Source organism: Methanothermobacter tenebrarum, assembly GCF_003264935.1.
Classification (GTDB): domain Archaea; phylum Methanobacteriota; class Methanobacteria; order Methanobacteriales; family DSM-23052; genus Methanothermobacter_A; species Methanothermobacter_A tenebrarum_A.
The window spans coordinates 115,075-164,977 of record NZ_QLOE01000004.1 but is presented as its reverse complement, the minus strand read 5'-3'; the positions used below and the strand labels follow the sequence as shown (position 1 = coordinate 164,977).

Below are 49,903 nucleotides of genomic sequence, written 5' to 3'. Positions count from 1 at the left end.
ACCCGATGATTAGCCGCGCCCGAGCGAAGCGAGGGCGCGGGTATTATTATTTTTTTAACACAATCTTGGGAGGTGAATGTTATTGTCAGGTTTTGAAAATTTTCAAAGGGTAACCAAGATTACGGAAATTAAAAATGAGTTAAAGGAATATGACTTTGAAATGAAATTGTTGAAGGATGCTGAATCGTACCTTGCAGTAGCAGGTGATGGCGAAGCACTATACATATTCATGATACTATTACCGTACAAGGAAGAGTTCAAAATACTCAAAAGGCACATTTGGAGGTTCAAGACACTTGCCTACAAATTCAAAGCAAAACCATACCTTGTAACATACAATATAATGACAACGATATACCCATTGCACGCATTAGAAGACGCAGGAAAACACTTCATTTTAGACACGGAAAAATCCAAGGGCCTAATGTTCTCATTCGACACAATAGTATCAAAGCAGTTGCAAGAAAGACTCACAATCTAATTTATTTTTTCCTGGACCTTAAAGAAAGAGAATGCCCCCCTTCTTTAGGGGGGATGCCATTATCTCTTATGTAACAATCTATAGATGTAAATTTGTTACATAAGATTCGTAGAAAACATTAAAAAAAGCTTGTTTTTACATGAACGAGACTTCTGCGCTGTATTGGCTAAGTAATTCGGTGGCTTTTTCTATGGAGTCTTCTGTAAATCTTCCTTTTTTGCTCATGATAAATTCTGGTATTTCTTCAGGTTGTAAAACCGAATAGTGTTCTGTTAGTACCTTGTGGGGCTTTTGGCTTGTTAGTGCAACGATGGCATGTACCCATGGCCTCATATCAATATTATCTGATAGGAAGTCTCTTAGGATTAATGCATTAGCTTTTGCTTGTTTGCCCGGTTTTTTAGTTATTCTTTTTTCTTTTTTAGGATTTAGTGTAGGGCCCTTTTTCAAGTACCATTCGTCTCCTTTTATTATGTATTCGCCTTCATAATTTTTGGTCTCGATTACGAGTATCCCGGTAGGCCCGATAACTACATGATCAATGTTTCCTCTGCTCCCAGGCAATTTCACATCATTAAAAACGACATAGCTTTGCGGTAATGTTTCTAGGTAATGGCTTACTATCTTTTCTCCTTCTAATCCTTTCTTCCAACTGTATCCCTTGCTCTTAGCATATGTGAATGTTAGAATTCCTATCAAAAAGAGCATGCCTATTGCAGATCCCATTATTAGTCCAATGATGCCTATTATGCTCATAACAGCCCCTAAAATTTCTATTAATGTATATTCACGGCTTCTTATTTCAGTGTAACTTCTTCGCAACCTTATAGTCTCTCTTATCGGCTCTTCAGATTCTATTTCTTCATAGTACTCCTCTAGGCTCTCATAATACTTGAGTCTGTTTCCACATTCACAAAATTCGAATATCTCCTCCTCATCTTCAATTTCATAGTAAACGTTACATTTGTCACATATTAAACAAGGCATAACAACCCCCCACCACACTAAAAAATCAACTACAAAAAAATATTCTCGCTTTCCAAATTAATTTATTTTTTCTACAATAGACTATTGTAACATGCCAATAGACTACAATAGACTACCAATAATCTACAATAGACTACAATATTATATTGTAGAATCTACAATAGACTACAATATGAAATTCTTAGAGTCCATGATCAAATGTTATGAGCGCAAATACAAGCGCAATGATCGCCAATACACCACAAAACAATACACCATAAACCTAAGAAAAGATGACGTGGAATGCAGGCTTTTGAATGTGAGGAGAAAGTTTGCATAATCCCAAAAACCCAATTCCAAAAACTTGTAGAGAACCAGGAAAAATACAGGAAAATAGTAGAAGAAAACAGGAAATTAACAAATCAATTAAGCCAATTACAGGCAGACTATGAAAAATTAAAAAATGAACATAAACACCTACAAGAAGTATTCAAAAAAAGAGAAAAGGAAGTCAGCCACCTGCAAAACGAAGTAGAAAGACTACAAAACAGAAGCATAATAGAGATCATCCTAGAAAAACTAACCAAAAGAAAAGCAATAGAAGGGTCCACCAAAGAAAAATAATGTCATCACCTGAACAATTCCGGAGTCAAATTAAGATTTTCAATTGTTTTCATAGCCAATTCAAGATTCTCATGAACTTTCACAACATCTTCAAGAGGGGGGCATTTAGTGGAATTGCTAAAGGTCAAAGAAGAAATGACAGAATTGATAGAAAAGTATGAGGGGATTGATGATAAAAGGAGCTATAGTGAAGCTAATGTAAGGAAAGATTTCATAGACCCCTTCTTTAAAATCCTTGGATGGAATGTCAGAGACTCAAATGAATATAATGCCGAAGAATACGTCCGTGGAAGAGGATATGTGGATATAGCGCTCAAAATAGATAATAGACCTGTTATTTTTGTTGAAGCTAAAAAATTTGGTGCAATCCCCCGAAGAGAACCGCAGACAACACTATATGGTAATGTTACTATCGATTGGACCGATGAAGAAAGGCAAGCTTTGAATTATGCAGGAAGAGACCTTGAGGTGAAATGGGCTGCCTTGACAAATTTTGAAAAGTTCAGGCTATTTAACGCTTATACAGGAGAAGTTGTCCTCGACATTGAAAAACCTGAAGAATACCTTGAAAGAATAGACGACATAATCCTCTTATCCAAGGAGAACGTTAAAGGTGGCGAGATAGACAAGATCCAGGAGAGGATAGAGAGGCCAGATATCGATGAAGAATTCTTGAACTTGATGAGGCAGTGGAGAATGCTCCTTGCAAGGGAAATAAATGAGAAGTTCCCGGAGATGGATTTTGAGGAGATAAACTTTTATGTTCAGAGAATATTGGACAGACTTGTCGTGATAAGGTATGCTGAGGACAAATGGGTCCTTGACAAACCAGACCAACTCAAAAGACTCCTAGATTCTTACAAAGGTACAGATTATGTTGATTTATCATCATTATTGATAGGTTTCTTTGATGGTTTTGACAAGATACACAACACAAAGATCTTCGAAAAAAACGAGAAGATAGACGAGATACTCAAGAGAATCGATGACGGTATACTTGCAAGTATAATAGAAGAGCTTTACATGCAGAATTTCAGAAAATTCAAATCAGACATCCTCGGGAACACCTATGAGGCCTACCTCGCAACCAAACTCAAAGAAGAAGATGGTAAGATAAAGTTGGAGTCAGATGAAGAGGCAAGGAAAGGCATGGGAATATACTACACACCAACACACGTTGTAGAATACATCGTTGAAAACACACTAGGAATTAAACTAGAGAAAATCTGGAAAGAAGTAAGCAGACTACTAGACAATGGAGAATATGATGAGGCCATTAAAAGGTTCAATGGGATCGAGGATATTAAGGTTCTTGACCTTGCATGCGGTTCAGGATCATTCCTAATCAAAGCCTACGACTTCTTCGAAAAATACTACAAGAAATACAAGAAAAAAATAGAAAAAATCAAAGAGAAGATCCGAAAAGAAAACCAGGGCAAACATGTTAAAATAACAGATGCCAACATCCTCAATGAACTAGACAGGCCACTGAAAAATTATAGATGGAAGATATTGAAAAAGAACCTTTATGGTGTCGATTTAGACAAGGCAGCAGCCGAGATAGCCTCAATAAACCTAATGTTAAAAGCCTTGAAAAGAGGGGAAAAACTGCCACTAATCCTCGAAGAAAATATAAAAGTTGGAAACTCCATCATAACAGGAGTCGAAAACAAAAAAGAATTACTAGAGCATGCTAAAGAAATAAAAAGAATGATAAGGTTGAGAGAAAAAATAAAAAGGGAAGAAGACCCGGAAAAGAAGAATAAACTCGAAAAAGAATACAAAAAAATAAGAGAAGACCTAGAAGAGAAAATAAACGAGAATCTTTATGAATATTTCGAAAACCCAAACGAACACAAACCATTCAACTATGAACTCGAATTCCCCGAAGTATTCTATGACAAAGAAGGAAACCTAAAAGAAAACGGAGGCTTCGATGTCATCATTGGAAACCCACCCTACAGGAGACAAGAAAAAATAAAAAACATAAAACCATACCTCAAAGACCAATACGAGACTTATACAGGCACAGCCGACCTCTACACCTACTTCATGGAAAGAAGCCTAAAATTCCTAAACAAAAAAGGACTATTCTCATTCATAACATCCAACAAATACACCAGAGCAAAATATGGCCAGCCAATAAGAAAATGGATCCAAAACAACTTCACAATCAAAAAATACTATGACTACACAGGCACAAAAGTATTCAAAGACGCCACAGTAGACCCCGCCGTGATAGTAATAGAAAACAAACCCCCCACGCGCAAAGACAAAATAAAAGTCAACGAAAGCTTCTACATGCCACAAGAACACCTAGACGAGAAAACATGGACCTTCGAACCAGAAAAAACCTTCAAGATAAAAGAAAAGATAGAAAAGATTGGCAAACCACTAAAAGAATGGAATATAAATATTTACTATGGCATCAAAACAGGTTTTAATGAGGCTTTCATCATCAACGGCCAGAAAAGAAGAGAAATATTAGATGCTTGCAGGACAGAAGACGAGAGAAAAAGAACAGAAAAGATAATCAAACCAGTCTTAAGAGGAAGGGATATAAAGCGTTATTATTATAATTGGAAGGATATTTGGATAATCTTAGCAAAATTTGGTTTTTATAAAGAAGCACATCTTTATCCTTCAATTGTAAAACATTTATCAAAGTACGAAAAAGAGCTGAAAAATAGAGGACAATGCAGATACACCCGCGCTGGTGAAAGTCAAAAGAGTAGAGATTATCCAGGCCAACACCATTGGTTGGAATTGGATAATAACCCAACAGAAGAATATTTACAAGAATTTGAAAAGGAAAAAATCGTATGGCAAAGAATAACACAGCGATTTTCGTTTTCTTTAGTTCCAAAGGGCTTATATGCCTTAGATTCAATGGCTTTTATGACAAATGCTAATATCAAGTTTTTAGTTGGGGTTTTAAATTCAAAATTAGTAGATTTTTATGTTAGAACTTATGTTCATCAATACGGAGACAAGGGATTTTTACTTTCAAACCAATATGTTGAACGTATTCCCGTTCCCCCCATTACAAAAGAAAATAAAAACCTTGTGGAGAAGATAGAAGGTTTTGTTGATCAGATTTTGGTTTTGAATAAGCAAAGGCAATTTCTTATTAAATCTTTTAGGGCTCTTGTTGAAAATATAGGCCAGGGTAGGATGAATAGTCCTCTAGGCCAATATCTCAAACCCAAGAATGCTCCTGATTATTCTATCAACTTGGTTGAAACGAAGAGGTTAATAGATGATGAAAAGGTGGGCCTTCCAAGATTTTATAAGGTTAAGGGTTATGGAGATTCTCTGATAATTTCTGTAGGTTATGATGACGGTCTAGTAGAAGATGTGATACAAATAGTCTTTGAAGATCCCGTGATAAAGGAGTTTTTCCATTTTGCAATAGCATCTGCTGTGGAGGGTAAAAAGAAGGCCTACAGGAGCCAGAAAAAGATCCTTGAAACCCTACTAGAAGACATAAAAGTTCCAAGGTCCACAAGAAACAAAAAAAGAGACGTTGAGAACATAAAAGCCTTGATGGAAATCCTCAAAAAAGAATACGAGAAAAAAGATTTCAAAGATTCACCTGCTAAAACCATGAGTCTGCAAGTACTAGATGATAAAATCAGAGAAGTTGACGAGAAAATAGACGAGCTTGTCTATAAGCTTTATGGTTTCAGTGAAAGTGAAAAGGAGGAAATAGAAAAGAAGTTACTTTAATTCAGCCATGGATAATGAGTTCCACGGATAGCTAATTTTAGATCATCTTCTTGGGTACTTTCAATGATTTCCACGATTTCTTCCACGCCTAGGGTTTTTAGTAGGCAAGCTCTTAATATCAATTTAAGTAATTCATTTTCGAAGAGGTAATTATTAGAGCATATTGTGGGGTATACCTTGTCTTCGTCTTTAAATTTATGGGGACATCTAAGTTCCTTATTCAGTTTCCCGCCATGTGCTATCAAATGTCTTGTATAAGTTGCAGCCTTGAAAAAAATACATATAAAGTTAGCAAAGTCCTTATCCTTGACATTGTTAAGTAAATTTTCCTTATTATCTCCAAATCCTCCCAATGCTTTTTCTATTTTATCTTCTGGAATCTTGTCATAATATTCTCTGGGTCTATTTAATCCGAGTGTTTTTTTCTTCTCCAATAAGGATTTCAGCGATTCTTTCTTCTTTTAATCTTGTGATTTCCAACAGACATGCCCTAAATATTAAACGTAATAGCTCATTTGCCTTGATAAACTCTTCAGGTTTTTCAAATACATGCTTCTTCCTTGAAGGATGTGCTATTGAAGCATGTGCTATTGCATTCCTTGTATCCTTTGCGCGTTCGAAAAATTTGTCTAAGAATTGTTCATAATCGCCGTTCCAAAGTTCTTCCAAGCCTTCTTTAAGCTCCTCTCCAAATCGATCAAAAACTCTTTCATAAACAATACCAATTTTATCCTTCGTCCTCTTTAACTTTTCAAGTATGTATACATTCTCTTTGGGGAATTGTTCGTCATGCCAACGTTCAAGCCCGGCCACGTACATAAAAAGCTGTAGCTTGGCATGATTTACAAAAAATGAAGCATCAATGTAAAAAGATAAAAGATCGTCCCATTTTTCCCATTTTTTGGAAAAAGAGTCAAAAATGGATTTAATTTCATCATCCTTAATAATTTGACATACATCAAAAATTTTCCATCTATCCGTTGGTTCTATTGGTTTAGGAAATCTACCATAAACTTCAACCTCTTTACTGTCTATTTCTCCCACAAAATTCAGGTGTAGATAGGTGTGTCGAATAAAATAGAAAGCACTTCTTGGATATTACGTATAATCTTTGTAGATTCTTGTAGGTTCATTGGTTTTGAAGTAATCAGTTTAATTGAAATCTTTTTCTCTGAAAATGAGATCGAGATTGTATGACCATTAAATGGCACCTTTATAGGCTCCATTTCACACTGAATATTTGGAATTATTGTTTCTAGCCAGTCAAATTTAATTTCCTCTTCTCTAAATGCGCCTCCTACAATCATAAACTTAGGTGACAGCTCCTCTATTTTTACTTCCATTAATTGCGTTTCTCCTAGAAGGCACTGAACGTATGGAATATGAGAATCGAGAAGTGTAACTATAGTGTCTTTATGTTTTGCATACAACACATTGACGAAACGGTCATCAAAAACGCTTTTAAAAGAGATATTCTTTTTATCTATGGGCCCGGAAAAGGTTTTATTGCATATGCTCCATTTAGCTTTATAATCAGTCCATGATTGGGAATGTTTTTTCAGTTTTTTAGACAATCTTTTTTCACATTCTTCGACGACCTTTTCTGCTATATTTAGTCCTTTTTTAGAAATGTCAAGAATATTTCTTCTTCCATCTTTTGTACAGAATATCATCCACACTTTGTCTTCATCATTTTCTCTCTTTAAATGTCTTTTTTGTTTAGAAATTTCTTCCTCATTAAAATTGCCAGATACCTCATATGTTCCAAACATGGTAGAAAATGTAATTCTATAAGTGCATTTTTCTTTTAGAGCGAGCGAGTCTTCCATTTCTACTTTAATTTTAAGATCATCAGGAAATCTCCTATGAACTACCAAATTCCTTAAGTCCGCCAAGACATCTTTAACTTCTTTTTCATCCTTTTCTAAATTATTAAAAACCTTTTTTACAATTTCATCTCTGAATTTCTTAACTTCTTCCTTTCTGTAATATTTCTTGAGTTCTCCATAGATTTCATTTGCTAAAAAATAAGATTTGTCGTTGACAATTGACTTCCATGCAGAAACAAATGCGCTGAAATTAAAAAAGAAGAGATTTCCTTTATGGTCCTCTGATGCCTTTTTCATACATTTATAGAAATGTTTGGCTTCTTCAAGCTTAAGACGTGTGTGAGGCAGCAATTCCATTTTTTCACCTTGAAATTTAGTCTCCCAAGCTAATCTACTGGGAATACAATTTCTGTTACAAATTTACTCTCCCTCATTTTTTTGACTTGTAATGATTGTAATAAAATACTCTCCCAACATTTAATATTTAGTGAATTAATTTTTCATAAAAGTGATGGTTTGATTTCTGTTAGTGTGTGGATTTCGTCTGTAAACATAGGCTATATCTCCCCTGCCTATAGTGATAAGCAGTGGATTTCGATTTGTAACAGGAATGTACCCCCACCACGTGACAGACACTAAATTTCGATTTGAAAGTGGGTTTCGCAAGGCGAATATTATATATCTTATGTAACAGTAAAATATATATATAATATATATAATAATTACATAAGATATTTTCTACAAGCTTTAAATCAAAAACTATCATTCTATTTGCATTTTATTGGCATGAAATAGAATCTTCATTTTTTATTTGTTTTTTTATCTTAGTTTACAAGTTTTTCAAGTCGAAATTTGGTGTGTGTATCCCATGGTCATGTAATTTTTCAAGTCGAAATCTACTCCCTTTTATGCACCCCCCACTTTTTACATCTTTTTTTACAAGTCGAAGTTTAGTGTCTCCTTCATGGGTGGAATCCTATCTGAAATTTAGTAATACTTGTTTTCAAATCGAAACATATATAGAAAATCGCCTTGCCAATGCCAAGGAATCTACCAAGCCACCCCATTCAAATTAGAAGTTTATCAAAAATAAAAGTTTTTAGGCGGAGGGACTCCACTATCATCACCTTTTAAAAACTTGTGAGAATCTTCACAACAAACTTTTTTTTTAAGTGAAATCTAGCTTTGCATTAAGGGGGTGTGATTTATGCGGAGTTTCGCCCCGCTATTCTTATTGGCTGCGATAATGATGTCCATTGTCGGCATGGCCTATTACCAGCCAGTAACAGCACAAGCATCAGAATCAACTACACAAACTTTACAAGCCAATGTTTCTGATACAATCGCAATTACAGCTACATGGGCTGGCACTGAAAATGGTACAATAAATTTAGGTAACGTTCCTGCAGACAACTTCGAAAGAAGCTGGGAAGGTGGAGACACTGCTGAACAGGTCCACACATATTCTAACGTGGCCATAGACCTCTATGTAAGGGCTGCAGGCGACTTGACAAAGGGTGCCGATAAAATAGCATTAGATAACCTTAAATATGATGGTTATGCTAATGACACACTTCAAAAAACCGCCTTTGATACTACCTATGCGCTTGTAAAAGCAGGTTGGGGTCCACCATCACAAGGAGCACACCTTACAGTGCCTGTTGACCTCTTCTTGACTGTGCCATTTGCAACGCCACCAGGAGTTTACACGACAACGATATACCATGCAGCTGTCCAGGCAGGTGGAACAGAACCAACAACACCATAAAATTTATAATTTCCCATTTTCTTATTTTATTTTTTGAGGTGAAAAAGGGATGAGAAGGGCAATTATAACTTTAATATTATTGGTGTTTTTCTTGTCCTCTGTTTCTGCTGTGAATTTGCTAGTTTCACCCACGCGATTCGAAATAAAAAATACTACACATTTCTCTGGGAAAGTTACAGTGGAAAATTTTGGGAATGAGACAATAGATGTCACCGTTGACAAGAAAAGGATCTTGAAGGATAAAACACACCTACTACTTGTTGACGGCGGCGCCTCTGACTGGATAAAAATCAAAGAGACAAAATTCACTCTAAGACCAAAGGAACATAAGGATGTCCATTTTGAGGTGAATGTACCCTCAAATTACAATTACAGGGACTCTGTAGGAGCTTTGGTTATAAGGGCAACTCCAAAGTCGACTCCCCAAGCTAAAGGTGGCGGGACACAATTTGTTATAATGCAAGGCGCAGAGGTCATAGTTCCTATCGTCATCGGGTTGCCAGGGCCCATCAAAGAATCTCTTAAACTCGAAAAATTCAAAGTCCCACTTATAATTATAACACCATTACCTGGAGAATTCCGGTATACACTTAAAAATACTGGTAACACCTACCAGAACTTCACAGGGACAATAACTTTAAAAGGATGGTTCACCAACGCTAAAATCAACTCTAAAGGAGGAGTCTATCCCGGAGATGAATATACTGATGTTGTCACATGGCGGCCTGGCCTATGGGATCTTGGAATATACCATGCAGATGCAAAGATAGAATATGGAATATATAATCCGCAAAGGCCGCTTGAAACCACAAGCCAGGTTATAGTGATACCAGGATGGCTTATAGTATTGATAATCTTGTTGATTGTTTGGAGATTCCTCAAAGGAAAGAAAATGCCAATAAAAATCAAAATAGAAAGGGAACAATAGAGGAGTAGTATCCAGTGAAGTAGTTTGTAGGGCAACTTTTCAAAGTTTTCCTTTAAATCATCGTCCCTCCAAAAAAGGTGTGCGCTCATCATAGGTATGGTTAGACACTTTTCCAGTTTGATTTTAATCAAGATTACACACAGGGTAGGAAAATGATTAGGAGCCAGAACCCCGCCGAAAATGGATTCGATTAAGAAAAGTTTGTGTAATCTTCGTGGTCTAAAAATATAAATTAGGGAAGAGGCATACATGCCCCGACTGCCCATCTAATCTTAGAAGATGGGAAGATTTTTAGTATTGAGATCTCGCGAGAAAGATATTGTGAGCAAAGAAATTTTTGGATTTTGCTGTGAGGCCCATTAAACGGTTTAAGTTATAATGAGCGTTGGAGGGGGTTTCAGGACATTGAAAACCCGATAAGTTTCCCCATAACATAATGTGAAAGCTTTATTTTCTCCTGTTTGCAAAATCCCCTTTCTGAAATAAGATATGCAAGTTGGATAAGGACTTAAATATCATGCACTAATAAAGTGAGTGTGTGAATTTCGCTTGTAAACAGGAATGTAGCCTTCAGCATTTTAATACTTAGTTGATTGATTTTTCATAAAATGTGTAGTTTGATTTCTGTTAGTGTGTGGATTTCGTCTGTAAACTTGAATTCTATATATTTAGGGTAATTGAAAGAGTTAGGGAGGAGTAGAATCTTCTTCTTTTTTTCAAACCTGGTTTAAGGCCTCCTTACAAAAACATTGTTTTTTTTTTCACAACCTTTTGTACGGGTTTAGTATGGGACTATGCGCTACACCCTGGGAGATCAGTTCTTCACTCTCAAGGATTTTATAGTGTCTTTCGCCACATTTTTACACTCGGTGTCAAAGTCACATTGAATTTCGAGGACTCTGCCATCCTTTTCGAAAACATAAATAGTCTGGTCTACTTGATCTGACCAAAATTCAGTATATTGCACATCTCCAAGAATTCCTTCATCTGTTATACGATAACCAGCAAAACCCAGTATATCTCGTTTAAGATCTTCTAATGATTATAAAAGAATCTATAGCCTCTGAAAGGTTGAAAATTTGCCCAAACTGTGGAATTAAAAACCTTGAAGCTGCAAGATTTTGCATAGAATGCAACCAGCAAATAGACAAAACAACACACGAAAAACTACAAGGAGCCCCCAAAGAAAAAATAAATGCGAAACGAATAATTACTCCATTTACCGAATAACCGAAACCATCAGGGTTTTATTTTTTTATTACATCATCCATTCTCATATTCCAATTTTATCCAGTAAACGCCCTGATGATAATTCTACTAGCACTATTAAACGACGCGCCCATCATGACAATCGCCTACGATAATGTAAAATATTCAAATAAACCAGAAAAATGGAATCTGAAAACCATATTAAGCATAGCCACATTCCTTGGAATTTTAGGCGTTATAGAATCCTTTTTCGTGCTTTATTTAGGGATTAGAATATTACAATTATCCCTCCCAGTCCTCCAATCCTTCATATATCTCAAACTCTCTGTCGCCGGCCATTTAACAGTGTTCATGGCAAGGACAAGAGGCCATTTCTGGGAGATCAGACCAGCACCACAACTTTTCATCGCCCATTGTAGCTACTCAACTTATTGCAACCTTGATCACAGTTTATGCCACCTGCCATGGGCTGGCTTTTAGCAGGCATAATTTGGGCCGAAGCTTTAACAGCATTTTTCATAATAGATGCCATAAAAGCCCGTAATGATGTTCTTTAGACATGTTATGTGAATACGTTTTCTGTGTATTCTGCAAAGTCCCTGCCACAAGAATTACAATGGTAATAATAATACCAGTAGTCTCCTACTGGTCCTGTCCCGGTCTGATAGGTGTCAGTGGAGCCGCAGAAGGGACATATTGGGTGTGCTTCACCTACATGAATTAGATACCCTGATGGGAATGTCACAAGATCCTCTTTATCCTGGTTAGTATTGTTTAGATTACTTGTAGTTTTGTTAGGGTTATTCGTGATTGTTGTATTTTTTGTGGTTTTGGATGGGAGGATTGGTTTTTCTTGGAGGAGTGGTCCTGTGGTGAATCCTAGGGCTGTTGCTAGGACAAAACAGGCTACAAAAAGGGCTTTTGTTGTTTTGTCCATAAATTCACCTTTTATTTTTTTGTCAAGAGATGAATTTTAGGCGGCGCATCCCCAAACCTTATAAAACAATATTTTCCTGTAACAGTCCACACTTATTATTTACATTATTTGTAAGATTTCGATCAAAGTTAAATCTTGCCTTACCAGAATGTTTAGACACTAAATTTCGATTTGTAATGAATGATATACCTTTCCAGGATTTAATATTTAGTGGGTTGATTTTTCGGGGTGTGAGAGTAAATTTCGATTTGTAACAGGAATGTATCCCCAGGTTTAGCCTGGGAGACTAAAAGTTATATATTAGGTTTACATATGGTACCATCTAAGCCTCTCTAATTTGATGATGCTCTTTTGGAGGGAGTTTGTGTTAGGTGCAGGTAAAGTAATTGCAGGATTAGTTTTACTTGCCATTATCGCATATGGATTATATACTATTTCGAATCCTGGTACAACCACATTTTCAGGAGACTATATTTCCTTCGAATACCAAAAAGACTTGAATGTCACAATCCACGATGTTGATCTTGCTGAAAGTTCTTGAATCTGTTGTGCTTAAGGATAAGGAAGGAAAACACATGGTAAGTTTTTTTTTCTAAGAATGTTCCATTAGAGGATGTTGAATATAATGTTTCTTCTTGGACTCTTGGTGTAGCAGATAAGGGGAACCTTGGTGATGTGGAGTATACTCAATATTATTTAGATGAACCCCCTTTATATCTATGTCTTTGTGAAGGGTGGCAGGGTCTTTTTAGTCACGTGTAATCTCCTTTCCGATGGGGTTGCAGATGATAATTATAAAATCGTTAAAAATAAAGAAGTGAACTTTTTTAGAAATTTAGGCAGATGGGGGCAATGTTTTCGTCCCTATTCCTACCTTTTGATGAAGTTCCCCCCTAAGCGTTCCCATAACAAGCTAGACCACCTGATATTTGCATGAAGCTATGTGAAGTTGAAAAACTACAAAAAAACAGGGACATATTACAGATCATCCTGGAACTGACCAAGAGAAAAGCAATAGAAGCACCATTATTCTTCCCCCGCCTATTCCAATTTTTTTCTTGGTCATAATCTCCTTTAATGAGTTCTATCTCTGCTTCTATCCTCAGTCATTTCATCATAGTATTTCTTCTTTGGATCTCTACTTCTTCTCCTTCTTTAGTTGGTTCGAGGAGTCTGTGATATTTCAGGCCCTGTAGGGTTGATTTCATCCATCCTGATAGTATCTTTCCTTTCCTCGGATCCCGGACACGCGCGATGACAACCATCATCGGCTAGAAAAGGATAATATACCCCAATGGATTTTTTAAAATCCTCTATCCCAGTAGTTAGAAGGTTATCATCCTTCTATGACATTACTACAACCCCATTTTAAAAATTTATTGTCTCTGGTAGTTCTCCCGTGGTATTGTAATATGTTAAGATTTTCGTATAGATCCTCAAAGCCGTTTCAGGGGATAAATCAGGGACTCCAGGTGTTGTGATGCCGATAAAGTTAGGTGCACTTGCATAGTTGTCCATCCAATTATAGGTTCTCTGGGCCATGTCAAGATATTCGGCTTTTGTAAGCATTCCAGATTCGACATATCCATAGGGGTTGTTTGGGGGGGTGAATTCTCTTATAGGGATGTTGCCAGTTTCACCATTATGTATCATTACAATGGCTCTTGAGAATATATAGAGACATTGCCATTTATCGAGTGTGACGCCTTTATATGTGACTGAATCGAAGTTGTATCCTGATCTTTCTATTTCAGCAGCAAGACTTGGGACCTCTGATAGTGGGAATCCTTCCTCGATATTTACTGGAACATCTTCTCTGATCTGTGATTTTGATATGATCCCAGCGGCCACTCCTATTATGCCTACGAGTATCAGGGCGACGACTAATATGATAATGTTCTTGTCCGCGCCCTCTTGGAATCTATTACCACATTTTACGCAATACTTTGCGTCAAGGTCGTTCTCGTATCCGCATTTGTCACATTTCAACACTAAACCCCTCTCATAGGAGTCTCTTTATGCAAGATCCGAGGGATCCTCCAACAGCCCCGCTGGATAGGGTGCCTAACACGAATATTATCCCATTAACAATTAAACCTGGAAATTCAGGGTTTCCAGCCTCTGTAGCCGCTGATAGCCCCCATATTGTTTTAATCGCGTTTACAATGAATGTTAGGGATAATAGTGCCAATCCAAAGAGGAATCCGAAGATAATTAATATGCTCAGGCCAAGGAATAGACCGTTGATAAAGCCATCCATGGTATCTGAACGTCCTAATCCCGCGACTAGTCCGCCGGCAAATCCGACAATTATAAAAATGAGAATTACTAAAGGAATCCAAGTAAATTCTGTTACTGTGATGCCGGCGGCAAGTAAGAATAGAGAGGACAATATCAGGACAAGAACAGAAACTATTAAACCGGTGAATAAGCTTGCAATGTTTATCTTATCATCTAATGCCTCGAAGAATCCCCTAAATCTTCTACCACACTCTTTGCAGAATTCTGCATCTTCTTCATTTTCACATCCGCAACTTGGACACTTCATATTAAACCACCAAAGGTATTAAATGTTGAATTTCTGAGGGTTATTATATTCAAGTGCCAATGGTAATGTTTCTTTTACGAGATCATCTTCTGTCACTGGTTCTCTGAAGATGGATATTTAATAACACAGCTAATAGTATCTAGATCCTATCAATCTCCCGGTCATTCCTTCATCTACTCATCCCTCCAAATTAATTCATTATTTGTTTGTTTATTTTTTTATCATTTATTTTTCTATTGTAATATTTGGTTTCTATTCGATCATAAATTCTAATTGGTGGTAGAATATCATCTCCGGATCTTATACCGAATAAATAGGCTAGTATTTCTTGGATAATTTGACCAATAACGTTCCTGAAATTTTAGGAGAATATAAGTGACTTTCTTTGAACGGGAAGAAAGAGGATGTAAAGGTTTTCTCATCACCCCCACCAATTAGTCTTTATACTGTCTAATGGGTTAAAATCAGGCCAAAATGGGATTGAAATAAAGGGCTGGTAAAATTACCTACCAACTCGAAAAGGTGGGGTGTGGAAAACCCAACTGTGAAAAATGTCCATATGGTCTATACTGGTATGGATACAAAAGGGTGGGCGGCAAACTTGTAAGTTTCTATGTCGGCAAAGAACTCCCCAAAAGAAACAAAAAAAGGAAGATAAGAGGATCATCCAAGGGCTCTGACGATTTCGCCAGTATAAGGATCTACAGTAGCTCCTCCGATAGCACCATATTCTGGATGCTTTGAATCATATACTGTCACTTGATAATACCTTCCATCATAGTATACGTCATAGTAGCAGTTCTCAGTACCATAGGCTGAAACAATGTCAATAGCCTCTTCTGGTGAGATCATACCACTAGAACCACCAGAACTTTTGGTCGGGTTGGTTTTGTTAGCATTATTTACATTACTTGTAGTTTTGTTAGGATTACTCGTGATTGTTGTATTTTTTGTGGTTTTGGATGGGAGGATTGGTTTTTCTTGGAGTAGGAGTCCTGTGGTGAATCCTAGGGCTCCGACTAAAACAAGGCAGACTATGAAAAGGGCTTTTGTTGTTTTGTCCATAAATTCACCTTTATTTTTTTGTCAAGAGATGAATTTTAAGCGGCTTTGTGGAAACCAATTCATGGAGGAAAAATATAATTAGCATTTTGAATTATCATCTTTCTAATATATAATAGTTACATAAGATATCCTCTACAAAACTCTAAATCAAAAAAATGATGTCTTATTTACATTTTTGACATGAAATGAGACTTTTAGTTTTTATTTGATTTTTTCTTGTTATTTGTTTGTCTTAGAAGGTGTTCAACTCGAAACTTTAGAAAGTGTTTTGGCTGGAGGGTTCTTGTTGTCCGATTTGGATGTCTTTCAAGAAGTCTAGGTTCATTTTAACAGTTCTCTTTTTATTTTTTCGAACTCTTCCTTTGTTATCGCGCCGATATCCAATAATTCCTTGGCTTTTTTGATTTCATCGACTACACTTACAGTGGCCGTCCCAGTGGAAATTTTAGTTTTTAATTCTTCTATTTTTTCTTTTATTTTTAATGCGATTTTGTAGTCATTTTTTTGGGCGAAAGTCACTGTGTTTTCATCTATTCTTGCTTTGAACGCTCCACTAGTTTTTTCTATACCTCCTGGTAAGGTTAGTTGGATGTATCCAACTGTAATTCCTGGTTTTTTCACTTCAACACCGGTAATATCTTGTAAGTATATCGTTTTATCTCCTGCAGTAAAAGTTCCATAAAATAATTTTGCTCCAAAACCTAGGCGTTTAATCTCGACCCTATTTTCATATAATTTAAGTTTACCATTCAAACCATTTAAAACATAAATTGGAGGCTCTCTTATTTCGCCCAATTCAAGTATCTCTTCAACTTCATCCAAATACCTCGAACTAATGCGATATCCCTTTATTTTACCATTATACTTAAAACTCAAGTGTGAGGATGTCCTTCCAACTTCAATGTTTTCCATCTTTCCCCGCTCGTACACTTTCACTTTCCCAGTTCTTTTACCAGACCACAAACTTCTCTTATACACTATCAGAGTATTTGGAGTTACTTCAATATCATGCCCGCCACTATCCCCTTCAAAGTATGCAATAGTCTCTTTTAAATCTTTGCCACACTTCATACAAAAATTAGCATCTTCTGAATTCTCGAACTCACATTTAGGGCAGGTTTTCCCAAACATAAAAGAACCCCACACACAATTACATCTTTTTATTTTTGAATGACTTCAAAATATCTTTTTTGTCATGCCAATCTTAACATTTGTATTTTGCCATGAAAATTGTGTTACATAAGATTTTTTCAGAGAGGGCCTTGTCAAAATGTTGACCTCAGACACCAAATTTCGATTTGTAATGGGAATGTACCCCCCACATTTTAATACATACTGTTTTTCATGAAAGTGGTGGTTTGATTTCTGTTAGTGTGTGCGTCTGTAAACTGAATTCTAGGCCATGGTATGTGAACTTGTTTTGTAGTTGGGATATTTTTGAAAATCATTTATATAAATTAGTGTATTAAAATTTTTCTTTTTTGGAATAAAGTTTAATAAAAATTTTAAATTGGATATTAAGCGCGTAGTTTTTATATTATTGTGATTGCTTATCTATGATTTGGGGTCTGTATGAGATCAGGTGCCCATAAAAGAATTGCCGCATATATAGGGCATATCTGCGGTCTTGATACCCAGGAGATGAAGAGGGGTAGTATATACCCTGATAAGGTGGCCACAAGTTTGTATCGTTCTAACAATCCTTATAGGATAGATCTTGGTTATCCACACCATAAAGATACCGTAAAAAGATTGAGAAATCTAATATTGCAGTTGAGAAAGGACAGAATAAAAGGAAGAATTGATCCTTTTTATTTAGGCGTCTTAACCCATTTTATAGCGGACAAGTGGTGTTATCCCTCTGATAGAGGAGATCTCCATCAAGAATTTGAAAAACGGCTAGAAGATGTTAAAATTGACTCGAAATGGGCTCATGTAGGTATAATGGACGCCAGCATCCTTGATACCATACCATACAATTACCCTTTCCGGGATGGGAGGGAACCTTCAGAGTCCGAGGCTATGAAGGGAGCTTTTCAGGAATCTCTTACCGCCGTGAAATCAATAATAAGTGACATTTATCCACCACAAGAATATTATGATTATTATATCGAATCAAAGAAATCAATCAAGGAAAACAGTACATTATATTGGCTTTTAACTTACCTACACCCACTCTTTTTATTAACATTCATCTTACAAATTGATATTTTAGCTGAAAACGATCCCGTCAAAAGGTATATTAAGATAAAAGAGAGAAGCGCCATTACAAATCTTTTCCTAGGCATCTTCGGATGCATTATCGCCCTGGGCTCCCCAATCTTCTGGCTTTCCATACTACCACTAATAGGATACTTCATAGCACAGAAAATCAAAATCAACGACAAATTAATAAAAAACATCGACTGGTACACTTGGAACTATCCCACAACACACACTATAAAATACACTTGGAACTATCCCACAACACACACTATAAAATACACTTGGAACTATCCCACAACACACACTATAAAAGAATCCATAGCCTCCGAAAGGTTGAAAATTTGCCCAAAATGCGGATATAAAAACTTGGAAGATGCTATCTTCTGCCAAAATTGCGGGACTAAATTAAAATCACAAAGAACATGCCCAGAATGCGGAACACCCAACACACAGAATGCCAAATTCTGCCAAAATTGTGGCAAGAAACTCGAAATAAACAGAAAAGAAATCAAAGTAAGTAACGAAAATACCAATTTAAAAACCCGCCAAGCACTTAAAACACTCACTAACTCCCTAAAAGATAAAGACTGGCGTGTCCGCTTTAGAGCAGCCTGGGCCCTTGGAGAGTTAAATGATCCCCGAGCATTTGAACCACTTATCGAAGCACTGAAGGATAAAAACGAGAAGGTCCGCAAGGCAGCATTCGCAGCCCTTGAGAACCTTGAGAAGATAAATCCGGAATGGAGAGATACAGAGGAGGCAAAAAGGGCAGTTACCAAGAACATTGAAGCACTGAAGGATGAAGAAGGGCTTGTCCGCGGGTCAGCAGCCCAGGCCCTTAGAATGTTAAAGGATCCTCGAGCAGTTGAACCCCTCATCGAAACACTGAAGGATAAAAACTTGAGTGTCCGCTTTGCAGCAGCCGCAGCCCTTGGGGAGTTAGGGGATCCTCGAGCGGTTGAGCTTCTTATTGAAGCACTGAAGGATAAGGACTTGCGTGTCCGCTTTGAAGCAGCCTTAGCCCTTGGAGTGTCAGAGGATCCCCGAGCAGTTGGACCACTTATCGAAGCAGCACTGAAGGATGAAGAAGGGCTTGTCCGAGCGGCAGCAGCTTGGGCCCTTCGGAGGATGGATCCTGAAGGGAAAGTTTTTAAATTTATTTAAAAGGGATTTGAAGGTGATATGACTGAATAGGAAGAATGCGGTTATTGACAATTTTTAGTGTAGGGATAGTATCAGCCCTAGAAAACATGATGATATACAAATAATAGATCTCGAAAGCAAGGTTATGGAGCTGAAATGGAAGTCACGGATTTTGATCCGGCTATCAAATACTGCAACAAAGCGATATATCTAGACCCCGAGAATGCGATGCATGGTCAACCAGGAAGCATACTCTCTTCCATCGGAAAAAATGAAGAAGCACTTAAATGTATTGACAAAGCTTTAAAAATTGACCCAGATAACGGCGAAATATGGGCCAGCAAGGAATGGTATTCGCATTTAACGGAAACTTCGAAGAAGCCTGGGAATGTATCAATAAAGCCATGGAATTAGATCCAGAAAATAGTAATATATGGTTATCTAAAGCAACCGTTTATTACAAACTTGGAAACTACCAAGAAGCTATTAAATGCTGCGACAAGACCATAGAACTATCAGATCGCGATGAAGATGTAGCCTCTGCATTATATTATAAAGGGGTTGTATTGGCGGATACTGGAGCATCCGAAGAAGCTATCAAATGTTTCGAAAAAGTTTTAGAAATCATACCCCCAGATCCATTCGCCCAAGAGAAAATATTAAAGGGAGATTAAAAAGATCCAAGATGGGCTCAAAAAGAAGAGTCAGAAAAATTATTACCTTGAAATTTAGTGAGCTTGGTGATAGTTTGGAAAAAAGCTTACATCACCTGGTTGAGAAGTTTTTGGTTGGAGATAAGGCTTGTTTTCCCGAATATGTTAGAAGTGAGCTTTCAATTGAAAAGTTTAGGGTGAATGTTTTTTGGAGTTTCTAAAAAAAGGAAAAATGATAAGATCATTTATCTTTTGAGGGTAAAAGGAATTTTCCAATTTTGCTATGAATACTTAAAATCATCCAGGAGATTGTGTAGGATTTTATAGAGGCATATGAAAGTCTATTTTCAAACAAAGAGATTTTTTCAACGTGTCTAGTCTTGCAAGGATTACAAATTCTAAAGCTGGGTTGCTGTCTCCTATTTTAATCAAATGGTGTTTCACTCAAAATGCGAGATCTTCGTCTGATAAATTTATTGCGTTTATATGTTCGTCTTTAAAATTTCACTACATACAACAACATCTGCTTTTATACCAGCCATGTATGTTATGGGTTGTCCTAGATGGGGTGTGATCGGTAGTTCCAAACTGATTTTTAATTGCAATTTTCCTTTCAGTTCTAGGTTCTATTGCTAGGATATCTCTATGAGTTCCTATTGGAACTTCAGTTTCTGCATCTGTGAGTTCTATGCCAATCACATCTCCTAAGAGCTCAATATTTTCTTGTAAACCAGGGTGTGAAATCTTCATCTTCTTTTGGAAAAAACTTTCTCAGAGGTATTTCGCTTATTTGGCGAAAATATTTTTTTATTTCCCATATTCACCTACTATACATACAAATTGCACTTTAACCCCCTAAAAAATAGAAGGTTGTTAAAATTTTTCAATTTAATATAGGTATTGATTATATATTATTATGGTGATTGGTGTGAAGAATAATTATCCTCAACTCAGCGTATTATCAGATGAGGATGAAATAAAAGAAGCCCAGGAAAGGTTATTCAGTATTTTGACAAGTAGAGCAGATAAGACAGTTCATGGCGGGGCAGGTTTTCAGGGCGGCGTTAAGAAGGGAAAAATTTATTGGATTTCAGATCTCAAGATTTGGTATATGTATCGATTCATTGAAGGAAGTCGCCATTGGAATGGTTTTGGGACAGAAGAACCAGAAGAAGGAAAAAATCATACAATGATCTGTCAGATAAATTCACCACCTAAAGGTATAATACGCATTATTGGCGGGGCATTCGCTAAAGACCCATCAGGAAATTATTATTTGATACATAGGGGGAATATTGGTGGAAACTATAATAAAAAAATGTTTATGGAAAATTATAGAGGTAAGTGGACAACTGTAATTGATGGTGATCGTGAAACAGATGTTGTGGTAATAGGTCGCCTTGATGATTCACTCCCAGAAAAAGTAAGAGATTTTGTATATGAGGTTCAAAGAATAAAAACTGTAACCTCATTAAAGTTTAAAGACATGATCAGAGAAGTCTTAGATGAGTATTTATCCGCAAAGAAAGAAGATTTTGCGAATCATCCTATGGCTCAATTACTACGCCGCAAAATACCACAAGAAATAAATAGAATACTAGAAAGTGAAAGTTATATTATAAAAGGATCTGCTGGACAAGGAACCTGGGCTAAAATACCATGGATTGTCATAATGGACCATGAAATAACAGAAAATCCCAAAAACGGTTATTATATTGCATATCTTTTCAAGGAGAACATGGAAGGTGTCTATCTCACACTCATGCAAGGAGTTGAAAATGTTAAAAATGAATATGGTAAAGATGCTAGCAAGATTTTAAGAGATTGCGCATCGAAAATCAGAGCTCAAATTGAGTGTGAAGATTGCCTAAAGGAAATATCACTCACCGAAGATGCAGGTCATCCATATGAAGATGCGATCATCTATGCTACATATTATCCAAGGGATGATCTTCCTGAAAATGATAGACTTGTCTCCGACCTTAAAAAGTTTTCGAAAATTTATAAAGAGCTTAAATCTCTGCCTATTGGTTCCTTTTATGATTTCATCGAATCTAAGGGTTTTTATTTTGAGCCCGAGATTGTTGAGGATTTCCTTCTTTCAATTAAAGTTAAACCTTTTGTTATTTTGACTGGTAATAGCGGGACTGGTAAGACTAAACTTGCTCAGTTGTATGGTGAATACATATCCGATGGTGAGAAAAGATACCTTATGGTTCCAGTGGGTGCTAATTGGACCGAAAAGAGGCATATTTTCGGTTACTTGAATATAATGACTGGGGAGTATCAGAGCACTCCTGCACTTGATTTTATAATGAAAGCAAGAGGAGATCCTGATAATCCTTATCTTTTGATTTTGGATGAGATGAATTTGTCGCATGTGGAACGTTACTTCTCTGATTTCCTATCAGCCATTGAAAGTGGCGAACCAATACCATTACATGATAATCCAGAATGTGACTTCCCACAAGAAATAGAAATACCCGAAAATCTTATTGTTGTAGGGACAGTGAACGTTGATGAAACAACCTACATGTTCTCGCCTAAGGTCCTTGACCGTGCAAACACAATAGAATTCGAAACAACAAACCCCAAAAAGTACCTCACCAATCAACCAAAACAAGAACTCAAGGGCAACCTAAAATTTCTAGAAAATCCATTAAACCACAACATAGAAACTGCTAAGATAAAAGAGGACCTCAACCCAATCCTGGATCAGATTACAGATGAACTCGAATTCTTCTACAAAGAACTTAAAGGATCAGGTTTCGATTTCGGATTCCGCGTAGTCAACGAAATATTATCATTCATGCATGCAGCATGGATCTACCAAGGAAAACCAAAAGAATGGGACAAATGGGAACGTTATTTTGACGCTCAAATCAAACAGAAGATCCTGCCAAAAATACATGGCCCAGAAAGACTACTAAGAGACACACTACAAAAACTCAAAAAACACTGCAGGGGAAAGTTCCCAAATTCTGAGAAAAAATTAGAGGAAATGGAAGAAACCCTAAAAGTCCAAAGATACGTATCATTCATAAGATAACACCGCAGAGGACCATAAAATGGACCAAGAGCTCCGAATAAAGTTTCATGGAGGAACCCTAAGAATAAAAGCAGGCGAAAAAGATTACATAAAAGATTCGCCGAAAAAATTTCAGACACATAACCAGTCTGATAAGATAGTTAAGGTAAATGGTTATGAGGTTAGGTTGATTAATGTGCCAGAGGTTGAAAGACCCGGCCTTGAACCCATAGAATATTGTCCCTATTTTGAAAATCTCAACGAGATCATGCTACTAGAAAATATAAAATACCACGTTTTATTTGAAAGTGAAGAAGACAAATTTGAACTTCTCCCATTTATAGTGTCCTCTGGGAAGTCTACATTCGAAAAATTAAATTTTGAACTTGGAGATAATATTGTTGCAGGATTCCTAGATTTCAAAAGTTATGTGGGTAAAACGTTTCTTGATATCAAGACAAGTCTGGGTAGAGAATCTATACCAGTTGAGGTGAGGTCAAGGAAAATCAGTTACTATGATGACTATCCTAGGATGCTAGCTGACTTATCAGATGAGATATCATCACTCATACTTGAAGCAGATTCACCCACATTCCAAAGTTTTGTAGTTGACAGCTCCAAAGCAAAAACGTTCTATGAAGATTTCATCATCTTAGAGTATATTTTCAGGCCCGAGAATCTTCCTTCGGCCGCTGAGTATATTAATAGGAATTTTTATACTAGGCTTAAACGTGAGGTTGATTTTGTGCCTGTGGCGCTGGCATCAAATATAGATATTGGGGAACTTCCAAGAACAGTATCAGAGCCTACAGGTATCAGTGCAGAGGGTGAAATTAGGAATTTGCCCCAGGTTTGTTTGGAGGAGACTCCTGACACCTCTGAGAATCGCTTTTATAAATATTTTCTTGAATCACTTGAAGATCTCATTTTAAAGCTCCTTGAAGACTCGCCAGAGGGTTATATAAGAGATTCTTTGAAATTTTTTTTGGATGAGGTGGATTATCAGCTTTCATTTGATTGGTTAAAGGATGTGGGTGCTGTTGAGTATCTTCCTCTTAATTCGCAGGTTTTACAGAAACGTGATGGTTACCGAGACATCCTAAGATACTTTTTTATCCTGGAGCTTTCGTTGCGTTTCGCATGGAAGGAGTTCGAAGAAAGTTTTAGGGGTTTTGAGAAAAGGCTCAGTGAATTATACGAATACTGGTGCTATTTCAAACTTATAAGGATATTGGAAGATATCACAGGAGAGCGTGTAAATCCACTTGATGTTTTTAAAATTGGTAAATGGAGGGTTAAAATTAGACGTGGTTATGAATCCATGCTCAAATTCGCATTAAAAATGCCAACAGACACTATTATCATTAAGTTATCTTATAATCGGAAGTTTGCGGGTGAAACAAGATGCAGATCCTATTCCCTACCTTTCATACCAGATTATTCTATTCTCGTCGACATTGATGAATGCACCTATTTCATACACTTTGACGCCAAATACCGATCAAAAATAACAAGAAACTTTTATAACGACTCCGAAATTAAAGAAAGAGACTTGGAAGAAGAATATAAAAGAAAATACGAAGCCGGTGACATTTACAAAATGCACACCTACAAGGACGCCATATTACACAGCATCGGCGCCTACATACTCTACCCCGGCAACCAAAAAATAGTTTTCAAGGAAGACATAAACGAAATACCATCCATCGGAGCATTCCCACTAAATCCCAACAACAGAAAAAATGAAGAAAAACTCAAAAAATTCATCAAAACCATTATAATGGAGACTGTAGGGATCCGCAAAGAAGTGATTCCACAGTAGATGGCATTTTTCTCTTTTTATCCACTATCCCCTTGACTTTTTTGATCCCCGAAATTTACCCTAAAGTGTTACCTTTCTACTGTTTTCAAATCCAGCTGTAAAATTGTACAATAAGATATATATTACAAGCATGATTATAAAGAAATTAAAGGCAAAGAGGGATTAGGATGAGCACTAAATATTGTTCGAATTGTGGGGCTGAAATAGATGAAAAGGCCGAAATATGTCCTAAATGTGGTGTGAGACAATCAGGATACACAGCGAAAAATCCAGGGCTCGCAGCGGTATTATCAGCGCTCTGGGTTGGTCTAGGCCAAATCTATAATGGTGAAATAGCTAAAGGGATCCTCTTGATGATCGTATATGCTATATCAGTGCTTTTGATTTTCTTAATTATAGGTTTTGTCACGACACCAATACTTTGGATATATGGAATATATGATGCATATAACACAGCTAAAAAGATCAATAGTGGAGAAAAAGTAGTTTAAGGGCGCATAAACACTCCTTTCTTTTTTCCAGGTGGTTCTTTTATGAATGATACGTATGGAGACCCCTAATTTGAAGTATATGGAATTAACTCTTCTATTTTGGTTTCCTTTAAGTTGTATGGTAATGATTTTTTTTGTAGTGTCATTTTCTGGTTGTATAGACACAGGGACAAATGGGGATATGACAAATGGTATGGATAAGGATATAAATGTAACAGAATCTGAATTTAACCCAGATGCGACTAGACTAGAAGCATATTGGAATACTTCAGATGTCATAAAGACTAGCATAATAAAAATAGAGGTTGTTTCAGATCCGAATGCAACTGTTACAATAAACGGAGAAGTTGTAAATCTCAATCCAGATGGCAGTTTCAATTATGAGGTACCTGTTGAGGCTCCAATGGAAATTGAAATCAGAGCAGAAGCCCCTGGTAAAGAACCAAGCACTATAACCATTATCATAGAAAAAATTACTAGCAATTCTCTAAAGGCAACAATCAACTGTACAGGTGCCTCGAACATATTTGACTCTTCACTTCCAAAGGTTTGAAGTTAAAACAGCCTTTCATTAAGGTCATATAACATGGGAAAATTGGGGGGTGAGCTTTTTGGAATAGTCTCCTTTCTTTCTCAAATAAGCTTTGGGCTGCCATTGCCGCATGGATGAAAATATTCAATTAAATGCTGTGAACCTTTGCAACAAGGTTGCATATTCAACCCAAGCTTTTTTTTTCTCCCAATTTTTTGGCCTCATGTTCTGTGCAATTTTGCGCTTTCAAGTTTCTTTCAGTCCCACAAACCTTAAGGGTGGTAAAAAATTTTTCCAACTTCTAATCTTGCACTCCATGTAAAAATCGGCATCCGTTGAGGGGAGTTTACAAGTCCCAAAGGATATTATCTCTTTAGTTACGGATATGAAGGGATAACAGCTTCCGCGGAAGAAATTTAGGAGAGTTATTAAGGAAGGGATGATATCATTTGATAACATTTTCAGGGAAACTTTTTCACCCCAAGTAAAAGATTGGATGGGGCTAAAAAATTAAATATCACATTATTTTATATAATATTTGAGGGTGGAGTAATATGGAGTTAGAGGAACTTGTTAAAAAAGTTAAACTTGTCGATCTTAAAAAAGCGGCGAAAGAAAGGAATATAAAACTTGGAAGATGCCCCACAAAGTTAAGCATAGCCAAAAAACTCCCCAAGGAAGTTCTCGAAGAACTTGCCTCCAAATCCGACTAAATTAAACTGGTCATCCCGATGAAGATGGGGGGATTATAAGGAAAATCTCCCCCCATATCAGGATAGTCTACCGGTTTTTAAACGGATAGATTTTAGAAAATCGTACCCCTAAGTTGAAACCTTAGTTGAAGATAGTATGTCAAGCAAACAGAACAATAAAACAATGGACTCTTGGTTATTAATGACACCCTAAATGATCCTATATAGAAAACGATGATGAGCCCAATAATTGAAATAATAGAAGCAGTACACTCCATCCTATACAATGTAATCTACAAAAACATCCATAGAGTACTCATTTCGCAAAATACCAGATCCATTCCATGGTGCATAAGTAATCATTATTAAATGTGGGGGCTCCCCCCTTGTAATATTTAGAACCCTTCATAAACTCAAGTGGAAGCTTCCCCCCATTCGTGTTTTTATCTACAAGTACTACAGTAGGGGGATTAAAATTTATTTTAATGGACGATAGACTTCTTCATAGGAGCAATTAAGAGTCACTCAAGTATTTAAAATCATGAGCAATTATAGTGGTAGACTGGAATTATGTGGTTTATACTTTTAAAATTTGGCTAAGGTAATCTATGATCTTTAAATTATCTTTATCGGTCTTATAATTTTTTAAATGCATATTGAGTACCTGATATCCCTACTTTTTTATAATAGAGTTTTGATATCCTTGCTTTGATGGATGAATAGATGGTTAGATCAGTGTTAAACTATCTATAAAGGTTCTTTTAGGAAAATGATAATCCAAACCACCCCCATTATCAAAAATCGCCACGAAGAGAACCTATCCCAAAAATATTATATAATGGACTTTTCAGCGCCCTTTAAATCCTAAAAAAGGTTTTATGGTCGTTTTTTTCCCAGAAAAAAACCAAAACATTTATATACTATATCCATGCGACTATGTACTCATACAAAAAAATAACAGTCCTATATTAATAGGATATGGAGGCGGTAAAATTAAGCGAAAATGGATATTCCCAATGCTATTACTCCTTGGTATAGCATTGGTTTTAAATGTCAGCGACGTTTCCGCTGCAACCAGTAACAATTCGACCACATTAGATTCACAGGTAACGTCGCAAGTAAGTTCTCAGATAACCTACACGCCAAATGAGGTGAATGATGCGGCAACTAAAGTGAAGAACTTTTGTGACGCCAACCATAAATTACCAAATTATGTGACTATTAAAAATGAACAAGTTACAATGCCCCAATTTCTATACCTTCTAACTACAGATGTTGTGCAGACCAGTCAAGGTTCAGCAGCAGCAATCCCACTTAAAGATGTGCAAGCACCTTTAAACTCTAATGGGACAACAAGAGGTGGAACTTTAACAAAAAAGGAATACACTAACTTGGCATTAAATATAAAAAGTATCGTAGATTCAACTGGCAGAGCACCAGGTAACGTCAGCACATCAATAGGACAAATAAAATACGAAACACTAATCTACATCTTCTCCAAGATCATGGACTTCCAAAAAACCAACAAAAGACTACCAAACTACGTAACAGTACCAAGTACTATTAGCGGCAATGGAGGAAATGGAACCACAACCTTCGGGAATGGCCAATTAAACGGGTTACAGGGGATCGAAGGTCTACAAATCCTAGCAAAATATATCAATAAAAACTTGAACCACCAGTATGGAGCAGCCACCACAGCAGAAGGAGTTGAAAGAACTGGGCTTGGAGACTGTTGGGGCCTATCCGCTTGGACGGCAAAAGTATTACACGACAATGGATACACTGTCAGAATAGTGCAAGGAGCATCAGTAGAAGCAAGTAATCACCGATGGGTACAAGTATCAATAAATGGCAAATGGATAAACTTTGACCCATCTCTAGTTACCAGAAAATACGGGAGTAAACCATATTACACCACTTGTGCGAGTGTAAGTCAAATCATCGCAACATATTACGCCTAAAAAAGAGAAATAATCATGGGGTATCCATAGGAGGGCATTATAATCCCTCCATAAAATTTTATTTTAAAGATTCTTTTCTGTATTCACACAAGTTTAATATCCCCTTGGAAATGGTTCATTTTAACAATTTAAAGCTGTTTATCACTAATTTGAATTTAGGTAGTGTCTCATTATACTCACTGAGTGGCGTGACGCATCCTATTCTATAATACTCGGATCCTGGGACGGCCTCAATGTGCACAGTTAAAGCCTGATATTGTATCCCGTCAGCATACCATGTTTTAATAAGCTCCACAGCCCGCATACCATTTATTGTAATGTTTCGCTCTGAAACTTCAGTTTGCCCAATCTCCGCAATATCTCTTCTATATCGACTGAGTTGCTCATCAAGAGATCTTACATTTAACTTTTTGATGTAAAAATAGGTTTTAATATCAGCTTCAGTGCGATTGTCACTAGGATCATAAAAAGCTACGATGGGATCTGGAGGGTACCCCCACCTACTGGGACTATGAAGGTCCTTTATAGGTTTCCAATCCGCAGGATATCTAAAAGTGATCCCATTATCGGCATATGTCCTGTAAGGGATTGCCGGAGTAGTATTATTAGAAACGATATTATGCGAATTTGGATGAACATGAAATAAACTTGGAAATATAAAGGCAATTATGAAAACTATAACTGTTGAGATAAAAATCTTCTTAAATTTCCCGATTTTAGGCTTGACTTATATTAAACCCTCCACAGATTATGTTGTTTCAATTTCTTGATTTCCAATATGCAAGCATTTTAACCCAAAAAAAACTTTATATTATTTTCCCCTTTTAACATATAAAATTTTTTGATGAACCAGTTTACCACTTGTGATGTGGAGTTTCCTATTTTGTGGAACAAACCCCCCCATTGTAACCATTCAACAATGGGGCCTCTGAATCCTTTTTAACCAAATGAAAGCCCGTTCCTATGCTTGGTGGTTTCTCTTAGCAACTAAATCATGAAGAAGATAATTCATCCTAACCTGGGATTATGTGAACGGGAATTTGTGGACAAAAAAATAAAGTGTTTGGGATTTTATAGTTGCCCTTTGGGATGTTGGTAATGCTTTGAGAATAAATAAATTTTGTGTAAATTTATAATATGCCATCGAGTATTCCCATTACTATTGCAATGGCTCTTTCTTCATTTTTATCAACCCCATTTGAAGATTCAGCGACTTTTATCGCCATCTTTAATAATACTTTCTTGAAATTTTGAGCCTCAGAATGTTTCACTCTCCCTAACAAATCTGAGACTATTTTAAGGCCTTCTAAGGGGTTCTTTTTTAGTAAATTTCTGAATTCAAGGTTGTTATTCATTACAGTGGCAACATGATCCTTGAAAACTTCATAAGTAAATCCATTGGAATATTCTATCACATTCTTTGATTGATTTAACACTTCTTCTAATTCTCTTTCATCAATTCTACCATCAGCTATGGCCACGATTTCAAAAACCCAAATGGGAGCTGCTTGTAGAGTTAACCATTCTCTTTCATTGAACCGATCTTTAAATACCAACTGTAAAACACCCCCTTATAAAATAATATTATATTACAAAATATTATTTATCTCATACATATACTTTTTTGCATCTCCAAAAAAAAGGATAATAAATGATCGGGGATGGATACTCCCAGTTATAAAAATCTATAAATTAGGATTTTAGGGGGGTGTTCACCCTATTCAATTTCTTTGAATAAAGGTTTATATTGAACATTGTAAAACATGAAATTATGAGAAAAAACATAATCATAGTGTTTGTTGTCCTTTTAATCATTGCCTTGTCATATTTTAATGTCACAAATCCAAAGGATAAGGTGTCTGAGCCGGAAAAACCTATTAACATCACTTTTACTGGGGATGTGATGCTAGGGAGAAATGTTAACGCAGTTTTATATGATGATCCGCAACCATTCAAGAATGTGATCAACTTAACCAATGGGGCCGATCTAACCGTGATAAACCTAGAATCGCCCATCACTACATCAACAAACCAAAGAGATAAACTGATAACATTCAAAGCAGATCCACAGTTTACAAAATTACTCAAAGACGCTGGAGTTGACGTCGCATGCCTCGCAAACAATCATCTCATGGACTACGGGGAAGAAGGCCTCAATGACACCATAAAAAACTTGGAGGCAAGTGGTATAATGTATGTGGGCGCAGGCCCTAATATAACAGAAGCCTACAAACCCCTCATAATAGACGTGAAAGGAAAAAAGATAGCTATCATACAAGCATCAGAATTCGCAGATGAACATTATATGCCACCCACAACCAAAAACAGGCCGGGTTTCGCTCCAATATCATGGGATCATATAAAATCTGCCATAGATAATGCTAAAAAGGCCGGGGCCGATTATATTATCTGTGAGTTCCATTATGGGAATGAATACCGTCACACTCCAAATGAGCTACAAAAGAACATATCACATAAATGTATTGATGAAGGCGCATTCATGGTAATTGGACATCATCCCCACGTCTCAGGTAGTATAGAAGAATATAAAGGCCATCTAATCTTTTATAGTCTTGGAAATTGCGTGTTTGACATGCAAAACCCTGAGACGAAAAGATCTATGATAATAATTGTAACGATTAAAGGTAACAGTTCTATCGTCCATATTTATCCTATAAATATCATAGGCTATTATCCTTATCTGATGGATGTGGAGAATGCCAACACATTCCTAGAAGAGCTCGAATCATATTCAAATGTGAAAATCCAAATCAAGGATGGTATAGGGATAATAAAAACTTAAAAACTGTGATCTTATCTGTAGGGGGGTTCTAATTTTGTCATCAAATCAAAAAAAAAACTAAAATATAAAGAACTGACCCTGAATGTCCTTATATTGATTGACATAATTGCTATAACCTATATATCATTTTATCCGAGTAGTCCAGTATTAATATATTCCATTAACATTTTCGACTTTTTGCTCTGTGTAATATTGTTCATAGAATTTCTCTATAATATTAGAATGGAAAAGGATAAATGGGTTTTTATCAAAGAGAACTGGACTGATATACTAGCATTCATACCCATTTATTACTTTAGGATTTTCAGGTTTACAAGGCTTATCAGACTATTACGCCTCCTGAAAATTTTAGCACTCTTTCGAAAGTATCTCAAGGGCTTGTTCAAATTCCTCCTTGAAACACATATGGACCAGGCGATTGGGATACTCTTATTCGCCATGTTCTGCGGCACACTCCTATTCTACAGCACAGAATGGGGTGTTAATCCATCTCTCAAGAGCCTTGCAGATTCCCTCTGGCACGCCATAACAACTACAATGGCGGGAGAAGTTATAATAGCCCCCATAACATTCTATGGTAAACTTATAACAATTCTTTTAATGTTTGTAGGGATAACCTTCTTCTGGGTTTTTAACAGCATCACTAGCATCATGGTTTGTTAAAAACCCAGAAGAAGAAAAAGAACTACAAGATAGAATAAAATTCATAGAAAAAAAGATAGACAAACTTCAAAATGAAATCAGAGAATTAAAAGAAATCATGAAAAAATATTAATCCCCCCACGACTTCAACCGTTAATTTTATAGGTTGAGTAGGTCAAGCTTATAGTAAAAAAATCTTCCCCGGGATCGGAAATGACAAAAACTACTTACATTATCATAGGATTAATAGCCATATTCGGAGTCTACCTTTACATCGCAACCATCACAGGCCCATTCGAACCCGTTGGACGCCTTGGACTAGTTAAACTCGCAAACCCTGACATGGCGGCTGGGCATCCGCAATCAAAAGTCGCTGCCAACTACGCCAAAAAGAAAGGATCCAAATGCGTCGTCGTAGTACACTACGCCGGAGACGCTTCCTACTCCCACTACCAAGAAGGAGATATTACAATAATAAACTTCGCGTTCATCGACCCAAAAGGCCTCAGAACAGACATCGACTGGAATGAAGTCATACAAACATTCATATTCGGGATACCCGACGATAAGTATCGCTACAGGGTAGACGGTTATGAATTTGACACATTAGACGAGGCACTAGCATATGTCCAGAACCTAGCCAAAGAAAATGGCCAAGAAGGCCCAATACCATTATACTTCCATGGCACAGTCCGTCAAGGCAACATATTCATCAACCCAGGCTGCGGCTTCCCATTATATGTACAACTAGTATGGAAACAATATGGCAGACTCGGCGCATACTATTACATAGCACGGGGCCTTATAGAACCCTACCTCAGCAATCCATATGCAGTTTATGAAATGCTACACGCTTCAGACCTCCAAAGACTCTACAATGAAGGATATCTAAACTACTAAAACTGCTATTGAACCTTAAGCATGAAAAAAATATACGTAACTTAGGATGATTTCAATTCTCCGCAAAAAGAAAAATATAAAAATTTTTTACACTTTCAATTATCCCGGATAGTAAAATATACTGTGTTTACCTATCTTAGATCCAGTCATATTTTTACCTGGCGCTCCTATGCAAGAAACCGTCAGTTTTTTCTCTCATCAAGCGAAAGCAAAAATTCTATAAAGAGTGGCTTTGTTGGAAAAAGATAAAAATATGATTAAAATCAAATTATACCTTAAATGTGTATTGAACCTGGTTCAAGAATTCGATGTAATAAAAAAGAGGCTGTAGTAGGTGCAATTATCCCAGAAAATGGAAATTTTAATGTTATAACTGTACAGCATCTTTTAAAGGTTGGGGGTTGTAATCTAGGAGATCCTGTTTATATTGGGAAGTTTAAAGGCACGATTACTAGGATCTTATATGACTTGGATCTTGCCATGGCAACTTTCAAGGTGCCTTCTTCCCTTGTTAATCTGATAGAGATTGGTTCTCCCAGGCTTGGACCCGCATATTCCCTAAAAGAAGGGAAGAAAAATCATTGTACGGTTTTGTCTGTGGGTAGGACGTATCATTATCTTGCATTCGCCCATAGAAGTTTGCCATTACCTGGTGATAGTGGATCTCCGATTATACAAGATGGTAAAATTGTTGGTGTTCTCTGTTCTGTCTTTTTTAACAGCGCAACAGCCATCGCCTCTTCACTTGAAAGATTCCTATAATCAGAATTTTTGAAGTATACTTTTAACCTCATCCTCTGATACATCATACCAATTTTTGTAGGCGTCTGCAACCGCATAAGGGTATACATGTCTTATGTTTGGAGAATATACCATGTCTACTTTCCCTTCTAATCTTTTGATGGCATCTAAGTTGGCTGTGGGTACTGCAATAATTATCTTACCGGCACCAGCCCTTCTAAGAGCCTCCACAGCCGCGAGCATAGTGTATCCTGATGCCAAGCCATCATCAACCACTATCACCGTCCTATTTTTAAGCTTTAAGGGCGGTTTGCCTTTTCTGAAAATCTGAACTCTCCTTTCAACCTTCTTCAAGGTTTCTTTGATACCGGCTTCCACTTCCCTCCCAGTTAATCCAAGGGAATCTATCAGTTTTTGGTTTAATTTTATTGTCCTGTTGAATGCCACCGCACCATATCCTGCTTCCCTGTTCCATGGTAATGTTATCTTGCTTACAATTAGAACATCCAATGTTAGATTAAGTTTTTTTGCTATAACAGCAGCCACTGGGACGCCACCTGCTGGAATGCCAAGTATGATAGCATCAGAATCCTGATAATCCTTTAACATTCGAGCGAGGACTTCCCCTGCTTCTTTACGATTTTTGAAAACAAAAAATTTGTCTCTAAGTTCTCTATTTTCGATTATTTTTGTCAAATCTAATCCACCATCGGGATTTATGTGAATAGTTGGTGGATCATCCATTCAGGTTTAAATTCTATGAGGTCATCATAACCTTGACCTGTTCCAAGGAAGATTATGGGCTTGTTTATAACATAGCCTATTGATAGGGCTGCACCACCCTTTGCATCCGCATCTGCCTTTGTTAGTATTATGGCGTCGATTCCAACACTCTCATTAAATTTTATGGCCTGTTCAACTGCGTCATTGCCTGTGAGTGAGTCCCCTACAAAGATTATAAAGTCTGGTTTCACAACCCTTTTTATTTTTGCCATTTCATCCATGAGGTTGACGTTTGTCTGCATCCGACCAGCCGTATCAATTAGAACAACATCTTTTCCCTTTGCCTTTGCATGTTCCACTGCATCGAATGCTACTGCCGCTGGATCAGCACCCTTTTCATGTTTTATTATTTTCACTCCAAGTTTTTCCGCGTGATGAGTTAATTGTTCTATTGCCCCTGCTCTGAATGTGTCTGAAGCCGCGATCACAGGTTTTAGTCCTCTGTCTAGGAAGTATTTTGCCATTTTTGCTATGGTTGTTGTTTTTCCTGTGCCGTTTATACCAACAAACATTATTATGAACGGTTCTTTTTTATTTTGTTTTTCTTGGAGGATGCTGTCCATGTCCTTACCATTGACGGTTAGTATGTCTCTTATACTATTTTTAAAGGCTTCTTGGGTGTATTCGATAATGTCAGTACTTCTTTTAACTTTTTTACCTACTAGTTGGTTTTTGAGTTCGTCTGTTATTTTTTCGGCGACGTCTATTGCCACATCGCTTTCAAGCAGTGACATTTCAAGGTCCCAGAGTATGTCTTCGATGTCCTTTTCAGAAATAGTTTTTTCTCGTATAAAAGAGAAGATATTGGACCCTTTACCTTCTTCGGGTTCTTCTTTAACTTTTTCTACTGTTTCAGGTTCTTCTATGGTTTCCTCTTTTGCTGTTTCCTTGATGGTTTCTTCTACTTTTTCTTTATCTGAGATTTTTTCTGTGATTTTTTTGATTGTTTTGTTGATTTTTTTCTTCAGTGCTTCGAACAATTATCCTTCACTTCCTCTGATTTTTTGGTATAGTTCTTCTGCTTGTGGGGATAATTTGAGTACTATTTCTGTTATCTTTTTAAGGTTTTCGGATAATTTACCTATAGTATCTTCCAATTCTTTTTTTTGTTCGTCTATGATCTTCCTAGCGTCCTTTAGTGTTTTTTTCATGGCTACACCTGCTCCTATGCTCATTATAACTTCGTCAGTGTCTTTGAGCTGGGCTTTTATGAATGAACCAGCACCTACCGGTACTAGTGCCTCAGCACCCTCATTACCCTCCACAGCCTCTAAAGTATCCTCTAGCACCTCTAGTTCGGTTAATGAACTTCTCATGACCTCTATCTGGTTTTGGATCAGCTCTGCTTGCTCTTTGTAAAAACTTAGCTGGTTTATAATCTCCTCTAGGCGTTGCTGATCATCCGATGGTTGCTGTTCTTCCATTAAAATCATGCCTCCAATATAGCCTTTAATATGGGATCCTCCACCTCATCAGGGGAGATCTCCTCTATGCTCTTTATATATATCCTGTTGCGGCCTATACCATGTTTGCTGCCGAATTCAGAGTATATTTTTTCATAAACTTCTTCTTTTTTAATCGCCTTTAATTCCTTGGTGAATGGCTGTAATTTTTCACCCATCATAAAATTTCCTTTAACTCTGAATATTCTCGTCTTCATATTATAATCCCCCTATTAGAGAAAGCCTAGAGCCTCTTCTATCCTGGCTAGTTCCGGGCCTGTGGTATTTTCACTTACTATAGCCCCATTCGAATTGGCTATGGAGCATGCGCCTATCATGGTCGTGCCATGGTTGATAGTCCCAACATCGGCTGGCACTTTCAAAGTTTCCTCGACAAATTCTAATTCTTTCCTTGCGGCCTTTGGATGTAGTAGTACGCCTTTGTTTGTAGCTGTTGCAACGGATCCTACAATGTTGAAACCGGCAATTGTCCCCTGTTCTACTTTAACTTCCAATGCCTTTTCTATTAATTCCATTGACTCATCAGAAAGCAACGGACTTATAAGGGCGCCATAATCATTTGCTAATATTAAATTGCCTACTGCAGTGAACTTTTCAGGTAATACGAAAACTTCAAAACCTGCTTTCTCCAATGATTCTATCTCTCTTTCGAGTATATATGGAGAAACTATGATACCATTAGAGTTTCCAACGGATAATATACCGTTTAGGCTGCTGCCTGCTATGGTGGCCCTGAAAACTTCTACTTCTAGTACTTCTTCTATTATTTCTTCTATTTTTGTAGATGCATGGAATGGTATGAGTGCTTGGGTTTCCGTGACTGAAATATAAACTCCTATGTTAGGGTTTCCGTCGAGGTTTGTTCTCTTTATCATATTCTGAAACCTTTATTCTGCTAGTTCTGCTTTAACTGTCCCGTCTTCTTCTTTGATGGCTTTTATTTTAATCTTTGTTGGGATTTTTTGTATGCCCCTTTCCCATACTTTTTCATTGATTGATGAATCTAATATTATATCCTCTGATTTCATGTGTTTTTTTAGGAATTCGCGGATGAATCTTATTGCTCTGGGTGCTCTTTTCGTTCTTGGAACACTTTTGACTTTTCTCAATGGTATGATGTATGTTCTCTCCATTTTTATCCACCACTCTCTCTCTTTTTTTAGACTTTTAATTTGGTTCTTCTCCAATGCCTCATTTTGGGGTGGGTGAGTACTCTACGGTTTGTCTTTAAAAGAACCCATACTGGGACTCTTCTATTCTGTTTTCTAGCCTTTGATAGTCTTATTTTCTTGGCGACGTGTTTGTTTCTGCTCATCTGCTTATTCCCTCCTACTTCCAGCCTATTACTCTTGTTTGGTAATGTTCTGGGAAGAATCTTGAAGATTCGCCCTTCCCTTTTATTTTATCTATAAAGTATCTTATTTCTATCTCATAATCCGAATTATTATGAATATCTGATCTTTCCTTTTTTAATATAAATAATTGGGATGCAAGTCTATTTATTGTTTTATAGCCGAAACCTGCGAGATTAATATATTCAACAGAATTTCTGTCCTCAAAGCTTCTTATCTCATTACTTGTAAGTTTGGGGGTTCTATCATCCCTTCTTGTACCATCAGCTATTATATCATATTCCCCTGCGGCAGCTTCTAATACTTGCCGATGAACAAAATCTATACCATTGTTCGGGAAACCATCATCTATTATCTTCTCTACAGCCCTATCTAATACGCTTTTATCTAATTTTAGAACCCTATGCGGGAATCCAAGGGCCTTTGCCGATTTCGCGGCGGGAATCCATGATTTGTAAACTCCAAAATTTGCAGTTACAAGTTCAACCTCTAAGTTTAATCTTTTGAGTATCGTGGCCATTAATGAACTGTCCTTCCCGCCACTGTAAAGTACACAAGCCTTCATAATCGCGAAAAGAGGATCATCTGCGAATGATCCTTATATCTCTCCTTTTGCCGCTGACTCTCCTTAAAAGTTCCTTTAGTTGTTTATCCGTGATCTTTGAACGTATCTGACCTGCCTGGGCTAATTGTATTAATTGTAATTCGATTTGTTCAACGAATTCAGGTCTTGTAAGTCTAATGTTTGCGAGTCTGCTCCTAGCCTCAGGGGTTAGTATCTTCATGAGTAACTGTCTCTTCTGTATTTCAAACTGTCGCCGTAATTGCTCCTCTCTCTCGGCTTCCGCAGCTTGTTGCTGCGCCCTCTGCTGCATTTCCAACATTTTTCTCCGGCGTATCTCTTCTATGTCCGTCACTTTGATAAACCCCCGTTTTAATATTTTTTGAGTTCTTTAACCTCGTCTTTGACCTTAGATGCGATTTTGTCAAGGAATGATCTTCCTTTAGAGGTTATTTTCCTCCCACCTTCAACCTTTTCTATGAAACCTGCTTCTTCTAATTGTTGAAGAGCCTTTCTTATAATGGCGCCGCTGCCCCTTCTGAATTTTTCAGGTCTTGAACCCCTGTCTTTTTTACCGCCGTATCTTGTCCTTAATCTGTTCACACCTATCGGACCATCAATGTATACTCTTCTGAGGAGTGCTGCAGCCCTTACATACCACCAATCTGGATTGTCTGGGCGTCTTTCTTTATGGACGCCTGTTTTAACGAATGGCACCCATTCTGGTGGTTTGACCTTTTTTTCTTTGCGTAATTCATTTGCAACTTGATTTATGAGTAAATCTGCTGGCACATCATAGACTGTGGTCATCTTAAGTTTCCTCCCTATCCTTTTTTCTTGAATATTATGGCAACGTTTCCTCTTAAATCTATGAGCTTGGCATTGGTTTTTCTGATGATCTCGTTAATATAGGTTTCCTTCTCAGAGGATATGGTCTTTGCGAATTTTATTCTTATCAGTTCTCTATCTTTTAATTGCCTTTTAATCTCTTTTATAACCTTTTCATTGATTCCTGCTTTCCCTATCTGTACTGTTATTGCTGATAGGGATCTTCTCATCAGCTCTTTTTTTGAGTGTGTGATATTCAATTTTATTTCTCCTTCTAATCTTTTTTTCCCGAATGTAGGGGAATCTCATAATCCTCCCACATTCTAGGCAGTGGTAGTGTATTTTACCCTTGGACAATCTTATCCTACAATTGTAACCAGGCTTCAGGAACCTATAACAGCTTTTACAGAACCTCCTTTTCCATTTCCTTGGGATTCTCAGATTATATTTTTTCGAAATCCTCCTTGCAAGTTCAACATAACGATGGGACCTTTCAGGATGTTTCAAGAACTCCTTATCCGCTAACTGGAAAAGGATGTCTATTCTCTCCCTAGCTATCCTTATTACCCATGGTGGCCTTCTCCTCGGCAAATTAGATCCTCTCAAATCCAAACTATAAAAGAGACAATCCCCTAAATTCCCTATCTCACTTTACAAAGGAAATATTATTACAAGGAGGATTATTATATAAGATCTTATATTTAATCATTTAAAAACTTTCCCCCCTCGAGGAACCATTCCATGAAATCTACACTACCAAATGTGTAAGGTTTCTCGCCTTTAAGGACTCTGATAATCTCATCTAGCACCTCATCAAGGGATAAGCCAGTAGAATCTATTTCATGGACTCTCTCATCATGTAATTGATAAGCTTCATAAGCACACACTCCAAGAGCCTCAGCCTCAACATTCTCTTTCACCTTCCTCTGATCATACCCTCTCTGTTTCAGCCTCTGCAATAAAATCCTTGGATGTAATCTTAAAACTATTACAAGATCGCAGATCTTGCAATAATGTGACAAATGCCCCTCCACAATATTAAAGGAATCATCATCTATAACATTAATGATCTCCTTACAAAGGGAGGGTATATCCACAATCTTATAACCCCTAACTGGGTCCTCTCCAATGAAAAGGTCCTTCTCCTCAGCTAACTTGTTAATTTCGATTAAATTCCCATCTAACTCCTCACTAAGCCGATGGGATATGCTCGTCTTACCCACCCCAGGCGTCCCTGTAATACATATAATGGGCTTCATCATCTTCATCTCAATTTTTCCATGATGAGATCAGCCACCCTCTTACCTGAAAGTAGCATCCCCCCAAAGATTGGTCCCATCCTATGCGAACCATAAACAGCATTACTCGCCATGCCAGCCACATAAAGGTTAGGATAAACTTCACGGGTGTTCTCAAGTAAGCTCGCCTCTCCCCTATCAGCCCACATCGGCTTCTCACCCATGATCTCACCAGTCTCTGTCATTAGCCTAGGGCCCATTTTTCTCTGCACAACCCTCACTATTTCACAATCATGGCCTGTTGCATCTATAACGGTCTTTGACCTTATAGTTAGGGGGTCAATGTGTAGACCTGCCATTTCTACTGCGGTCCAATTTAGTACTAGGCCTGTTATCCTTTCATTTCTTATCATGACGTCCTCAATACTTATCAAGTTAAAGATTTTAAGACCGGCCTTGCAAGCTTTTGAACATAAAGTGGAGGCGGCTTCTATGGAATCGGCGACATAATAGCCTTTTTCGTGTTCTTTGCAGTTCACTCCGAATTCTCCTTCGAGGATTTCTCTCCCAGCCTCTTGGACCACTATCTTATTGAACATCATGCCACCACCCCACATTCCGCCTCCAATTGAGAGTTTCCTTTCAAATAGGCTCACTTTAAATCCGGCCTTGGATAAGTAATAGCCTGCTGTGAGCCCTGATGGTCCTCCACCACCAATAGCCACGTCAACGTCGAGGTAGTCCATTAATTCATCCATGTATTCTTCTATTATCGCCTTTGAGATTTTTATATCATCTAGTTTCAATTTTCACACCCTTATCTTCTTGTTATTATGGTTATCAGATCCCCATCTTCCAGTATATGGTCTATTCCAACTTTTTGTCCTTGGAATTTCACAGATTTGCCCCATACCCTTGCATAGCGGAATTTTTTTATGAAATCCTTGTGGAGTTTTCCACATACATCCTTCACTGTTGATCTTTTTCTGATTATGAGTGGCTCGTCATAATCTGGTTCACCATGCTGGGGTTTCAAGTAAACCCTTATAAGGTTGAGTTTTTCAAATATCTTTTCTTTGACTTCATCGATATTAATCTTCTCCTTGGCTGATATAAAAATGGATCCTGGCACCTCCTCTTGGATCTTCTTCACATATTCCTCGTCTACAAGGTCCATTTTATTGAAAATTGTTAAGGTGGGTATGTATACTCTGTTACCTTCTATGACGTCTATGAACTGGTCTATGGTGGCATCATCCCTTAAGATAACCTCGGCATTGTGTATCCCATATTCGTTGAGTATGGATCTTATTATTTGCTCGTTAAGATGAGTTGCCTGTATTGTGGCTGAAACTTGGATTCCACCCCTTTTTTTCCTTTTCACTTTTATGTCTGGGGGTTTTTCATCAGGTCTTATACCAACGTTTCTCAGTTCTTCTATTATAATATTCCTCTGGTTGGGGTCTAGGATGTCTATTATCATTACTATGAGGTCCGCGTTCCTTGCAACTGATAATACTTCCCTCCCCCTACCTTTACCCTTTGAAGCTCCTGGTATTATCCCTGGTATATCCAATACTTGGATCCTAGCACCTTTATGTTCCATGATAGCCGGTATAACATCTAATGTTGTGAATTGGTATTCTCCAACCTTTGCCTGGGCATTCGTTATAATATTAAGTAAGGTGGATTTACCCACTGAAGGGAAACCTACAAGGACTATAGTAGCATCACCCGACTTTTTAACATGGAAACCCTTACCCTTCCTCGCAGTCCTTGAAACAGCCTCTTCCCTCAACTTGGACAATTTAGCCTTGAGTTTACCTATATGATGCGCTGTGGCCTTATTGTATGGTGTTCTCCTGATCTCATCCTCGATTTCTTTTATTTTTTCTTCTATGTCCATGGGCATCACAAAAGGATTAGATACTAAATTTTTTATATAAAGTCCATCCATAGTGACAATATTAGGTGTCTTTATGAAAGTGAAGGATGTTATGGTTAAAGATGTGGAAACACTTGATATTAACAGTAACCTTGAGGATGTTTTAAGGAATTTTGTGGAGAAAGGACATGGTAGCGCTGTAGTGACAAGGGATAACGTGAAGGTTGGGATAGTAACAACATGGGATGTTCTTGAGGCCATTGCCGAGGGCGACGACCTAAGCGAAGTGAAAGTATGGGAGGTTATGGAGAGAGACCTTGTTACAATATCTCCAGAGGCGAGTATCAGGGAAGCGGCAACTAAGATGGTTACAAATGTGGTCTGGAGGCTCCTAGTAGAAGAGGATGATAAGATCATTGGTGTGGTAAGCGCCACTGACATCCTACGGGCTAAAATGGCGAAAAGATATTAAGCTCTCGTCCATACAAGAACTCCAGGTTCTTGGTGGAGTAACTTGAAGGATGTCTGGTTAAAACCACCTAAGAGGAAAAGTTTTGTGAACATTGAATCCTCAAGTTTCTTATCCATTATAACAGTCATATATGAACCTTCACTCCCTACCACAAGCAAACCAAAGGGACTATTCTTATCTACTATCTCATTTTTAACTAATTGATTACCTTCAATTAACATTAACCTGTGGGGTTTTATCTTCTCTGAAGTGCCATTAGCCCCAACTACCACTATGGTTGCATTAGTCTCATTAGCCTTTTTCTCTATGAGAACTCCCACCAGCCCTGAAGGATCATTCACGGTAACAATCCTCGTCACATTACCATCAGCTACTTCAGGTTTTGAAGCTGCCAAGGAAGTATAATAAGCATAATGTTCACCTTCCTTTTTATCGAAGTTCCAGCTTCCAAAGTAGCTCCACCATGCAGCTTTCCCTAACATGTCAGAACTTAATATTAGGACAAAAGGTTTCTTCTTATCAGGATGCGAATACCTTAGCACATTATCGGCCTGCTCTGCTGTTAACTTATACTTTTTCATCATGATCTCTCTGGCCTCATCCTTAGGAACTCCTAGGGTCTCTGTAAGTATCTTAACAGACAATGAAGTATTATTGGTATAATTATCAAGTGTATTATATGCCATGTCCCCACTTGTTGACAACATTGTAAGTATGCCAAGTGATAATGACTCATTATCGGTTAAGAGGGCCTTACCTATCCAGAATGCCCTCGGAGTATTCTGAGAGCCCCCGTCGAATGTCACCGGCCTGTCAGCAGCCACGGCAAAAAGGTATCCGAAGTCCCACCAGGACATTACTACAGTATCCTTACTTGTATTATTCTTTATCCATGTTAGGGAATTCCACATTCCATCATCTGTTCCAGGGACTACTGATGAAGTTAGCGCATGGGCTCCGCTTATAGGTGCAGAGACTATAGCTAATGTTACAAGTATCATCATGGAAGTGGCCCTGAATTTTTCGTTCTTTATCGATAATATTAGGGCTATTGCTATTATCCCCGCTAATATTTTAGCTATCACGGAAACTTTGAATGGGTATATAATTAGTATTCCTGCTATGAATGCTACAATGGCGATAGATGTCGTGCTTTTAAGATTATCTTTAAGGTACTCTACAAAGTATCCTGTGAATATCCCTGCAGATATCCCTAGTGGTATGGCGAATAATGACACGAACCTGAAACCTTTTGTAACTGCGTATCCGGTTAATAGGAGCCATGCGCATATTAATGATAAGTAGGATAAGTATTCTCTTTTCTTCTCCTCAACGTTGGGGATGTCCTGTTGATATTTGATGAATTTGCTCTTCTTACCGGCACGTTTAACCTTCGCCTTTTTCATTTCCACTCTAGGCGCTTCTAATGATCTGATCCTCCATATAAGCACTCCAACACCAAGTAATCCGCAGAGGAATGGTAATAGTCCGCCAACACCCCCAAGTACTGATGCTTGGTTGGGTAAGAATGGATTACCCTCTGTGAAAGTTGGCACTTGTAACTCGGAAACCGAAACATAAACATTAGGATAGTTTGTGGTCTGGGCTGTGGCTTGTAACTGCACACCTGAGACTAGCTGAGAAATTGAACCTATGAGTGCTGGGAATCCTTTCAAGAGCCCGAAGAGGAGCCCTCCTATGATTATGAGGAGTAGGAACATTGAAAGTTCCCTTTGATTAACTAGCCATTCAACTCTGCTTTTATAAATTTTTCTCTCCACGCCCATGAAATGCTTTAAAAGGAAATAGACTATTATGAAAACTCCTATAACTGCAACATAGAATATATAACCTACCCATGCCATTGAAAAGAGCAAAATCGATATTATAGCCGCTAGTATGAATGCTAATCTCCTTTTAAGATTATCAGCGCTTATACTCTCCATAAAGAACCATATAAATAATAATGGTAAGATCACGTTGAACATGTCAGTGTCAAAAAAGCCAGCATAAGTATGTGACACATATACTGGTGTGAATCCTATTATTATCGCCGCGACAACCCCACCATAATCGTTGCTTATCTTCCTCGTGAAAAGATAAGCCGGTATTACGCATAACGAACCTATGATGGCCCCTATCCAATAAGCGACAACAGTGAGGGGATAATCACCAAACATGTTAACAAGACGATAAACAAAACTTGTAACATATACTATAAGTGGTGGATAATCCACAGGCCTCCCTGGAGGATAGTATGAGTGTAAATCCCAGTTTTGCCCATTAACTTTTGTATCGCCTAAAATGCCCTTATGTAGGTAATTCATTGTCAGCCTATAATTGTAATAGGAGTCCATTTCACTGAAATATGGAAGACCGTTCTGATCTTTATAGAATTGTTTAGAATCCTTTGGGACTCCGCCTATGTTATAGGCTTCCGCCCTGATAGCGAATGCTAATAAGAATAAAACTGTGATGATTATCAAAGGTTTGATCTTCTCTGCTTTCATGGTGGATCTCCCAAAAAATATCTTCTTTCGCTGGATATGATTATCTTACCATCTATAAATATTTTATCCTTTTTCTATAACTTCTTCTATTGAAGCTGTGAAACGACACTTTGGGAATCCTTTACAGCCTATAAATTCACCATATCTCCCTGAACGTTTCACGAGGTCGTTTCCACACTTTGGACATTTCCCCACAACTTCCATCTTATCTTTTTTACTTTTACCGCAATGGGGGTCTAGGCATGCTCTCTGCCGGGGCCTGCCATAGGATATTAATGGGAGGCCACATTTTTCACATTTGCTTTTCAGTATACGAGCACCTTTTGGTAGTGGATATACTATCTTACATTCTGGGAATCTTGAACATCCGACGAAACTGCTTTTAGTCTTATCTGAATACCTTATTAGTAGGTTTCCTTCGCATTCTGGACATTTTCCTATTATGCGTCCTTTTTGGTAAGCCTTGTAGAGGTGTTTCCCTATTTCCTCCTTATTCTTTTCTATTTCTTCTATTATTGATATGATCTCTTCCTTGGCTTTTTTGATGATTTTATCCTTTGATGTTTTCCCTTTCATTATCTTTTTGAGTTCTTCCTCGAATTGTCTCGTGAGTTCTTCGCTGGTTATCTTTTCACAATATCTTTTAAGGGTGTCTATTATATTCTCCCCGAGTGGTGTTACCCTGATTTTTTTCCCTTCGATGTATTTTCGATCATAGAGTATTGAGATTATATCTGCCCTTGTGGATTTGGTTCCAAGACCCCTCTTTTCCATCTCTTTTATGAGGGATGCTTCATTGTATCTTGCTGGTGGTTTTGTCTCTTTTTCTTCTGCTATTATTTCTTTGACGGGGATTTTCTCCCCTTCTTTTAATAGTGGGAATTTTTCATCTTCTATTTTTTGGTAGGGGTATTGTTTCATCCACCCCTTTTTCGCAACCTTTTTTCTTGAAAATTTAAAAATTTCCCCGCCTATATTTAATTTTGCATTCATTGATTCGATGATGGCTTTTTCGCTGAATGCGCTTATGAATCTGTATACTATTAGTTCATAAACTTTTTTTTCATGTTTTCCCAGCTTTTTGGGTAGTAGTCCTGTGGGGTGGATTGCTGGGTGTGCCTCGTCCTCTTTTTTGCCCTCATGCGGTTTCAAGGGTTTCTTTAAATTTTTTATTTTTTCTTTAAATCTCGGATCCTTTGAAAGTCCTTTGAAGATTTTCTCATATTTTATGGTTTTTGGAAGTTTTTGAGATGATGTCCTTGGATATGAAATATAACCTTCAAGGTAAAGGTTCTGGGCGATACTCTGTGTCTTCTTAGGGCTTAAACCGAATATTCTGTATGCCTCGGCTTGAAGACCCCCAAGATTGAAAGGTGGAGGGGGCATCCTATTTATCCTGTTTATTTTAACCTCTTCTATAATGGCATCTTTCCCTTGGCATTCCCCTAGTATACTTTTAACTTTATTTTTCTGGAATATCCTACCTCGCTGGTTTAATGCTATTATATCATCTTCTAGGATGGCTTTTATGATCCAGTAAGGTTCTGGTTTGAAATTTCGGATGGCTTTTTCCCTATCTACCAATATCGAAAGGGCTGGGGTTTGAACTCTTCCTGCTGAAAGTTTTATGAACCTGTTAGTTGATTCTTTAACTGATTTCATCAATGAACGAGATATATTAACCCCGAAGATGAAATCTAACACGTGCCTGGCTATTCCACTGTCTACTTGGCCATAATCGAGTTCTATGGGGTTCTCATAGGCTTTTATAATATCATCCCTTGTTAGTGTGGAGAATTTCATCCTTAAAGTCTTTTGGAGGGCTTCGTCCCCACAGAGGTGTTTGAGGACATTGTAGCCTATGAGAGTCCCCTCTATGTCATAATCGCAGGCATGGAAATATCTATCCGCATTTTTAGCCAGACTGTCAATGGCATCTATATAATCTTGGACATAACGTTTCTTTTTATCAACTTCAGGTACAGGGGCCCACTCAAGGTCGAAAAAAAGTTCATCATTTGGGTTTTTTGGTTTTAGGGTGTAAAGGTGGCCTACTGCGGGTATTATTATTGTTTTTTTATTTTTTTCTTGATGTTCCCAGTAGTATGTTTTTTTATATTTTTTCTTTTTTGCATTTGGGAATAGTGCTTTGGCTATTTTTTCTGATGACCGCGGTTTTTCGCATATAATGACTTCGTCCATGGTGATCACATTTTATAGGTAGAATCCGTAAAATTCGCTGCAGTAATTACATATTGGATATTTTCCATAATGGTAGTGGCTGTTGTCATCGGCTTTTATGTTGAATTTTCTTTGGCAAATGAAACAAGTTTCTATTTTCTCTTTTTTGTTTTTCGGTTTCATGTCTCTATACTATTTTGTATCTTTGTAGGAGTAGTAGTTCATCTTTTGTAAGCTTTTTACCATCTTTGAATAATTTGTATATTTCTTCTGCTTTTTTCTTTTCTAGTATCCTTCTTTTATGGTTTTTAGCCGCGTCCACTTTATCCATTCTTGACTTTATCCTCTTTATTTCGATGTTAACTTGTTTTATCTTCCCCATGATCTTTTTTGATTCTTCATGTTTCTTTGATGCCAGTTTCATGAATTTCACGAACTTTTCGTGGGCTTCATCTGCCTTGGCTCTTATTTCGTCTGTTTTCTTGAATTGTTCTAGCATTTTTTCATGGTATTCCTGGGCTTCCTTGGAGAGTTTGACAACATTTTCATGGTATTTTTCTGATAATCTTTTAAGTTTGAGGGCCTTCTTTCGTGTTTTTTCATCTTCGCGTATCTTTGCCAGTTCTCTTCTGAGATCGTTTACTCTGTTAACTAGTTCGTTTTCTTTTTTCATATCTAGGACTTGTGTCTCGATTATATTATCGATTTTTTTAATCTCTTTCTCTAACTTTAGACGTTTTCTACCAGTTGATGACCATTTTAATTTGCGGATCTTCTTATTGGTTTCGTTTCTAAGTCTTTTGTTCTCTTCGACCATCTTGTTTATTTCATTTCTCTTATCCTTGAATTTGATGGCTAAATCCAAGTTTTCTTTAACCTTCTTGTTGAGTTCGTCTCGGAGTTCCTTTTTTTCTTTAGCTTTCTTGTTGAATTCTTCACGTTCTTTTAAGGTGGCTGAAAGCTTATCCTCGTATTCCTTTTTTTTATCGAGAACTTCTTCGAGACTTACCTCACAAGTTTCTTCGAGTTCTTCTATGAGGGGTATTATCTCCCTGAGATCCTTTTTCTCTACTATGGCGTCGGCTTTTTCTTTGACTATTGGTTTAGCATTGAATGCTATGCCCAACTTGGCAGATTCTATCATGGATATATCATTCGCGCCATCGCCTACAGCGACACACTCATCAAAACTAAAACCTTCATCTTCTAATAATTCTTGTAGAACCTCATATTTTGTCTTTTTCACAAGGGGCCCTGTAACCTTCCCTGTTAAGAGGCCATTTTTTTGGTGTAATTTGTTACAAATTATATAATCTAGGTTTAATTTTTTACCTATTATATCTGCTATAATATCAAAACTGCCTGTTATAGTGGCGATCTTGTAGCCTTTCTCCCTAAGATGTTGGATTGTTTCCTCGGCTCCTTTCATTAATGGGAGTTCCTGAGCCAATTTTTTTATATCATCCACCTTGGCCCCTTTAAGTAGTTTCACTCTTTCTTCTATTGATTCTTTGAAGTCCATTTCCCCTTCCATGGCCTTTTTTGTGAGTTCCATTATCTTTTCTTCAACTCCCATTAGTTTTCCGATTTCGTCTATGGCTTCAGCGTCTATTATCACGTTATCAAGGTCAAAGACTACAAGTTTGATCAATAATATCACCATTAAATAAGATCCAGCTCAGCAAGGCGGGTTTTTGTCCTTTCAACGCCGAGCTTAGCATCTTCAACGCTTTTAGCCCCTGTGCAGACAACTTTACCCGACCCGAATAGTAAAAGGACGACCTTGGGGTCATCTAGACGATATACAAGTCCTGGGAACTGTTCAGGCTCATATTCAGTGTTTTCAAGCCCCAATGCCACGGCTTCTAGGTTGAGTGGTTTCCCCAGGTTAGCGGAAGCCACTATATTCTGTATTTTGATCTCGAAGTCCTCTGGGATTTCAGGATCCATCGTCCTCATTTTATCCACTGTTATTTTTATGGCCTTTTTGGAATCTTCGATTGACTTTGCACCGGTACATACAAGTTTGCCTGAACCGAATATCAATGCGGCTGTTTTCGGACTCTTCAATTTATATACGAGTCCAGGGAATTGTTCTCGGTTAAAATCAACGTTTTTCAATGCTTTAGATACTCTTGTAAGGTCTATAGATTTTCCAAGGGTTGCAGAGGCCACTATATTCTCTATTTTAATATCTACATTATTCAATTATTATACCTCCCACTGAAGTTGAAGATATACATTGGAGTCTTTAAACGCTAAATTATATAATATTATAAGTACTTAAAAATTGATTACTATCAAATGCCAATTTTTTATTACACACTCTTCGATTTAAAATCTTTTCAAACAAACCCATGAAACATTATAATAATATAAAATCATTCTATATAATAATAAAAAAATCACATGAAAAAGAACAATTGATAACTCCAGTCATTAAACTAGGACCGGTGAACATCCTTGATCGAAGTAGAAGTAAAAGCCAAAGCAAACCCTATAATAAAAAAGAAACTCGAATCCATCGGAGCCCAAAAAATCAGAACAGAAAAACAAGAAGACATATACTTCAACGCACCCCACAAAGACTTCAAAGTCACAGATGAAGCCCTAAGAATAAGAAAAACACCCACAAAAACCCTCCTAACATACAAAGGGCCTAAAATAGATGAAAAAAGCAAAACCCGACAAGAGATAGAAACAGAAATCCCAAACCCCCAAAAGATGACAAAAATACTAGAATGTTTAGGATTCAAAAAAGCATACAAAGTAGTGAAAGAAAGAGAAATATACCAATTAGACGATTTCACAGTCACAATCGATAATGTTAAAGGCCTTGGAACCTACATCGAAATAGAAAAGGATATAAAAGAAAATGAAGACTATGATGAAACACTCCAAAAAATCTTCAAAATCTACAAAAAACTCG

56 protein-coding genes and 2 pseudogenes (1 of these 58 cut by a window edge) are annotated in these 49,903 nt (G+C 37.3%); 26 read left to right on the top strand and 32 right to left on the bottom strand.

Annotation, left to right across the window (positions count from 1 at the left end):
• Positions 1-82 precede the first annotated feature (82 nt).
• Entirely contained in the window at positions 83-481 is a 399-nt protein-coding gene (locus DPC56_RS04800) for a hypothetical protein (protein ID WP_112093929.1), read from the top strand.
• Between the two features lie 135 nt (positions 482-616).
• Here DPC56_RS04800 and DPC56_RS04795 read toward each other — a convergent pair whose 3' ends face one another.
• Complete coding sequence (locus DPC56_RS04795) at positions 617-1,468, bottom strand: nuclease-related domain-containing protein (RefSeq protein WP_112093928.1); 852 nt, start codon at positions 1,466-1,468, stop codon at positions 617-619.
• Between the two features lie 91 nt (positions 1,469-1,559).
• Between DPC56_RS04795 and DPC56_RS08115 the strand changes: the two genes are divergently transcribed.
• From DPC56_RS08115 to DPC56_RS04785, 3 genes are all read left to right on the top strand, one after another.
• Positions 1,560-1,787 (top strand): hypothetical protein, encoded by a 228-nt coding sequence (locus DPC56_RS08115; RefSeq protein WP_146737612.1) that lies wholly within the window; start codon positions 1,560-1,562, stop codon positions 1,785-1,787.
• Positions 1,751-2,071 carry a hypothetical protein gene (locus tag DPC56_RS04790; RefSeq protein ID WP_112093927.1) on the top strand — a complete coding sequence of 107 codons (321 nt, stop codon included), beginning with the start codon at positions 1,751-1,753 and terminating at the stop codon, positions 2,069-2,071. Before DPC56_RS08115 ends, DPC56_RS04790 begins: the two co-directional genes overlap by 37 nt.
• 108 nt (positions 2,072-2,179) lie before the next feature.
• Positions 2,180-5,800 (top strand): Eco57I restriction-modification methylase domain-containing protein, encoded by a 3,621-nt coding sequence (locus tag DPC56_RS04785; RefSeq protein ID WP_112093926.1) that lies wholly within the window; start codon positions 2,180-2,182, stop codon positions 5,798-5,800.
• Here the strand turns inward: DPC56_RS04785 and DPC56_RS04780 are convergent.
• Genes DPC56_RS04780 through DPC56_RS04770 form a run of 3 tightly spaced genes read right to left on the bottom strand, consistent with a single transcriptional unit; the run spans position 5,797 to position 7,986 of the window.
• Positions 5,797-6,234 (bottom strand): hypothetical protein, encoded by a 438-nt coding sequence (locus tag DPC56_RS04780; RefSeq protein ID WP_112093925.1) that lies wholly within the window; start codon positions 6,232-6,234, stop codon positions 5,797-5,799. The two genes, DPC56_RS04785 and DPC56_RS04780, sit on opposite strands and share 4 nt — an antisense overlap.
• Entirely contained in the window at positions 6,203-6,844 is a 642-nt protein-coding gene (locus DPC56_RS04775) for a HEPN domain-containing protein (protein WP_112093924.1), read from the bottom strand. The genes DPC56_RS04780 and DPC56_RS04775 overlap by 32 nt, the downstream gene beginning before the upstream one ends.
• Before the next feature lie 5 nt (positions 6,845-6,849).
• Positions 6,850-7,986 carry a hypothetical protein gene (locus DPC56_RS04770; RefSeq protein WP_112093923.1) on the bottom strand — a complete coding sequence of 379 codons (1,137 nt, stop codon included), beginning with the start codon at positions 7,984-7,986 and terminating at the stop codon, positions 6,850-6,852.
• 850 nt (positions 7,987-8,836) lie between these two features.
• Here DPC56_RS04770 and DPC56_RS04765 point away from each other — a divergent pair.
• From DPC56_RS04765 to DPC56_RS04755, 4 genes are all read left to right on the top strand, one after another.
• Positions 8,837-9,397, top strand: a complete 561-nt coding sequence (locus DPC56_RS04765; protein ID WP_112093922.1) for a hypothetical protein — start codon at positions 8,837-8,839, stop codon at positions 9,395-9,397.
• A gap of 49 nt (positions 9,398-9,446) precedes the next feature.
• Positions 9,447-10,325 (top strand): fimbrial biogenesis chaperone, encoded by an 879-nt coding sequence (locus tag DPC56_RS04760; protein WP_112093921.1) that lies wholly within the window; start codon positions 9,447-9,449, stop codon positions 10,323-10,325.
• Positions 10,326-11,396: 1,071 nt separating this feature from the next.
• Entirely contained in the window at positions 11,397-11,555 is a 159-nt protein-coding gene (locus tag DPC56_RS08210; protein ID WP_181454393.1) for a zinc-ribbon domain-containing protein, read from the top strand.
• Between the two features lie 75 nt (positions 11,556-11,630).
• A complete protein-coding gene (locus tag DPC56_RS04755) occupies positions 11,631-12,014 on the top strand; it encodes a hypothetical protein (RefSeq protein ID WP_220084813.1) in 384 nt (127 codons plus the stop codon).
• A gap of 82 nt (positions 12,015-12,096) precedes the next feature.
• Here DPC56_RS04755 and DPC56_RS04750 read toward each other — a convergent pair whose 3' ends face one another.
• Positions 12,097-12,471, bottom strand: coding sequence for a hypothetical protein (locus DPC56_RS04750; RefSeq protein ID WP_112093920.1), 375 nt, complete (start codon positions 12,469-12,471; stop codon positions 12,097-12,099).
• Positions 12,472-12,811: 340 nt separating this feature from the next.
• On the opposite strand from DPC56_RS04750, the gene DPC56_RS08205 reads away from it, so the two are divergent.
• Positions 12,812-13,012, top strand: coding sequence for a hypothetical protein (locus DPC56_RS08205; protein WP_181454391.1), 201 nt, complete (start codon positions 12,812-12,814; stop codon positions 13,010-13,012).
• 392 nt (positions 13,013-13,404) lie between these two features.
• Entirely contained in the window at positions 13,405-13,539 is a 135-nt protein-coding gene (locus DPC56_RS08465) for a hypothetical protein (RefSeq protein WP_281267920.1), read from the top strand.
• A gap of 38 nt (positions 13,540-13,577) precedes the next feature.
• On the opposite strand, the gene DPC56_RS08200 is transcribed toward DPC56_RS08465, so the two are convergent.
• From DPC56_RS08200 to DPC56_RS04725, 5 genes are all read right to left on the bottom strand, one after another.
• Entirely contained in the window at positions 13,578-13,739 is a 162-nt protein-coding gene (locus tag DPC56_RS08200) for a hypothetical protein (RefSeq protein WP_181454390.1), read from the bottom strand.
• A 100-nt stretch (positions 13,740-13,839) separates the two neighbouring features.
• On the bottom strand, positions 13,840-14,460 hold the full coding sequence (locus DPC56_RS04740; RefSeq protein ID WP_112093918.1) for a zinc-ribbon domain-containing protein: 621 nt from the start codon (positions 14,458-14,460) through the stop codon (positions 13,840-13,842).
• Positions 14,461-14,473: 13 nt separating this feature from the next.
• Positions 14,474-15,019: a zinc ribbon domain-containing protein gene (locus DPC56_RS04735; RefSeq protein ID WP_112093917.1), complete on the bottom strand. Its 546-nt coding sequence runs from the start codon at positions 15,017-15,019 to the stop codon at positions 14,474-14,476.
• Between the two features lie 663 nt (positions 15,020-15,682).
• The gene (locus DPC56_RS04730) at positions 15,683-16,084 is read right to left on the bottom strand and encodes a hypothetical protein (protein ID WP_112093916.1); all 402 of its coding nucleotides are present in this window, start codon (positions 16,082-16,084) and stop codon (positions 15,683-15,685) included.
• A 321-nt stretch (positions 16,085-16,405) separates the two neighbouring features.
• Positions 16,406-17,215: a DUF4429 domain-containing protein gene (locus DPC56_RS04725; RefSeq protein WP_112093915.1), complete on the bottom strand. Its 810-nt coding sequence runs from the start codon at positions 17,213-17,215 to the stop codon at positions 16,406-16,408.
• A 441-nt stretch (positions 17,216-17,656) separates the two neighbouring features.
• Between DPC56_RS04725 and DPC56_RS04720 the strand changes: the two genes are divergently transcribed.
• The 10 genes and pseudogenes from DPC56_RS04720 to DPC56_RS04675 all read left to right on the top strand — a co-directional run bounded on the left by DPC56_RS04720 (position 17,657) and on the right by DPC56_RS04675 (position 28,614).
• Positions 17,657-19,453: a HEAT repeat domain-containing protein gene (locus DPC56_RS04720; protein ID WP_112093914.1), complete on the top strand. Its 1,797-nt coding sequence runs from the start codon at positions 17,657-17,659 to the stop codon at positions 19,451-19,453.
• A 135-nt stretch (positions 19,454-19,588) separates the two neighbouring features.
• Positions 19,589-19,744 (top strand): annotated as a pseudogene (locus DPC56_RS08535) (hypothetical protein); the annotation flags it as partial.
• A gap of 20 nt (positions 19,745-19,764) precedes the next feature.
• Positions 19,765-19,818 (top strand): annotated as a pseudogene (locus tag DPC56_RS08530) (hypothetical protein); the annotation flags it as partial.
• A 6-nt stretch (positions 19,819-19,824) separates the two neighbouring features.
• On the top strand, positions 19,825-20,106 hold the full coding sequence (locus DPC56_RS04710; RefSeq protein WP_394339525.1) for a tetratricopeptide repeat protein: 282 nt from the start codon (positions 19,825-19,827) through the stop codon (positions 20,104-20,106).
• 895 nt (positions 20,107-21,001) lie between these two features.
• On the top strand, positions 21,002-23,134 hold the full coding sequence (locus tag DPC56_RS04695) for an McrB family protein (RefSeq protein ID WP_245923879.1): 2,133 nt from the start codon (positions 21,002-21,004) through the stop codon (positions 23,132-23,134).
• A 19-nt stretch (positions 23,135-23,153) separates the two neighbouring features.
• Entirely contained in the window at positions 23,154-24,935 is a 1,782-nt protein-coding gene (locus DPC56_RS04690) for a DUF2357 domain-containing protein (RefSeq protein ID WP_112093909.1), read from the top strand.
• Between the two features lie 167 nt (positions 24,936-25,102).
• A complete protein-coding gene (locus DPC56_RS04685; RefSeq protein ID WP_112093908.1) occupies positions 25,103-25,426 on the top strand; it encodes a zinc ribbon domain-containing protein in 324 nt (107 codons plus the stop codon).
• A gap of 124 nt (positions 25,427-25,550) precedes the next feature.
• Positions 25,551-25,979 (top strand): hypothetical protein, encoded by a 429-nt coding sequence (locus DPC56_RS04680; RefSeq protein WP_146737611.1) that lies wholly within the window; start codon positions 25,551-25,553, stop codon positions 25,977-25,979.
• 533 nt (positions 25,980-26,512) lie between these two features.
• On the top strand, positions 26,513-26,671 hold the full coding sequence (locus tag DPC56_RS08190) for a hypothetical protein (protein WP_181454388.1): 159 nt from the start codon (positions 26,513-26,515) through the stop codon (positions 26,669-26,671).
• An 857-nt stretch (positions 26,672-27,528) separates the two neighbouring features.
• Positions 27,529-28,614, top strand: a complete 1,086-nt coding sequence (locus DPC56_RS04675) for a pseudomurein-binding repeat-containing protein (RefSeq protein ID WP_112093906.1) — start codon at positions 27,529-27,531, stop codon at positions 28,612-28,614.
• Positions 28,615-28,729: 115 nt separating this feature from the next.
• On the opposite strand, the gene DPC56_RS08335 is transcribed toward DPC56_RS04675, so the two are convergent.
• Positions 28,730-29,230 (bottom strand): PsbP-related protein, encoded by a 501-nt coding sequence (locus DPC56_RS08335; RefSeq protein WP_394339524.1) that lies wholly within the window; start codon positions 29,228-29,230, stop codon positions 28,730-28,732.
• A gap of 514 nt (positions 29,231-29,744) precedes the next feature.
• A complete protein-coding gene (locus tag DPC56_RS04670) occupies positions 29,745-30,170 on the bottom strand; it encodes a hypothetical protein (protein WP_112093905.1) in 426 nt (141 codons plus the stop codon).
• A 215-nt stretch (positions 30,171-30,385) separates the two neighbouring features.
• Here DPC56_RS04670 and DPC56_RS04665 point away from each other — a divergent pair, with 215 nt between their 5' ends.
• The 4 genes from DPC56_RS04665 (at position 30,386) to DPC56_RS04650 (ending at position 33,721) form a co-directional block, all read left to right on the top strand.
• Positions 30,386-31,417, top strand: coding sequence for a CapA family protein (locus DPC56_RS04665; protein WP_281267921.1), 1,032 nt, complete (start codon positions 30,386-30,388; stop codon positions 31,415-31,417).
• Between the two features lie 93 nt (positions 31,418-31,510).
• Entirely contained in the window at positions 31,511-32,080 is a 570-nt protein-coding gene (locus DPC56_RS04660; RefSeq protein ID WP_146737609.1) for a hypothetical protein, read from the top strand.
• A gap of 192 nt (positions 32,081-32,272) precedes the next feature.
• On the top strand, positions 32,273-32,959 hold the full coding sequence (locus DPC56_RS04655) for a hypothetical protein (protein ID WP_112093902.1): 687 nt from the start codon (positions 32,273-32,275) through the stop codon (positions 32,957-32,959).
• Between the two features lie 279 nt (positions 32,960-33,238).
• Positions 33,239-33,721, top strand: coding sequence for a SpoIVB peptidase S55 domain-containing protein (locus tag DPC56_RS04650; RefSeq protein WP_112093901.1), 483 nt, complete (start codon positions 33,239-33,241; stop codon positions 33,719-33,721).
• Here the strand turns inward: DPC56_RS04650 and DPC56_RS04645 are convergent, their stop codons facing one another.
• From DPC56_RS04645 to DPC56_RS04575, 15 genes are all read right to left on the bottom strand, one after another.
• Complete coding sequence (locus tag DPC56_RS04645) at positions 33,722-34,396, bottom strand: phosphoribosyltransferase (RefSeq protein ID WP_245923877.1); 675 nt, start codon at positions 34,394-34,396, stop codon at positions 33,722-33,724.
• Between the two features lie 20 nt (positions 34,397-34,416).
• Entirely contained in the window at positions 34,417-35,463 is a 1,047-nt protein-coding gene (ftsY, locus tag DPC56_RS04640) for a signal recognition particle-docking protein FtsY (RefSeq protein WP_112093899.1), read from the bottom strand.
• Positions 35,464-35,907, bottom strand: a complete 444-nt coding sequence (gene pfdA / locus DPC56_RS04635; protein WP_112093898.1) for a prefoldin subunit alpha — start codon at positions 35,905-35,907, stop codon at positions 35,464-35,466.
• Positions 35,908-35,912: 5 nt separating this feature from the next.
• Entirely contained in the window at positions 35,913-36,143 is a 231-nt protein-coding gene (rpl18a, locus tag DPC56_RS04630; protein ID WP_112093897.1) for a 50S ribosomal protein L18Ae, read from the bottom strand.
• A gap of 15 nt (positions 36,144-36,158) precedes the next feature.
• Complete coding sequence (locus DPC56_RS04625; RefSeq protein ID WP_112093896.1) at positions 36,159-36,821, bottom strand: translation initiation factor IF-6; 663 nt, start codon at positions 36,819-36,821, stop codon at positions 36,159-36,161.
• Between the two features lie 12 nt (positions 36,822-36,833).
• A complete protein-coding gene (locus DPC56_RS04620) occupies positions 36,834-37,079 on the bottom strand; it encodes a 50S ribosomal protein L31e (RefSeq protein WP_112093895.1) in 246 nt (81 codons plus the stop codon).
• 26 nt (positions 37,080-37,105) lie between these two features.
• Positions 37,106-37,261 (bottom strand): 50S ribosomal protein L39e, encoded by a 156-nt coding sequence (locus tag DPC56_RS04615; RefSeq protein WP_112093894.1) that lies wholly within the window; start codon positions 37,259-37,261, stop codon positions 37,106-37,108.
• A gap of 14 nt (positions 37,262-37,275) precedes the next feature.
• Positions 37,276-37,863: a DUF7411 family protein gene (locus DPC56_RS04610; protein ID WP_112093893.1), complete on the bottom strand. Its 588-nt coding sequence runs from the start codon at positions 37,861-37,863 to the stop codon at positions 37,276-37,278.
• Between the two features lie 16 nt (positions 37,864-37,879).
• Complete coding sequence (locus DPC56_RS04605) at positions 37,880-38,215, bottom strand: DNA-binding protein (RefSeq protein ID WP_112093892.1); 336 nt, start codon at positions 38,213-38,215, stop codon at positions 37,880-37,882.
• Between the two features lie 17 nt (positions 38,216-38,232).
• Entirely contained in the window at positions 38,233-38,670 is a 438-nt protein-coding gene (locus DPC56_RS04600) for a 30S ribosomal protein S19e (RefSeq protein WP_112093891.1), read from the bottom strand.
• Positions 38,671-38,684: 14 nt separating this feature from the next.
• Positions 38,685-38,942 (bottom strand): YhbY family RNA-binding protein, encoded by a 258-nt coding sequence (locus DPC56_RS04595; protein ID WP_112093939.1) that lies wholly within the window; start codon positions 38,940-38,942, stop codon positions 38,685-38,687.
• Positions 38,863-39,279, bottom strand: a complete 417-nt coding sequence (locus DPC56_RS04590) for a ribonuclease P protein component 4 (protein ID WP_112093890.1) — start codon at positions 39,277-39,279, stop codon at positions 38,863-38,865. Before DPC56_RS04590 ends, DPC56_RS04595 begins: the two co-directional genes overlap by 80 nt.
• A 110-nt stretch (positions 39,280-39,389) precedes the next feature.
• Positions 39,390-39,956: an adenylate kinase family protein gene (locus DPC56_RS04585; protein ID WP_245923876.1), complete on the bottom strand. Its 567-nt coding sequence runs from the start codon at positions 39,954-39,956 to the stop codon at positions 39,390-39,392.
• Positions 39,953-40,732, bottom strand: coding sequence for a sulfide-dependent adenosine diphosphate thiazole synthase (locus DPC56_RS04580; protein ID WP_112093889.1), 780 nt, complete (start codon positions 40,730-40,732; stop codon positions 39,953-39,955). The genes DPC56_RS04585 and DPC56_RS04580 overlap by 4 nt, the downstream gene beginning before the upstream one ends.
• 11 nt (positions 40,733-40,743) lie before the next feature.
• On the bottom strand, positions 40,744-41,832 hold the full coding sequence (locus DPC56_RS04575) for an OBG GTPase family GTP-binding protein (RefSeq protein WP_112093888.1): 1,089 nt from the start codon (positions 41,830-41,832) through the stop codon (positions 40,744-40,746).
• A gap of 73 nt (positions 41,833-41,905) precedes the next feature.
• Between DPC56_RS04575 and DPC56_RS04570 the strand changes: the two genes are divergently transcribed.
• On the top strand, positions 41,906-42,283 hold the full coding sequence (locus tag DPC56_RS04570) for a CBS domain-containing protein (RefSeq protein ID WP_112093887.1): 378 nt from the start codon (positions 41,906-41,908) through the stop codon (positions 42,281-42,283).
• Here the strand turns inward: DPC56_RS04570 and DPC56_RS04565 are convergent.
• The 5 genes from DPC56_RS04565 to DPC56_RS04550 all read right to left on the bottom strand — a co-directional run bounded on the left by DPC56_RS04565 (position 42,280) and on the right by DPC56_RS04550 (position 49,182).
• Positions 42,280-44,793, bottom strand: a complete 2,514-nt coding sequence (locus DPC56_RS04565) for an STT3 domain-containing protein (RefSeq protein ID WP_112093886.1) — start codon at positions 44,791-44,793, stop codon at positions 42,280-42,282. The two genes, DPC56_RS04570 and DPC56_RS04565, sit on opposite strands and share 4 nt — an antisense overlap.
• A gap of 63 nt (positions 44,794-44,856) precedes the next feature.
• Positions 44,857-46,995, bottom strand: a complete 2,139-nt coding sequence (gene topA / locus DPC56_RS04560) for a DNA topoisomerase I (RefSeq protein ID WP_112093885.1) — start codon at positions 46,993-46,995, stop codon at positions 44,857-44,859.
• A 12-nt stretch (positions 46,996-47,007) separates the two neighbouring features.
• A complete protein-coding gene (locus DPC56_RS08185; RefSeq protein ID WP_181454385.1) occupies positions 47,008-47,157 on the bottom strand; it encodes a hypothetical protein in 150 nt (49 codons plus the stop codon).
• A gap of 4 nt (positions 47,158-47,161) precedes the next feature.
• Positions 47,162-48,625, bottom strand: a complete 1,464-nt coding sequence (serB, locus tag DPC56_RS04555) for a phosphoserine phosphatase SerB (protein ID WP_112093884.1) — start codon at positions 48,623-48,625, stop codon at positions 47,162-47,164.
• Positions 48,626-48,636: 11 nt separating this feature from the next.
• Positions 48,637-49,182, bottom strand: a complete 546-nt coding sequence (locus DPC56_RS04550) for a TATA-box-binding protein (RefSeq protein WP_112093883.1) — start codon at positions 49,180-49,182, stop codon at positions 48,637-48,639.
• A gap of 255 nt (positions 49,183-49,437) precedes the next feature.
• Here DPC56_RS04550 and cyaB point away from each other — a divergent pair, with 255 nt between their 5' ends.
• Positions 49,438-49,903, top strand: partial view of a class IV adenylate cyclase gene (cyaB, locus tag DPC56_RS04545; RefSeq protein ID WP_112093882.1) — the 5' portion only. The gene runs 53 nt beyond the window's last position; 466 of the gene's 519 nt are visible here — the first part of the coding sequence; it begins with the start codon at positions 49,438-49,440; the stop codon falls past the right edge of the window.

Bases quoted from the DNA above. Each gene is read 5' to 3' on its own strand.
- rpl18a (WP_112093897.1), bottom strand. From the start codon at position 36,143: ATGAAGACGAGAATATTCAGAGTTAAAGGAAATTTTATGATGGGTGAA.
- DPC56_RS08205 (WP_181454391.1), top strand. From the start codon at position 12,812: ATGATGCTCTTTTGGAGGGAGTTTGTGTTAGGTGCAGGTAAAGTAATT.
- DPC56_RS04765 (WP_112093922.1), top strand. From the start codon at position 8,837: ATGCGGAGTTTCGCCCCGCTATTCTTATTGGCTGCGATAATGATGTCC.
- DPC56_RS04570 (WP_112093887.1), top strand. From the start codon at position 41,906: ATGAAAGTGAAGGATGTTATGGTTAAAGATGTGGAAACACTTGATATT.
- DPC56_RS04675 (WP_112093906.1), top strand. From the start codon at position 27,529: ATGGTCGTTTTTTTCCCAGAAAAAAACCAAAACATTTATATACTATAT.
- DPC56_RS04620 (WP_112093895.1), bottom strand. From the start codon at position 37,079: ATGGAGAGAACATACATCATACCATTGAGAAAAGTCAAAAGTGTTCCA.
- DPC56_RS04655 (WP_112093902.1), top strand. From the start codon at position 32,273: ATGACAAAAACTACTTACATTATCATAGGATTAATAGCCATATTCGGA.
- DPC56_RS04625 (WP_112093896.1), bottom strand. From the start codon at position 36,821: ATGATAAAGAGAACAAACCTCGACGGAAACCCTAACATAGGAGTTTAT.
- DPC56_RS04750 (WP_112093920.1), bottom strand. From the start codon at position 12,471: ATGGACAAAACAACAAAAGCCCTTTTTGTAGCCTGTTTTGTCCTAGCA.
- DPC56_RS04585 (WP_245923876.1), bottom strand. From the start codon at position 39,956: ATGAAGATGATGAAGCCCATTATATGTATTACAGGGACGCCTGGGGTG.
- DPC56_RS04725 (WP_112093915.1), bottom strand. From the start codon at position 17,215: ATGTTTGGGAAAACCTGCCCTAAATGTGAGTTCGAGAATTCAGAAGAT.
- DPC56_RS04755 (WP_220084813.1), top strand. From the start codon at position 11,631: ATGATAATTCTACTAGCACTATTAAACGACGCGCCCATCATGACAATC.
- topA (WP_112093885.1), bottom strand. From the start codon at position 46,995: ATGGACGAAGTCATTATATGCGAAAAACCGCGGTCATCAGAAAAAATA.
- DPC56_RS04615 (WP_112093894.1), bottom strand. From the start codon at position 37,261: ATGAGCAGAAACAAACACGTCGCCAAGAAAATAAGACTATCAAAGGCT.
- DPC56_RS04735 (WP_112093917.1), bottom strand. From the start codon at position 15,019: ATGAAGTGTCCAAGTTGCGGATGTGAAAATGAAGAAGATGCAGAATTC.
- DPC56_RS04770 (WP_112093923.1), bottom strand. From the start codon at position 7,986: ATGGAATTGCTGCCTCACACACGTCTTAAGCTTGAAGAAGCCAAACAT.
- DPC56_RS04760 (WP_112093921.1), top strand. From the start codon at position 9,447: ATGAGAAGGGCAATTATAACTTTAATATTATTGGTGTTTTTCTTGTCC.
- DPC56_RS04665 (WP_281267921.1), top strand. From the start codon at position 30,386: ATGAGAAAAAACATAATCATAGTGTTTGTTGTCCTTTTAATCATTGCC.
- DPC56_RS08115 (WP_146737612.1), top strand. From the start codon at position 1,560: ATGCCAATAGACTACAATAGACTACCAATAATCTACAATAGACTACAA.
- DPC56_RS04575 (WP_112093888.1), bottom strand. From the start codon at position 41,832: ATGGACATAGAAGAAAAAATAAAAGAAATCGAGGATGAGATCAGGAGA.
- DPC56_RS04790 (WP_112093927.1), top strand. From the start codon at position 1,751: ATGCAGGCTTTTGAATGTGAGGAGAAAGTTTGCATAATCCCAAAAACC.
- DPC56_RS08185 (WP_181454385.1), bottom strand. From the start codon at position 47,157: ATGAAACCGAAAAACAAAAAAGAGAAAATAGAAACTTGTTTCATTTGC.
- DPC56_RS04685 (WP_112093908.1), top strand. From the start codon at position 25,103: ATGAGCACTAAATATTGTTCGAATTGTGGGGCTGAAATAGATGAAAAG.
- DPC56_RS04690 (WP_112093909.1), top strand. From the start codon at position 23,154: ATGGACCAAGAGCTCCGAATAAAGTTTCATGGAGGAACCCTAAGAATA.
- DPC56_RS04650 (WP_112093901.1), top strand. From the start codon at position 33,239: ATGTGTATTGAACCTGGTTCAAGAATTCGATGTAATAAAAAAGAGGCT.
- DPC56_RS08190 (WP_181454388.1), top strand. From the start codon at position 26,513: ATGGAGTTAGAGGAACTTGTTAAAAAAGTTAAACTTGTCGATCTTAAA.
- DPC56_RS04720 (WP_112093914.1), top strand. From the start codon at position 17,657: ATGAGATCAGGTGCCCATAAAAGAATTGCCGCATATATAGGGCATATC.
- DPC56_RS04565 (WP_112093886.1), bottom strand. From the start codon at position 44,793: ATGAAAGCAGAGAAGATCAAACCTTTGATAATCATCACAGTTTTATTC.
- DPC56_RS04680 (WP_146737611.1), top strand. From the start codon at position 25,551: ATGATTTTTTTTGTAGTGTCATTTTCTGGTTGTATAGACACAGGGACA.
- pfdA (WP_112093898.1), bottom strand. From the start codon at position 35,907: ATGGAAGAACAGCAACCATCGGATGATCAGCAACGCCTAGAGGAGATT.
- DPC56_RS04600 (WP_112093891.1), bottom strand. From the start codon at position 38,670: ATGACCACAGTCTATGATGTGCCAGCAGATTTACTCATAAATCAAGTT.
- DPC56_RS04730 (WP_112093916.1), bottom strand. From the start codon at position 16,084: ATGGACAAAACAACAAAAGCCCTTTTCATAGTCTGCCTTGTTTTAGTC.
- DPC56_RS08465 (WP_281267920.1), top strand. From the start codon at position 13,405: ATGAAGCTATGTGAAGTTGAAAAACTACAAAAAAACAGGGACATATTA.
- DPC56_RS08200 (WP_181454390.1), bottom strand. From the start codon at position 13,739: ATGATGGTTGTCATCGCGCGTGTCCGGGATCCGAGGAAAGGAAAGATA.
- DPC56_RS04695 (WP_245923879.1), top strand. From the start codon at position 21,002: ATGGTGATTGGTGTGAAGAATAATTATCCTCAACTCAGCGTATTATCA.
- DPC56_RS04610 (WP_112093893.1), bottom strand. From the start codon at position 37,863: ATGAAGGCTTGTGTACTTTACAGTGGCGGGAAGGACAGTTCATTAATG.
- DPC56_RS04795 (WP_112093928.1), bottom strand. From the start codon at position 1,468: ATGCCTTGTTTAATATGTGACAAATGTAACGTTTACTATGAAATTGAA.